The organism is [Mycobacterium] manitobense (assembly GCF_025821665.1).
Classification (GTDB): domain Bacteria; phylum Actinomycetota; class Actinomycetes; order Mycobacteriales; family Mycobacteriaceae; genus Mycobacterium; species Mycobacterium arseniciresistens.
The window spans coordinates 1-50,590 of sequence record NZ_JACKSJ010000015.1; the positions used below are offsets into that span (position 1 = coordinate 1).

Sequence of the window (50,590 nt, forward strand, 5' to 3'; positions counted from 1 at the left end):
CCGGCACCTTATGGAGCGCAGGGCCGCCGAGCTCACGGCGATGATCGCCGCCGCGCTGGACCGGCTGGGTGCCGCTGACGCCGACGCCGCCCGCGACCTCGCCGAGGCGGACGCGTCGAGCGGCGCGCCGACGCGAAAGCCGGCGGCCACGAATCCGGCAGGCAGCGTGCCGCTCTCGGGCGCCGACCTGGTGGCCGGCTGGCCCCGTCTCCACCAGGACCGCATCGCCGCCCAGATCGCGGGGATGACGCCCGGGCAGCGCCGCATGCTGGTCGACGAGTTTCCTCAGGAGGTCGGCAATACCGACGGGGTTCCGTGGGACATGCGCTTCGCCGCCAACCGGATCAACATCGCCGAGGCGGTCGTGGCCGAGGACGGCGCCGATCCGGCGTCGCGGCGACGCATCGAGTTCTACCGCGGTCTGCTCGCCGAGGTCGACGACCCCGCCCGCACCGGCGCCCGCGTCGACCGGCAGATCCTGGCTTTCGATCCGGCTCGGGCGTCACTGGTCGAACTCACCGGATCGCTGGCCACCGCGCGCAGCGTGGCGGTGCTGGTGCCCGGACTCAACACCACCGTCGAGGGTTCTGCGGGCACCACGCAGACGGCGCGCCGGTTCGTGTCGGCCACCCGCGGCGACGTCGCGATGATCACGTACCTGGGCGGGCCGTTTCCCCGCGGCAATCCGCTGACCGGCCTCGTCGGCGCGGCGGACCCCCGCTATGCGTTGGACATGGCGCCCCGGCTGGTGTCGTTCAGCCACGACGTCGAGCGGACCGTCGAGGCGACCGGCCGCAGCGTGCCGGTGACCTACGTCGGGCACTCCTACGGCGGCTCGATCGTGGGCACCGCGGAAGCGCTGGGCCTCACAGGCGACCGGATCCTCTACGTCGCGGCCGCCGGGGCGGGCGTCGGGGTCGAGCACCCGGACGAATGGCGCAACCGCAACCCCGACGTACTGCGGTTCTCGATGACCGCACCGGGTGATCCGATCGAGCTGGTCCAGGGCATTCCCGGCGGCCCGCACGGCGCCGACCCCGACGAGATGCCGGGGGTCGTCCGGCTGGACGCCGGTCGCTACGACGACGGTAGGCCGATGGCGGGTCCGGCGGCCCACAGCGACGTGCTGAACTGGCCGTCTGACGCCTGGCGCAATGTGCTGGGGGTGATCACCGGCGACCCGGAGTCGCTGCACGGTCCCCGGGTTCGACCCAGCCGAGTCGGCGGCTGACGGCGTCGGCCGCGGCGATCGTCTGCTTGGCGACCTCCTCGAAGCGGTCATCGCCGAGCCGGTAGGACGGCCCCGACACGCTGACCGCCGCGACCACCCGCGCGTCGTCGTCGTAGACCGGTGCGGCGACGGCGTTGAGGCCGACCTCGAGTTCTTCGCTGACGCTCGCCCAGCCGCGTTCCCGCACGCCGTCCAGCTGGCGCAGCAGCGCCTCGACGTCGACGACGGTGTTGGGTGTGTACGCCTCGAACGGACCGGCGAAGCGGTCCCGGACCTCCTGGGCGGACAGGCCGGACAGCAGCGCCTTGCCGCTGGACGTGGCATGCGGAGGGCAGGTCTGGCCGACCCAGGTGCGCAGGCTGATCTCCGCGGGCGCGATCGACTCCACGATGTTGATCACCCGGTCGTCGGCGAGGATCGCGAGGTTGCTGGTCTCGCCGACGGCCTCGGTGAGGCCGTCGCAGATGTCCTGGCTCAGCTTGCCGAGGTCGAGGTGCGCCCTGCTGGCGCGGGCGAGCCGGGCGATCGAGAACCCGAGCCGGTACTTGCCGCGGCCCGACACCTGCTCGACGTATCCGCGGGACTCCAGCACGGCGATCAGCCGCGACACGGTCGATTTGTGCACACCGAGTTCGGCGGCGATCTCGGTGACGCCGGCCTGCCCCGACTTCGCCAGGCTCTCCAGCACCAGCAGCGCCCGGTCCACTGACTGCACCGCCGCTGCCGGTCTGTCCTCGCCGTTTGCCATCGCCGGTCGATCCTATCCGGGTGGGATCGCGAAGTTGCGGACCCGGCGCTGGACGGCGGCGATCTCGCGGAGGCCGTCGCCGAGCAGGCTGCGGTTCAGCGGCGACAACTCCGCGTAGGTGATGACGTCGCCGGGGGCGTGGCCGGCGGCGAGCTGACCGACCTGGTGGGTCATCCGCAGTCGCTGCACCATCACGAAGACGTCGGACAGCGCGGTGACGTCGTGATCGGTGATCGCCCCCGCCTCGGCCGCGGCGGCCAGCCGGGCGGGCGTGCCGCCGGTGGTCACGTTGGCGGTCAGTCCGCCCCAGCGGGCCAGGTTGACGATCGGCAGCACCGCGTGGTTCTTCAGGTCGAACGTCCCGCCGCGCCGGGACAGCACGTCGCGCAGCGACCGGGTGCGCACCTTGCCCGACAGCGCGTCGAGCAGTTGCAGGCGCAGGGTGTTCGGGTGCCGGTCGCGCATCCGCCGGTAGGCGGCGGGCACGGTGTGCAGCGCCGGATCGCCCCACACCACCCGCCCGTCGATGAGCAGCGACGACAGGATCAGCCCGCGGTCGCGCAGCGGGTCGTCGAGCCACCCTGTCGCCGCGCCGGACCACTGCGCGGCAGATCGGGAGAACGCGGGCCGGTCCGCGGTGGCGCCGTTGCGGTCCGACGGCAGTCCGCACGCGTCGAGGATGTGGTGGGTGCGTGCGGCGAGCGCACGCAGCGAGCCCGCGGCGGGTGAAAGGTGGTCGGCCCACGACAGCGCGCTGTCCACATCGGAGGACGGCATCGCCTCGCGGCGCGCCACGGAGCCGAGGGTCAGCCAGGCGAACCCGTCGTCGGGGGCGTCGGGCGTCTCGGCCCGTGCCAGTTCGAGCGCCTTGCGGACCAGGCTGTCGATGACGACCGACAGGATCGCGCTAGTGGCCGACGCCTTGGTGCCGTTACGGAAAAGGTCCGCGGCGACCCCGGTCACCCTCTGGCCGACGTGGGCCAGTTCGGCGCTGTCGGCGGCCGTGGCGATGCCGCGGCGAAGCAGGAAGCTCTGTCGGGCGGACGCGGCCAGCAGGTCGCCGTCCTCCAGCACGCCGACGACGTCGCCGCGCGGGGTCACCACCGGCATGTGCCGCAGGCCGCACTCGAGCATCTCCATCAGCACGGTCTCCGCCGTCTGATCCGCGGTCACGGTCCGAACCGGCGCGCTCATCACCGCCGAGATCGGCACGTCCACCGAGAGTCCCGCCGCGACGACCCTGCTGCGCAGGTCCCGGTCGGTGAAGATGCCGAATGCGCCGTCCGGCAGGCGGATCAGCGCATAGGACACGTGATGGGCCGTCATCTGCACCACCGCGTCACGCACGGTGGTGGCCGGCGGCACCATGAGCACGTCGCCGTGCAGGAGGTCGCCGACCGCGCGGTTGTCGGTGGCAGGGGCGATCGCGGGGCGCTCGCCTGAGGTGTTCCATGCCGACGACGCCAGGAAGGCCAGCCCCGCCGGCCGGGCGAACTGGGCCCGCACCGGCGCGCCCGGCAGCCGGATCAGCGTGCTCGGCACCGCTGCTCGCGCGTCGAACTCCATCCCGCCGCCGGTGAGCAGCGGGGTGTAGCCGAATATGCCGCCGCGTCCAACGGTGTCGATGACGGCGCCGTCGACGCCGGCCCGCAGGGTGACCTGCCCGGAGTGGACCATCCAGACGTCGTCGGGCACCCGGTCGGTGTAGTCGGCGATCAGCGCGCCTGCCGGGAACTCGACGATCGACGCGCCGGCGGCGAGCGCGGCGAGCTCGTCGCCGGGCATCGCCTGGAACGGGGTGTGCTCGGCCAGGAACGCCGGCAGGTCCGCCGGCTCAGGGGTTGCGGATGAGGTCAGCGCACTTCTCCGCCATCGTCATCACGGTGATGTTGGGATTCACCGCAGGCAGTTTCGGCATCGCCGAGGCGTCCACGACACGAAGCCGCGACACCCCTTTGACCCGCAGCTGCGGGTCGAGCACCGCCATCGGGTCGTCGGCGGCGCCCATCCGGGCGGTGGCGGCCGGGTGGTAGACGGTGTTGTGGCACTTGTGGATGTAGTCGAGGAGTTCGTCGTCGGTGGCGGCCTCGGGACCCGGCGCGAGTTCGCGCGCCACCCAGTCGGCCAGCGCGGGTTGCTCGGCGATCCGGCGGGCCAGCCGCACCCCGGCGAGCATGATGCGTTCGTCGTAGCCCTCCGGATCGGTGAAGTAGCGCGGGTCGACCCTGGCCCGGTCGCGGAAGTCCCGCGAACGCAGCTGCACCGTGCCGCGGCTGCGGCCCTGCGTCACGTTGGGCGTGAGGCAGAACCCGTTGTCGGTGGTGGGGTAGCCGCGCCGCAGGGTGTTCATGTCGAACGGCACACTGCCGTAGTGCATCATCAGGTCCGGTTGGGTGGTGCCCTCGTCGACGGAGGTGAACAGCCCGATCTCCCACCACTGCGTCGAGGTCGTCACCATCGGCCGCGACGCCTCCCAGAACACCAGTCCCTCGACGTGGTCGTCGAGGTTGGCGCCCACCCCCGGCGAGTCGACGCGGACCGGGACACCGATCTCACGAAGATGCGCGGTGGGCCCGATCCCGGAGAGCATCAACAGTTTCGGCGTGTCGATGGCGCCGGCGCACAGGATCACCTCGCGGCGGGCCGCCACGGAGTCGTACCCGGTGAGGTCGGGCCGCTGATAGCGCACGCCGGTGGCGTTGCGGGCGTCGTCGAACAGGATCTCGGCGATCCAGCAGTCGGTGCGCACCTCCAGGTTGCGGCGTCGGCCGAGAACCGGGTGCAGGTAGGCGTGTGAACTCGAGTTGCGCAGCCCGTCCTCACCGGCGTTGATCTGGAACCAGCCCGCGCCGTTGCGCACCGTCTCGCCGCGGTTGAAGGCGACGGTCGGCATCCCGAGCGCCGCGGCCGCCTCCAGTACCGCTGCGCCGCACGGGTCTTCGGGTGGGATGTCGCGCAGGCCGACCGTTCCGGTCAACCGGCGCATCAGCGGCAGCACCTCCTCGGCGCTCCAGCCGGTCGCCCCCATCGCGGCCCACTCGTCGAGCGCCTCGGCGGGCGGCCAGAACGCGATGCACGAGTTGTGCGACGAGCAGCCGCCGAGCACCCGGGCGCGGGCGTGCCGCATGAACGAGTTGCCCCGCTCCTGCGGCTCCACCGGATAGTCCCAGTCGTACCCCGAGTCCAGCAGGTGCATCCAGTCCGAGAGCACCAGGATGGCGTCGTCGCCGACGTCTGTCGGCCCGGCCTCGATCAGGCACACCGTGACGTCGGGATCCTCGGACAGCCGGGCCGCCAGCGCGCACCCCGCGGTACCGCCGCCGGCGACGACGTAATCGAAGGTGCCTGTCGGAGATGCGGTGTCAGTCATCCAGGACGGCCTCGGCCTTCGTGGTCGCGGCATGGCTCTCCAGGCAACCGATGTGGTTGCGTCCCTTGAGGAAGTACCACAGCAGCCCCGCGCCGAGGATCACGCCGATGTAGATGAACGCGCCCCAGGTGTTGTACCAGGGTTCGCCGTAGACGGCCGCCCGCGGCCACGCCAGGTTGAGCGCCATCCCGGCGCCCCACACCACCGCGAAGATGTTGACCGGCAGGCCCCAGCGGCCCATGGTGAAGTAGCCGCCCTCCTTGAGATCCTTCGGCGGCCACTGCCCCTGGAGCCGTTTCTTGAGCAACGGCCCGGTGACCATCAAGTAGGCCAGGTAGATCATGATGATCGCGATCGAGGTCAGCACCGTGAAGATCTTCGGCTGGCCGATGTTGATGACCAGGATGATCACCGCGATGACTCCGATGGTCACGGCGGGGACGATCGGTGTCTGCGTCTTCGGGTTGACGGTGGCCAGCCGTTCACCGAACGGCAGTGCGTTGTCGCGGGCCATCGCGAAGGTCAGCCGGATCGCCGCGGTGTGCACGGCCAGCGTGCACACCGTGACCGCGATGACGATGCAGACCAGGAAGATCTTGCCCAGCGGCCCCCACATCACCTGCTCGACGATGTACTGCAGGCCACCCGAGCTCTCACCGAGCTTGGGGTCCGCCAGGTTCGGCGCCGCCAGCACCGCGAACACCAGGATGCCGCCGCCGATCACGAAGGAGGCCAAGATCGCCCGGAAGATCGCCTTGGGGGCGGTGCGGCGGGGTTCGACGGTCTCCTCGCCCAGTGAGCTGGCGGTGTCGAAGCCGTACATCACGTAGCCCGAGGCCAGGGACGCCACCAGGAACGCGCCGAGGTATCCCATGCTCTCCCCCGCGCCATAACCGTTGGCGGAGAAGAAGACATCCGGACTGTTCTCCAGGTTCACCGCGAGCAGCACCACGATCAGCACCGCGGCGATGAGTTCGATGAACACCCCGGAGCTGTTGATCCTTGCCATCAGCTTCACCCCGAGCGCATTGATCAGGGTGGTGAACGCGATCAGGATGGTGCCGAGCAGCACGGCGTTCGCGGCGTAGGAGGCGTTGTCGCTGCCGTCGCCGATGATCTGGAAGCCGCTCCACAGCCTCGGCAGGTTGAGCTGGTAGGCCAGCGCCACCGCAGAGATGGTGACGATGGACGCGGTGAGCATCAGCCAACCCGACATCCACCCCACCAGCCTGCTGGCGAGCTTCTTGCTCCAGTTGTAGACCGATCCGGCCACAGGGTACTTCGCCGCGAGTTCCATGAAGCACAGCGCGACGGCCATCTGCCCGACGAACACGATCGGCCACGACCACAGGTACGCCGGACCCGCTGCGCCGAAACCGAAGTAGAACAGCTGGAACGTGCCGGTCAGGATGGAGATGTAGCTGACGCCCGCGGCGAAGCTGGCGAACTTGCCGATGCTGCGGTCCAGCGACTCCTTGTAGCCGAAGTCCTCCATCCCGCTGTCGGCGTGCGGTTCCTTGATCACCATCGTGGTGTCCTCTCTGCGGCTAGCCCTTGAACCAGCCGGCCGGCTTCGGCGCGACGTTGTGCCAGATGTGTTTGATCTCCTGATACTCCGCGAGCCCGGTGGGTCCGAGTTCGCGGCCGTTGCCCGACTTCCCGTACCCGCCCCACTCCGCCGCGGCGGTGTAGTAGCCGAAGTCGTTGAGCCACACCGTGCCGTGCCGCAGTGCCCGCACCACACGTTCGCCCCGCGCCGCGTCCGATGTCCGGACTCCGGCCGCGAGACCGTACTGCGTGTCGTTTCCGAGTGCGATCGCCTCGGACTCCTCGGTGAACCGCTCCACGGTCAGGATCGGCCCGAAGGTCTCCTCGGTGACGATCCGCATCGACCGGTCGCAGCGGTCGAAGATCGTCGGCAGGTAGAAGCTGCCCGCGGCCAGCGCCGGATCATCGGGCCGCGCACCACCGGTGACCAGTACCGCGCCCTCCGAGATGCCGAGCGCGACATACTCCTCCACCTTCGCGCGATGCTGTTCGGAGACCAGCGGGCCGGTCTCACTGGTGGGGTCCATTCCGTCGCCGACACGGATCTTCTCGGCACGGCGGGCGAGTTCGGCGACGAAGTCGTCGGCGATCGATTCTTCGGCGATCAGCCGTGTTCCCGACGAGCAGACCTGGCCCGAATGCAGGAACACCCCGGTGAGCACCTGGTCGACCGACGACTCCCAGTCCGCGTCGGCGAACACGATGTGGGGGTTCTTGCCACCGAGCTCCAGCGCCACCCTGGTGACGTGCTTGGCGGCGGTCTCGGCGATGACGCGCCCGGTGGCCGCACCCCCGGTGAAGGAGATGAGGTCGACGGCCGCGTTGTCGGTGAGTGCCTCGCCGAGGCGGGCGCCGCTGCCCTGCACCAGGTTGACCACTCCGGCGGGGACACCGGCCTCGACGAGAAGGTGGGTGAACGCGATGGTGGTCAGGGGGGTCACCTCGCTGGGCTTGGCGACCATCGTGGCGCCGGCGGCCAGCGCGGGCGCGATCTTCCACACCATCTGCAGCAGTGGGTAGTTCCACGGCGCGATCAGCACGCAGACGCCGATCGGCTCGCGCACCACCCTGCTGATCACCGTCGGGTCGCCCACGTCGACGAGGCGGTCGGACTGCGTCGCGATCAGGTGTGCGTAATAGCGGAAAACCGACGTGACGTCGTCGATGTCGATCTCGCTCTCGGCCAGCGTCTTGCCGGTGTCGAGGGTCTCCAGCCGGGCCAGCCGGTCTTTATCGCGCTGCAGCAGGTCGGCGACCCGCAGCAGCAGGGCGGCACGGTCGGCGACGGCGGTGGCCGGCCACTGCCCGTCGTCGAAGGCGGCCCGCGCGGCGGCCACCGCGGCCCGTGCGTCGTCGGGCGTCGCCTCGTCGACGGTCGCGGCGACGGAGCCGTCGGAGGGGTTGATCACCTCCCGGGTGCCCCCGTCGGAGGCATGGCGCCATGACCCTCCGATGTAGAGGTCCGGTTCACCGTCCACGACACGTCCCGTCAGTCACAGTCGAGACGGGACACTACCCACTCGTGGAACTCCGCGATGTGATGTTCGGCGGGGACGAGGACACCGCCCTTCCGGTATGCCCGCGACGCCATCGCCGGCTGCGTTCGCTCGCAGGCCTCGAAGTCCTGTTCGTTCACCCGGTGGAACAGCTCGACCGACCGGGTGACGTCGCGCCCGGTGGCGATCACGTCCGCGGTGTAGAGCCAGTCGCACTCCACGACGGTCCGCGTCGGCGACATCGGGATCATCCGGTGGAAGATGATGTGGTCGGGAACCAGGTTGATGAACACCGTCGGCTTGACCGTGATCGCGTAGTAGCGGCGGTCCTGGCCGTCGGTGATGCCCGGCAGCCGCTCGAACCCGGCGGCGCCGTCCACCGTGAATCCGTCCACGGCCGAGCCGAATTCGGCACCTCGGCCGATGTTCGCCTGGGCGGCCACACCGCGGGCGAACTCGGGCAGCACGCCGACGAGTTCGGGGTGGATCGAGCTGCAGTGGTAGCACTCCATGAAGTTCTCGACGATCAGCTTCCAGTTCGCGGCGACGTCGTAGACGATGCGCCTGCCGACGTCCAGCCCGCCGATGCCGTAGCGGTCGATCGCGTCGGCGTCGCCGAGGGTGCGGGTTGCCTCGGCGACCACGTCGTCGAACGGTGGCGGCGTGTCGGACAGGCACACCCACGCATAGCCGAGCCATTCGGTGAGGGCGACGGGGACGAGCCCGAACCGGTAGCGGTCGATCGGCGCGCCGTCGCCGTCGGTCAGCGTCCCGATGTTCGGCGCCGCGACGAGTTTGCCGTCGAGTGCGTACGTCCAGGAGTGGTACGGGCAGCGCAGGTTGCGCCGCAGCTCGCCCGCGTCGTCGGTGCACAGCTGCGCCCCGCGGTGGCGGCAGATGTTGAGGAACGCCCGCAGCAGCCCGTCCCGTCCCCGGACCAGCAGCACGCTCTCGCGGCCCACCTGCACCTTCCGGAACATGCCGGGAGTCGCGAGTTCGGCGGAGCGAACCGCGCAGAACCACATGTCCTCGAAGATGCGTTCCTGCTCTGCGGCGAACACCCGCTCGCTGGTGTAGTACTCGCCGCGCAGGGTGGCGCGCAGCCCCGGGGGCGGTTGCACGGTGGTCATGTGGTCACCAGCCGGCGGGGATCGAACAGCGTGATCGGGTGGCGGGTGGTGCCCTCGGTCGCCAGGTCGGCCAGGATCTCGCCTACCACCGGAACGAACTTGAAGCCGTGCCCTGAGAAGCCGCACGCCACGGTGACGTTCGCGCTGTCGGGGTGGCGGGCGATGACGAAGTGCTGATCGGGGGTGTTGGAGTACATGCACGTCGCCGAGTGCACGAGCGGCCCGTCCAGGGCGGGCAGCAGTTCGGCGGCCCTGCTGCGCATCTCGCCGACCTCGCGGTCGTGCACCTCGCGGTCGATGGTCTCGGGCGTGCAGACCACACCCCTGCGGAAGAACGCGACCTTCACTCCCCCGGCTTGGCCGTCGATCGCCGGGAAGCCGTAGATCTGCTCTCCCGCGGCGTCCTCGGCAATGAAGATCGGCTGGTCGGCGAAGGCGCCTGCGCCGCCGACCGGATCGAACCAGTACAGCACCTGCCGCTCGACGGTGATCGGAATACCGAACTCCGCCAACAGCTGTGGCGCCCAGGCGCCCGGGCAGACGACGAGCTGGCCCGCGGTGTAGGTGCCGCGCGCCGTCGTCACCGTGACGCCCCGGGCGGTCTCCGCCCAGTGCAGCACCTCCTCGCCGAAGGACAGGGTGGCGCCCGCCTGCCCGGCGAGGTCGATGTGGGCCTGCACGGTCATCTCGGGCCTGGCGAAGCCCGCCTTGGCCTCGTAGAGCGCGATGTCACCGTCGCGGGGGGTGAAATTCGGGTGCCTGCGCCGGATCTCGGCGGCGTCGAGCACCTCGTGCGGCAGGTCCCATTCCTGGCTGGCACGCAGACTGCCCGCGACGGTGAGGCTGTCGGGCGGCCCGATGAACAGCCCCCCGGTCAGCCGGAACACCTCGCGCCCGGAGTCGGCGGCGAGCTTGTCCCACAGTTCGTAGGAGCGCAGCAGCAGGGGGACGTAGGCGGGGTCCTCGAAGTAGGACTGCCGGATGATCCGTGAACCGCCGTGGCTGGAGCCGCGGTCGTGGGCGGGGCTGAACTTCTCCAGCCCGAGCACACGCTGCCCGCGGGCGGCGAGGTGGTAGGCCGCCGCGCTGCCCATCCCGCCGAGACCGATCACGATGACGTCGTATGTCATGGCCTACCTTCTGATCCGGGCCATCTCGGGGTCGACCACCGGTTCGGGGTGGACGGCCGCGGTGTGCCGTGTTCCGCGATAGTCCACGGAAACGGTGTCGCCGTCCGCGACGGCGGTGGGCAGCCACGCGTAGGCGATGGTGCGGCCGACGGTCGGCGAATACCCCGCACTCGTCACGTAGCCCACGCACTCCGCGCCGACGTACACCGGCTCCTTGCCGAGCACCACTGCCGCCGGGTCGTCGAAAACGATGCTGCGCAACGTGTTCAGCGGCGGTTCTGCGGCCTCCAATGCGGTCTTGCCGACGAAGTCGTCCTTGGCCATCCGGACGGCGAACCCCAGGCCGGCGGCCGCAGGCGAATGCTCGGCGGTGACGTCGGCGCCCCAGCTGCGGTAGCCCTTCTCGATGCGCAGGCTGTTGAACGCGATCCGGCCCGCGGCGATGACGCCGTGGTCACGGCCGGCCTCGAAGAGCAGGTCCCACAGCGCCGCACCGTATTGGGCCTCGGTGTAGATCTCCCAGCCCAGTTCGCCGACGTAGGAGACGCGCAACATGGTCACCGGAAGCGCGTCGAGGTGGGTGTGCAGTGCGCGGAAATACGGGAAGGCGTTGTGGGAGAGGTCGTCCGGGCACAGCGGCTGCACGAGGTCGCGGGCCAGTGGTCCCCACACGCCGACGCAACAGGTGCCACCGGTGATGTCGCGCAGTGTCACGTCGGGCGGCAGATGGCGGGTCAGCCAGTCGAAGTCCAGCGGCGAGTTGGCACCGACCTGAAAGGTGGTGTCGGCGAGCCGGGTCACCGTGAGGTCGCTACGGACGCCGCCGGTGTGGTCGAGCAGCAGGGTGTAGGTGACCGAGCCGACGCTCTTGTCGACGTTGTTCGTCGTCATCCGCTGCAGGAAAGCGGCGGCGCCCGGCCCGGCGATCTCGTAGCGGGTCAGCGGCGTCATGTCGTACATCGCCACGCGGTGCCGCGTCCAGTGCGCCTCGGCGACCGAGATCGGCGACCAGAACCGCGCCGACCATTCGTCGCGCCGCGGGAGGTCGAGGCCGTCGATGCGTTCGGCCAGTGCGGCGTTGGCCTCGAACCAGGCCGGCCGCTCCCAGCCGCCGCCCTCGTAGAAGAAGGCGCCGAGCTCGCGGTGCCGGGCGTGGAACGGGCTGGTGCGCAGCCCGCGCAGGGCGGTGCGGTACTGGTGTGGGTGGATGACGTCGTACACCTCGACGAACGCCTGTGAGCTGGTCTGCGCGATGAACTTCGGGCTGCGCGCCACGTCCTCGAACCGGTACAGGTCGCATTCGTGGACGTCGATCGAGGGCGCGCCGTCGATGATCCACTCGGCGGTCGCCTTGGCCACCCCGGCCGAATGCGTCACCCAGACGGCTTCGGCCACCCAGAAGCCGCTTAGCTCGCGGTGCTCACCCATCAGCGACAGACCGTCAGGAGTGAACGAGAAGATGCCGTTGAAGGCCTCCTCGACCTTCGAATCGTCCAGTGCGGGCAGTAGTGCGGTCGCCTCGGCCCACGCGGGGGCGAAGTCCTCGTCGGTGAACGGCAGCATCGAGGGCATGGTCTCCCCCGCGGTGTCGGCCGACAGGGTGGCCATCTCCACCGGCATCGGGCGGTGGGCATAGGAGCCGATACCGATGCGGTCGACGTGTTCGCGGAAGTACAGGTCGGCGTCCTGGTGGCGCAGGATGGGCAGCCCGGCCTCGAGCGCTTCGGTGTTGCGGCCGACGAGCGGCGCCACCTGGCCGGTCTTGGCGTACTGGTGGGCCATCGGCACCAGGGGCAGCACCAGGCCGACCTGCCGGGCGAGTTGCGCGCCCCAGAAGCCGGCGGCGCAGACGACGATGTCGGCGGGCAGCACCCCGTCGGCGGTGCGTACGCCGGTCACCCGGCCGGCGTGGTCGGCGATGCCGAGCACCTCGGTGCCGGCCAAGAAGGTGGCGCCGCGTGCCATCGCGCGCCGCGCCTGCGCTTCGGCGGCGCGCACGGCCTTGGCCAATCCGTCGGTGGGCGTGTGGAATCCGCCGAGAACCCGGTCCTTGTCGAGCAGCGGGTGAAGCGCCACGCATTCGTCTGCGGTGATCAGCTCACCGCGGATGCCCCATGCCTGCGCCCAGCCGGCCTTGCGGTGCAGGTCGGCCCACCGCTCCGGCGTCGTGGCGATCTCGAGTCCGCCGACCGGGTTGAACGCCCAGCCGCCAGGGTGGTCGAGCGTGCGGAACTTCTCCACGGTGTAGCGGGCGAATGCCGTCATCGTCCTGGACGGGTTGGTCTGGAACACCAGGCCGGGAGCGTGCGATGTCGACCCGCCGGTGGCGAACAGCGGTCCGCGGTCGACCACTGTCACGTCGGCGCACCCGCGCGCGGTGAGTTCGTCGGCGAGCGAGGTGCCGACGATCCCGGCACCGATCACGACGATTTTCGGCATGGGTGGACCGCTTCCAGAACGAATGTTGACTATTTTGTTGCGTGTGACGCAACGTGATGTTCTATACGCAACACATCCTCGTCTTCGTCAGCGCCTGCGTCAACTCGGACACGCACGGGATCTTCGGCGGCATTGGGCGACACGCTGACGGTGACCACCCCACCGAGTCCGCGACTGCGTGCGACCATCTGCCTGTGCGCACCACGTGGAGGCGGGGCCGGAGAATCGCGAGAGCGCTGGTGGTCACCGCGCTGACGGGGACGGCTGCGGTGAGCACCATCGTCCCGGCGCAGGCGAAAGAGGATCCCAGCTGCCTCGTGGCGCCTATCTGGCCACATGCCTCGGCAATGCGCCGGGCGTACCGACGAGCCCGGCGGACCCCATGTGCGCCACGTCGCCCGGGGACGGGATGTGCAGCGGCGGTCCCTACGCCGCCCCGGCGACTCCCCCGCCGATCGGCAGTGGGCTGCCCGGCAGTCTGAACCCGGACGGCACACCGTTCGGCAGCGAACCGCCCACCGGAATCAGCGGCATGCCCGGCAGCATTCCCGGTATGCCGGGCACTCCCTGAGGCGGTTACTCGGCGGGCTTGTCCCCGGATTCGGCGCCACCGGCGTCGGCCTCACCGGGTTCGGGCAGCAGCGCCTCCAGTGCGGCACCGGTGATCCGCCGGAACGCCCGGCGGGGCCGGTTCGCATCAAGGATCGCGACCTCCAGCGTCGACACCCCGAGCGTGCGGGCCTCGCTGCCGTTGCCGCCCGCGCCCGCGCTCAGCGCCGCCACCGCGATCTTCACGGCGTCGCCCAGCTCGGCGTTCTCCGTGTACGAATCGTTGAGCGCCGTCAGGATCGGCTCCGTGGTACCGCCCATCACGACGAAATGCGGTTCGTCGGCGATGGAGCCGTCATAGGTGATCCGGTAGAGCTCCGGCGCCTTGGTCTCGCCGTAGTGCGCCACCTCGGCGACGCACAGCTCGACCTCGTACGGCTTGGCCTGCTCGGTGAAGATGGTGCCCAGCGTCTGGGCGTACACGTTCGCCAGCTGGCGGCCGGTCACGTCGCGGCGCGAGTACGCGTAGCCCTGCGTGTCGGCGAACCGGATGCCGCCGCTGCGCATCGTGTTGAACTCGTTGAACCGGCCGACCGCGGCGAAGCCCACCCGGTCGTAGAGCTCGCTGACCTTCTGCAGTGACCGCGACGGGTTCTCGGCGACGAACAGCACACCGCCCGCGTAGGCCAGCGCGACCACGCTGCGGCCCCGGGAGATGCCTTTGCGCGCCAGCTCCGAACGTTCGCGCATCGCCTGTTCGGGCGAGATGAAATAGGGGAAGCTCACGAATCTGTACCTCGCGGCGCATGCGCATCGGGGCCGAAGGTATCGGCGCGGGAACGACTCTGGATGACTTCGCGAGCCAGTGTGGCGATGTGCTCCTGGCTCACTTCTTCGGCGCCCTCGGCGCTGAGGACCACCGCGGTCGGATAGATGCCGCGCACGAGATCCGGCCCGCCGGTGGCGGAGTCGTCGTCAGCCGCGTCGTACAGGGCCTCGATGGCCACGCGCAGTGCCGAATCGGCGTCCTGCACCTGCCCGTACAGCTTCTTGATCGCGGACTTGGCGAACAGCGAGCCGGAACCGACGGACTGGTAGCCCTCCTCCTCGATGTTCCAGCCACCCGCCGCGTCGAAGGACACGATCCGTCCGGCGCCCTGAGGGTCGGGATCATCGAGATCGAATCCGGCGAGCAACGGCAACGCGATGAAGCCCTGCAGCGCCGCGCCCAGATTGCCGCGCACCATGGTCGCCAGCCGGTTGACCTTGCCGGGGAACGTCAGCGGGACGCCCTCGATCTTCTCGTAGTGCTCGAGTTCGACGGCGTACAACCGGGCGAACTCCACCGCGATGGCCGCGGTGCCCGCGATCCCGGTGGCCGTGTAATCGTCGGTGATGTACACCTTCTGCACGTCACGACTGGCGATCATGTTGCCCTGCGTGGCGCGCCGGTCGCCGGCCATCACCACGCCGCCGGGGAACTTCAGCGCGACGATCGTCGTGCCGTGCGGCACCGCGTCCGTGACCCGCCCCACGTGCTCAGCACCACCGCCGAACGGCAGCAGATGGGGCGCCTGCCGGCGCAGCATGTCAGAGAACGACGACAGGTCCACCGGTACGGCGGGTGCCCCAGGGGTCGGGAGGGTGAATCGGGCGAATGCCTGGTGGTCGTGCGGCCAGGTCACTGTCCGCCCTTCTGGACGTACGCACGCACGAAATCTTCGGCGTTCTCCTCCAGGACGTCGTCGATCTCGTCCAGCAGGTCGTCGGTCTCCTCGGTCAGCTTCTCGCGACGCTCCTGGCCGGCCGCCGTGCTGCCGGTGACGTCATCGTCCTCACCGCCACCGCCACCGCGCTTGGTCTGCTCCTGAGCCATCGCTGCCTCCTGCACATGTCATCGGTGAACGAAGCCGCGCACCGGTTCTTTCACATTACCGGTCGGAATCCCGATTGCCCGGGATAGCCGGATCAGTTGGTGAGCTGCGCTACGAGTTCGGCGGCGCTGTCCACCGAGTCCAGCAATGCTCCGACATGGGCCTTGCTGCCCCGCAGCGGCTCCAGTGTCGGGATCCGGACCAGTGAATCGCCGCCGAGATCGAAGATCACCGAGTCCCAGCTGGCCGCGGCGATGTCGGCGCCGAACCGGCGCAGGCACTCCCCGCGGAAGTAGGCCCGGGTGTCGGTCGGCGGGTTGTCCACGGCGTCGATCACCTGCTGCTCGGTGACCAGTCGCTTCATCGACCCGCGGGCCACCAGCCGGTTGTAGAGACCCTTGTCGAGCCGTACGTCGGAGTACTGCAGGTCGACCAGGTGCAGGCGGGGCGCCGACCAGCTGAGGTTCTCGCGGTTGCGGAAGCCCTCCAGCAGCCGGAGCTTGGCCGGCCAGTCCAGGATCTCGGCGCACTCCATCGGGTCGCGCTCGAGCAGGTCGAGCACCTCGGCCCAGGTCTCCACGACATGGGACGCCCGCGGATCGGGGTCGCGCGAGTCCACCATCTTGGCCACCCGGTCCAGGTAGATGCGTTGCATCGCAAGGGCGGTGAGTTCGCGGCCGTCGGCCAGCGCGACGGTGGCCCGCAGCGACGGGTCACGGCTGATCACGTGGACGGCGTGCACGGGTCTCGCCAGCGCGAGGTCGGTGAGGTCGAGCCCGTACTGCGGGCCCTCCTCGATCAGGTCGAGCACCAGGGACGCGGTGCCGACCTTGAGGTAGGTGGACGTCTCGGCCAGGTTCGCGTCGCCGATGATGACGTGCAGCCTGCGGTACTTGTCGGCGTCGGCGTGCGGCTCGTCGCGGGTGTTGATGATGCCGCGCTTGAGCGTGGTCTCCAGGCCGACCTCGACCTCGATGTAGTCGGCGCGCTGGGTGAGCTGGAAGCCCGGCTCGTCGCCCGCCGCGCCGATCCCGACCCGTCCGGACCCGGTGACCACCTGCCGCGACACCAGGAACGGCGTGAACCCGGCGATGACCGCCGAGAACGGCGTCTGACGGCTCATCAGGTAGTTCTCGTGTGACCCGTACGAGGCGCCCTTGCCGTCGACGTTGTTCTTGTAGAGCTGCAGCTTGGCCGCACCCGGGACGCTCGCCACGTGCCGCGCGGCGGCCTCCATCACCCGCTCGCCGGCCTTGTCCCAGATCACCGCGTCCATCGGGTCGGTCACCTCGGGCGCCGAGTACTCCGGATGGGCGTGATCGACGTAGAGCCTGGCGCCGTTGGTGAGGATCATGTTGGCGGCGCCGACCTCGTCGGCGTCGACCACCGGCGGAGGCCCGGCCGAGCGGCTCAGGTCGAACCCGCGGGCGTCGCGCAGCGGGGACTCCACCTCGTAGTCCCACCGGGTGCGCTTGGCGCGCTGGATGCCTGCGGCGGCGGCGTAGGCCAGCACCGCCTGCGTGGACGTGAGGATCGGATTCGCGGTCGGATCGGACGGCGAGGAGATGCCGTACTCGACCTCCGTTCCGATGATCCGTTGCATGCCGTCAGCCTAGGCGACGTCCGCGAGGCGGCGGTGACCGACGGTGGCGGGGCCGGCTGCCGGGATACTGGGACGGTGCGGGTTCTGATCGTCGAAGACGAGCGCCGGCTGGCGGCGACGCTCGCCGCCGGCCTGGCGGCCGAGGGCTTCACGACGGTCGAGGCCTTCGACGGGGTGGACGGTCTGCGGCGGGCGTGCGAGGAGCAGTTCGACGTGGTGGTGCTCGACATCATGCTGCCCGGGCTGTCGGGCTACGAGGTGCTGCGGCGGATGCGGCGTCACGGCGTGTGGACGCCGGTGATGATGCTGACCGCCAAGGACGGCGAGTACGACCAGACCGACGCGTTCGACCTCGGCGCCGACGACTACCTGACCAAGCCGTTCTCATTCGCGGTGCTGGTGGCCCGGCTGCGGGCGCTCAACCGGCGCAGCGCGGTGCAACGACCGAAGGTGCTGACCGCGGGCACCTTGACGCTCGACCCGGTGCGCCGGGTGGTGATGCGCAACCGGACGCCGATCCCGCTGACCCCGCGCGAGTACGGCCTGCTCGAATTCCTGATGCGCCACCCCGACGTCGCACTCGCCAAGACGACGATCCTGCACAGCGTGTGGGACGCGCACTACGACGGCCCCGACAACGTGGTGGAGGTCTACGTCGGCTACCTGCGCCGCAAGATCGACGTGCCGTTCGGCGCCAACAGCATCAAGACGATCCGCGGTGTCGGCTACCGGCTCGACTCCGGCGCCGTCGACAGCGCCAGCTGAACGGTCAGCACCGACCCGCCGCCGGGACGCTCGCCGAACGACACCGCGCCTGCGTGGGCGGTGACGATCTCCTTGACGATCGCCAGCCCCAGCCCGGCGCCGCCACCGGTGCGGGACCGGTCCGGGTCGAGCCGGACGAATCTGTCGAACACCCGGGTCCGCTCGTGGGGCGGCACTCCCGGCCCGTCGTCGGCCACCTTCAGCACGGCCGCGCCTGCGGCGGCGCGCACGGTGACGTCGACCCGGCTCGACGCATGCCGGGCCGCGTTGTCGAGCACGTTGCGCACCACGCGCGACAGCGCGGCGCGGTCGCCGAGCAAGCGGACGGGCGCCAGATCGCTGTGCACGACCGGACCGGAGCGCCCCGCCACGGCGTCGACCTCGGCAGCGACGAGGTCGTCGAGGTCGACGTCCTCCCGGCGCAGCACCAGCCCGCGCTCGTCGGCCCGGGCCAGCAGCAGCAGGTCCTCGATGAGCGCCTGCATCCGGTGCGCCTCGGGCAGCAGTGTCTCCGTGGCCAGCGGGCCCAGCAGGTCCGGGTGGGCGGCCGCCACCTCCAGCGCCGAGACGATGGTCGCCAGCGGGCTGCGCAACTCGTGGGAGGCGTCGCCGACGAACCGCTGCTGGGCGGCGTGACCGGCCTCGATCCGCGCCAGCATCTCGTTCATCGTGATCGCCAGCGCGGCGATCTCGTCGCGGCTGTCCGGAACGGGCACCCGCTCGGTCAGGTCCGAGGTGGTGATGGCGTCGACCCGGCCGCGGATCGCCTCCACCGACCGCATCGACCGGCGCACCAGCAGGTACGTCGCCGCCGCGGACACCGCGATCACGATCGGCGCCGATACCGCGAGCGCGATGATCACCGCCCGGACGGTCGACTCCACGACGTGGCTGCCCTCACCGACCAGCACGGTGTGGCTGCCGCCGGGCCCGTCGTAGGTGCCCGCGCTGAAGCGGATCGGTCCGTACGGCGACGCGTGCTCGGGCATGCCGATCCGCACCACGTCACCGATCTGGCCGATCGGGATCAGCGGGGTGTCGGGTGCGGCCTGCGAGCGCCGCACCACCACGCCGTCGGTGGTGAGGATCTGCACCGCGAGAATCCGTTCGTCGGTGTCGAGCAGCCCGGGATCGAGCCGGTCGACGCCGCCGGTGCGCAGGGCCGAGGCGATCTCGCCGAGACGCTCGGCCGCGGCGCTGTCCACGTCGGCCAGCAGCGTCCGGTACAGCACCGCGGCCAGTCCGGCGCCCGACAACGTCAACGCCACGAACACCACCGCGGCGGCGACGAAGGACGAGCGCGCCGAGATGCCCCACCGGGTGCGCGGCAGGACGCGGTCTGCGGGGGCCGGCGTGTCCACCGGTCCATCATTACCGCTGCCGCGCGGGAAGGGATCGCGCACAATGGTGCGCTGTGTCCGACGAGCGGCAGGTCCACGAGTGGTTCCTGCAGCGAGGGCTGCCGCTGGTGCTCACCCGGCGGGTGCGTTCACGCCGGTTGATCGAGCGGTCCGCCCCCATGGTCTCCGGGCTCGGCGCCGTCACCGCCCTGATGCTGTCGGCGGCCGAACTCACCGACGGCGATCCCGATCTCGGCTACGTGCTGAGGCTCGGTCTGATCGCCGCGGCACTCGTCGTGGCGCCGTTCGTGATGAACATGCTGCGTCGCACCGTCACCCGCCTCGGCCTGGCGGGACGGCGTTCGGCGGCGGTGCTGGTGATGGCGATCTTCGTCGCCGTCATGCCGGTCGCCGTCAACGGCTGGTCGGCGGAGGCGCTGGCGGAGGCGCCGGTCTTCCTGCTGCTGTCCCTGCTCGCGATCTGGCTGACATATGTCGGCTTCGGCTCGATCGCGCTGTGGGCGTTCCGCTTCGCGTTCCTGCAGCTGGGAGCGCTGGGCACCTTGATGAGCCGCGCCCTGCCGTTCCTGATGCTGACAGTGGTGGTGTACTTCACCGGCGAACTGTGGCAGCTGTCGGCACGGGTGACGCGGGAGCGGCTGTGGGAGACCATCGCGTTCCTCGCGCTGGTGGCGATCCTGTTCATGGTCACCACCATTCGCGACGAGGTGCGATCCCTGCGGGAGGAGCGCGCCGAGGAGCAGAATCCGAACGAACTGCTGGCGGGTACCCCACTGGCCGTCACACCCGGGCACCAGCCGCCGCGCACCTCGCTGTCCCGCGGCGAGCGGGTCAACGTCGTCGCGATCATGTTGGTGGCTCAGGCGATCCAGGTGGTGTTCTTCACCGCGGGCCTGTTCGCGTTCTTCCTGGCCCTCGGAGTGATCGCCATCCCCGACGAGGTGACCGTGCTGTGGTCCGCCGAGGAGGTCTGCGCAGAAGGTCAACCACCCTGCGCCGGAACGTGGTTCGGCATCGCCCTGCCGGTGCCGCAGACGGTGGTGCACATGTCGCTGTTCGTGTCCGTGCTGTCCGGGCTGTACTTCACCGTCAGCACCAGTGTCGATCCGCTCTACCGGGAGCGGTTCTTCGATCCGCTGATCGCCGACGTCGCCGTCAGCCTCGCCGGTCGCGACGCCTACCTCGAGCGGGAGGCCGCGCACGGCTGAGCAGGCGCACCTGTGACCGATCGTGACTTCAGTCCCCATGCAGTCGCGGGTCCGTGGAAGGTTGTCCCATGACGTCCGGTGAATCGAACGCGCCCCCGACCGTCGACCGCGTCGCGGCCGAGAACTGGTTCCTCAAAAAGGGTGTGCCCTCGGTGCTGACCCGGCGGGAGCGGTGGCGCCGGGTGTGGTCGCGGTCGGCGCCCGCGCTCGCCGGCGTGGCAGCGTTGCAGATCGCCGTGCTCGCACTCACCCTCGGCACGGGCTCGCCGGAGATCCACATCGACACCACCGCCTCGACACGCAGCTGGGTCGGCATCGTCGTCCTGGTGGTCACAGTGCCGGCCATGGCGCTGACCGGATACGCCGTCTCCCGCCTGGCCTCCGACCGGACCCGTCGCCATGCGGCAGGCGCGTCGGTTCTCGTCGTGCTGGCCGCCGGGCTCTTCGACGGCAACACGAACGTGGTCGACGATGTGGTGTCGACGGCGCTGCTCGTCGGCTTCGTGGTCCTCCTCACCGGGCTCGGAGTGGGATCGGTGCTGGCGTGGGCCATCCGGCTGACCGCCTCGCACCTGGCCTCCATCGCGACGCTCGCCGCACGCGCCCTGCCGGTGGTGCTGCTGACGGTCCTGGTGTTCTTCAACGGCGCGATCTGGGGCATGGCCTCCACCATCGGTCGCGACCGGATGTGGCTGATCGTGGGCTTCATGTCGCTGATCGCCGTCGCCTTCCTGCTGACCGGGTTGTGGGAACGGGTCAAACCGATGCTGGCGCAGTCAGAGACGACCGAGGCGTCCGCCGCGGGCCTGGCGGGTACGCCGTTGGAGTCGATGCCCGATCCGCCGGATCCGCCGCCGCTGCGGCGGGGTGAGCGGATCAACGTCTTGTTCGTCGTCGCGGCATCACAGGTCACCCAGGTGCTGGCGGTGGCCGTCGCCACGACCCTGATCTTCCTCGGGCTGGCGCTGCTGGTACTGAGCCCGCCGCTGCTCGACGAATGGACCCGGCACAACACCGGGAACGCCGTCATCCTCGACGCGACCATCCCGCTGCCCCAGGCGCTGGTCCACGTGCTGATGTTCCTGGGCGCGCTGACCTTCATGTATGTCAGCGCCCGGGCCGTCGGCGACGGCGAATACCGCACGGAGTTCCTCGACCCGCTGGTCGAGGACCTGCGCACCACCGTCACCGCCCGCAACCGCTACCGCAGCCACGGGGACTGACGCGACGCAAAAGGCCTCCGCAGCGCACTGCGGAGGCCCCTCGTCGGTGTTCGGCGGCTACAGGTACTGGCCGAGATTCGACTCCGTGTCGATGGCCCTGCTTGCACTCGACGACTTGCCGGTGACCAGCGTGCGGATGTAGACGATCCGCTCGCCCTTCTTGCCCGAGATACGGGCCCAGTCATCGGGATTCGTCGTGTTCGGCAGATCCTCGTTCTCGGCGAACTCGTCGACGATCGAGTCGAGCAGGTGCTGGATGCGCAGGCCCTTCTGGCCCGTCTCCAGCACCGACTTGATCGCGTTCTTCTTCGCGCGGTCGACGACGTTCTGGATCATGGCACCGGAGTTGAAGTCCTTGAAGTACATGACTTCCTTGTCACCGTTGGCGTAGGTGACCTCCAGGAACCGGTTGTCGTCGATCTCGGCGTACATCCGGTCGACGACCTTCTCGATCATCGCCTTGATGGTCAGCGAACGGTCGCCGCTGAACTCGGCGAGATCGTCGTCGTTGATCGGCAGTTCCTCGGTCAGGTACTTGCTGAAGATGTCCTGAGCCGATTCGGCGTCCGGCCGCTCGATCTTGATCTTGACGTCCAGGCGGCCGGGCCGCAGGATCGCCGGGTCGATCATGTCCTCGCGGTTGGAGGCGCCGATCACGATGACGTTCTCCAGGCCCTCGACGCCGTCGATCTCCGAGAGCAGCTGCGGCACCACGGTGGTCTCCACGTCGGAGCTCACGCCGGTGCCGCGGGTGCGGAAGATGGAGTCCATCTCGTCGAAGAACACGATCACCGGTGTGCCCTCGGACGCCTTCTCGCGCGCCCGCTGGAAGATCAGCCGGATGTGGCGTTCGGTCTCGCCGACGAACTTGTTGAGCAGCTCGGGGCCCTTGATGTTGAGGAAGTAGGACTTCGCCTCCCGCGCGTCGTCGCCACGCACCTCGGCCATCTTCTTGGCCAGCGAGTTGGCCACCGCCTTGGCGATCAACGTCTTGCCGCAGCCGGGCGGACCGTACAGCAGCACACCCTTGGGCGGGCGCAGCGAGTACTCCCGGTAGAGCTCCTTGTGCAGGAACGGCAGCTCCACCGCGTCGCGGATCTGCTCGATCTGACGCCCGAGGCCACCGATGTCGTTGTAGCTGACGTCGGGCACCTCCTCGAGCACCAGGTCCTCGACCTCGGCCTTGGGGATGCGCTCGAAGGCGTAGCCGGCCTTGGTGTCGACCAGCAGCGAGTCGCCGGGCCGCAACCTGCGCGGCCGGTTGTCGTTGTCGTTGTCGATGTCGGCGTCGGGATCATCCGGCAGGTGCTCGGCGGCCACCAGCGGTTCGGCCAGCCACACGATGCGCTCCTCGTCGGCGTGACCGACCACCAGCGCCCGGTGTCCGTCGGAGAGGATCTCGCGCAGCGTGCTGATCTCGCCGACCGACTCGAACGTGCCCGCCTCGACGACGGTCAGCGCCTCGTTGAGGCGGACCGTCTGACCCTGCTTGAGTCCTTCGGTCTCGATGTTCGGCGAGCACGTGAGGCGCATCTTGCGGCCGGAGGTGAACACGTCGACCGTGTCGTCGTCGTGGGTCCCCAGCAGCACGCCGTAACCGCTCGGCGGCTGCCCCAGCCGGTCGACCTCCTCGCGCAGCGCCAGCAACTGCTGGCGGGCCTCCTTGAGGGTCTCCATCAGCTTGGCGTTGCGCGCCGCGAGTGAGTCGATCCGAGCTTCCAGCTGATGGACGTCACGCGCGGTGCGCAGCCCGCTCTGCGGGCCCACAGCGTTCTCCAACTGCTCGCGCAGCAGCGCGGCCTCTCGGCGCAGCTGTTCCAATTCGGCAGCATCATCGCTGGACATCGGGGTCCCGAAACCGTCCGAGAAGGCTTCCGAACGATCTGACTCACTCATACCGAACTCCCTCCCGCACCGAATATTGGTGCAGTAACAACTTCAACGCTACCGGCGATTCAGCCTTTGTGTGCGGTGTAGCAATGGGACACACCAGCATCACTGTTAACGTAAGAAAGCGTTGGACCCTTCGAAAGGACAGTTGTGATCCTGAAAACCCTCGTAACCGGCATGGCAGCGGCCGCCGTTGTCGGAGCCGCCGCGGTGGGTGTGACCTCGATTGCATCCCCTGCGATCTCGTCCGCTTCCCCCGTCGCATTCGGCGTGCCGGTGCCCACCGCACCCGCGCCGGAGATCACCAATGAGATCACCCAGACGGTCAACGCCCTCGGCTCCGGCGGTTCCTTCCGCGGTAAGTCGCCCTACATCCAGGGCCTGGGCCGGTTCACCGGCAAGGGCGCCGAGATCAAATACAACGACGCGGTGGCGAAGGGCTACCTGCCGCTGAGCGCCACCGTCGCCAACCCTGATCTCAACGGAAACCTGGCGACGGCGAACGTCACCGCGACGCTGGCCAACGGTCAGGTCCGCTCGATGCCGCTGTCGTTCGTGCGCGGCCCGAGCCCCACCGGCTGGCAGCTGTCGAGCCAGTCGCTGTTCGCCCTCGGCGACCTGGTGGGCTGACGATCCGCCGTACAAGCACCGTCATCTCGAGCGCCGTCACCATCCTGGTGGCGGCGTTCGGGCTTGTCGGGTGCGGTGCCGACGCCCCACAGCCTGCGCCGGCCCCGCCGGCACGCAGCACACCCGCAGGCCCGCCGCCGGCCCCTGCGGCCGCGCCGCTGCCGCCCCCCAGTGCTCTGACCGATGTGCTGTACCGCCTGGCCGACGTGAACGTGCCCGGCGCCGAGAAGACCGAATTCGTCGAAGAGGCCACCAACGCCGACACCGAGGCCCTCGACCGCTTCGGCCGGGCACTGACCGACAACGGCTACCACCCGATGACCTTCGACGTCGCCGACCTGGCCTGGTCGGAGTCCGACCCCGGCAACGTCACCGCGACGGTGATCGCCAGGACCCCCGTGGGACGGGAGGGCGGCGACTTCACCTACCCGATGGAGTTCGCGCGCACGCCCGACGGCGGCTGGCAGCTCACCCACGAGACCGCCGAACTGCTCTTCGCACTGAACGCGCCCGCCGCGCCCGCGCCGCCGCGCTGAGGCCGCCCCATGTGGATCGGCTGGCTCGAATTCGACCTGCTCCTGGGCGACGTCCGTTCGCTCAAGCAGAAGCGGTCCGCGGTGCGGCCGGTGATCGCAGAATTGGCCCGCAGGTTCGGCGTGTCGGCCGCCGAAGTCGGCTCCCAGGAACTGCACCGGCGGGCCGCTGTGGGCGTGGCGATGGTCGCGGCGGACCGGGCGCACGTGGTCGAGGTGCTCGACGCCGCCGAGCGGCTGGTGGCGGCGCGGCCCGAACTGGAACTGCTGTCGGTCCGGCGCGGCCTGCGCCGCAGCACCGACGAGTGATCAGGTCCCGAGCTGCCGCTTGCGGCGCAGCGGCATCGGCGCCACGGCGCCCGGCGCGAGCCGGCGCGCGCTGATCAGGAACGCGGTGTGGCCGCGCATGGTGTGCTGCGGGCGGACCGCAAGACCCACCACGTACCAGCCGCGCTGCATGCTCTCCCACGCCCGCGGCTCGGTCCAGCACTGCTGCTCGCGCAGCGCCTCCACCGCGCGCGAGAGCTGCGTGACGGTCGCGACGTAGATCATCAGCACCCCGCCGGGCACCAGGTTGCGCGACACCGTGTCGAGCACCTCCCACGGCGAGAGCATGTCGAGTACCACGCGGTCGACCTCCGGACCGGAGTAGTCGTTCACATCGGCGATGACCAGGTCCCAGTTGGGCGGACGCTCACCGAAGAAGGTGACGACGTTGCGCTCGGCGTGCACGGCGTGGTCGTCGCGGACGTCGTAGGACGACACGTGACCGCCGGGGCCGACGGCGCGCAACAGCGAGCAGGTCAGCGCGCCCGAACCCGCGCCCGCCTCGAGCACCCGTGCGCCGGGGAAGATGTCCCCCTCGTGCACGATCTGGGCGGCGTCCTTCGGGTAGATGACCTGCGCCCCGCGCGGCATGGACATCACGTAGTCGACCAGGAGCGGGCGCAGCACCAGGAACTGGTCACCGCTCGTGGACTTCACCACGCTGCCCTCCGGCAACCCGACCACGGAGTCGAGCGCGATGATCCCGCGGTGGGTGTGGAACTCGCGGCCGGGCTCGAGCAGCATCGTGTAGTGCCTGCCCTTGGCGTCGGTGAGCTGCACGCGGTCGCCGACAGCGAAGGGACCGGTGCGGCGCATAGCCGTCAAGCCTGCCAGGGGACGCGCCGCCGCGGGTGCGCGGGGTTGTCGGGGGCCCGTCCTAGGCTGCTGTTTGTGAGCAGCGAACGGGGTGGTGTGCGGCGGCCCGCGCTGTCCCCGTCGCGGGCCAGCGATTTCAAGCAGTGCCCGCTGCTGTACCGGTTCCGGGCCATCGACCGCCTCCCGGAGCCCACCTCTCCCGCGCAGCTGCGGGGTTCGGTCGCCCACGCCGCGCTCGAGCAGCTGTACTCCCTGCCCGCCGAGCAGCGGGGCCACGACACCGCGCTGGCACTCGTCGGCCCAGCGTGGGACCGCGTGGTGGCCGAGCACCCCGACCTCGTCGCCGACGTCGACCCCGCGGTGCGCACGGCGCTGATCGACGAGGTGCGCAAGCTGCTGTCGGGCTACTACCGCCTCGAGGACCCGACCCGGTTCGACCCGCAGTCCTGCGAGCAACGCGTCGAGGTGGAACTCGCCGACGGCACCCTGCTGCGCGGATTCGTCGACCGCATCGACGTCGCCGCCACCGGCGAGCTGCGGGTGGTCGACTACAAGACCGGCAAGGCGCCGCCGGAGGCCCGCACGCTGGCCGAGGCGAAGGCACTGTTCCAGATGAAGTTCTACGCCGTCGCGCTACTGCGGTCCCGCGGCGTGCTGCCGGCCCGGCTGCGGCTGCTCTACCTGGCCGACGGCCAGGTGCTCGACTACTCCCCCGACGCCGACGAGCTGCTGCGTTTCGAGCGCACGCTGTCGGCGATGTGGCGGGCGATCCAGGCGGCGGGCGCCTCGGGCGATTTCCGGCCCAAGCCGTCGCGGTTGTGCGACTGGTGCGCCCATCACGCGCACTGCCCGGCGTTCGGCGGCACGCCACCGCCGTACCCGGGCTGGCCCACCGTGATCGACGACGGCGACCCCGACGCGGTGCTGCAGACGGCGACGGAGCCCGCTGCGTGATCGACTGCCTCTACCGCCGCCTGCCCGGCGGCGGGCCCGCCGGTGAGCGCTTCGAATCCACCGACGGCACCCGCAGCAACTGGGCCGCCGACATCCAGCACGGCTCGCCGCCGCTGGCGCTGATGACCCGCGCCATCGAGGATCTGGCGGCAGGCACACCGCTGCGGATCGGCCGCCTCAGCCTCGACATCCTCGGCGCCATCCCGGTCGCGCCGGTGACGGTGCGCAGCCGGGTGTCCCGGCCGGGCACCCGGATCTCGATGATGGTGGCCGAGATGACCGCCGCCGCACCCGACGGCTCCGAGCGTGCGGTGGCCCGCGTGACCGCCTGGCTGCTGGCCACCAGCGACACCCGCGAGGTGGCGACCGACCGGTATCCACCGCTCGTGGAGGGCGCCGCGATACCGGTGCCGCACAGCTGGGAGGGCGCGCAGGGCTACCTCGAGACGGTCAGGTGGCGCAGGCAGCCCAGCGCCGACGGTGATGCCGCGGTGGCCTGGCTCAGCCCGCTGGTGCCGCTGGTGGACGACGAGGAGACGACGGCGGTGCAGCGGCTGGCGATGGTCGTCGACTCCGCCAACGGGGCGGGCGCCGCTCTGGACCCCGAGCGGTTCATGTTCATGAACACCGACACCACCGTCCACCTGCACCGGCTGCCGACGGGGTCGGACTTCGCGCTGCGGGCGCGCGGTTCGATCGGTCCGGACGGTGTCGGCGTCACGACGGCGGAGATCTTCGACCGGCAGGGGTTCGTCGGCACCAGCGCGCAGACACTGTTGGTGCAGCGCCGGTGAACGAGGAACTGCGATGGCAGTTCCACCTGGCGTGGGCGCTGGCCGAGGTGCACCTCGACACCTTGGTCGATGACGACTTCCTCTGGCAGCCAAGCGAACTGGTGTGGACCGTGCGACCGGGTGACGATGGCCGCTGGCGCCCCGACTGGGCGGACACCGAGCCCGACCCGATCCCGGTGCCCACGATCGCATGGCTCACCTGGCACATCGACTGGTGGTGGTCGGTGACGCTGGCACACGCGCGCGGCGAGTCCGCGCCGGAGCGCACAGACGTGACGTGGCCCGGTTCCGGTTCGGCGGCGGTGACGCGGTTGCGTGACCTCGCCGGGCAGTGGCGGGCGCTGCTGGAGGCGCTGAGCACGCAGGACCTGCACGGGCCGTCCGCCTTCCCCTGGGGCGCCGACGCCGGCCGCACCATGGCCCACACCGTGCTGTGGGTGAATGTCGAACTGACCAAGAACATCTCGGAGATCGGTCAGTTGCGGCTGCTGCGCGCCGCGCGCAGCTGACGGCCCCGCGCGCCGCCGAACCGCCGAACGTGAGCTTGTTTCTCAGGAATCGCCCGATCATCGCCATCTTGCTCACGTTCGGCGTACGTATATGCCCTTGCGTCTATATAGATGCCGTGCAATATTAGGGGCATGGATGTATTCGAGGCGGTGGCAGAGCCCAGCCGGCGGGCACTGCTCGACGCACTGACCGAAGGTGAACGCACGGCAGGCGACCTGGTGGCCACGCTGCCGGGCCTGACACAGCCGACCGTGTCGCGACACCTGCGGGTGCTGCGCGAGGTCGGCCTCGTCGAGGTGCGACCCGACGCCCAACGCCGCATCTACGCGTTGCGCGCCGACGGCCTGGTGGCGATCGACCAGTGGATCGACCGCTACCGCCAGTTCTGGACCGGTCACCTCGATGCGTTGGAGCGTCATCTGCGGACCACCCGGGGGCCGGCCGAATGACCGGGCGCGACGGCACGCTCACCATCGACGGCGACCGCGCGGTGCTGCATTTCGAGCGCCGGCTGCCCTACCCCGTCGAGGCCGTGTGGTCGGCCATCACCGACCCTGGTGAACGGCAGCAGTGGTTCGGGCCGACCACCATCGAACCCCGCGAAGGCGGCACCATCGAGATGGTCGCGACCGGCCCACCGGTGCCCGACGACCTCAAACGGATGACCGGCCGGATCCTGGTGTGGGATCCACCGCACGTGCTCGAACACGAGTGGAGGCAGCAGATCGTCGAGGACGGTGTGGTGCGCTACGAACTGACCCCCGACGGCGCCGGCGCCACCGTGCTGCGCTTCACCCATCGCGGCCTCGGGGTGCGCAACGCCACGGGTTTCCGCGGCGGCACCGAGGCCTTCCTCGATCGGCTGGAGGCCCACCTCGGCGGCACCGAGCTACCCGAATGGACCAACCGGATACGGAGAAATCATGCCTGACAACCACTTCGACGACAGTGCGCCGCGGGTGGCGGTGGCCTACCACTCCGGATTCGGGCACACCGAGACGCTGGCACACGCCGTCACCACGGGTGCCCGCGACGCCGGCGCCGACGTGACCCTGATCGCCGTCGACGCGATGTCCGGCGCGGACTGGGACACCCTGGACACCGCCGACGCGATCGTCTTCGGCACGCCGACCTACATGGGCAACGTGTCCGCGGCGTTCCAGGCGTTCGCCGAGAAGACCGGCAGGCGCTGCCAGGAAGGCACCTGGAGCGACAAGATCGCGGCGGGGTTCACCAATTCGGGCGGCAAGAGCGGTGACAAGCTTCAGACGCTGACGTCGCTCGCCGTGTTCGCCGCCCAGCACCACATGCACTGGGTCAACCTCGGTCTGGTCGCCGGCTGGAACAGCTCCGCGTCCAGTCCCGACGACCTCAACCGGCTGGCGTTCTTCCTCGGGGCGGGCGCACAGACCGACGTCGACGCCGGGCCGGACCGGGTGCACGGTTCCGACGCCCGGACCTGTGCCCACCTCGGGACCCGGGTGGCCCTGGTGACGCGCCAGCTCAAGGCCGGCAGGCACGCTATGACAGCGGCTTCAGATCCTGCAGCAGCGTCGGCACCAGCTCACTGACGGTCGGGTGGATGTGCATGGTGCGGGATATCGCCGTGTAGGGCAGCTTGGCGGTCATCACGTCGAGAATCGAGTGGATCACCTCGTCGCCGCCGACACCGAAGATCGCGGCGCCCAGGATCTCCTCGGTCTCTGCGTCGACGACCACCTTCATGAAGCCCTGGGTCTCGCCCTTCTCGACGGCGCGGCCGACGCGCGTCATCGGGCGCTTGCCCACCAACGCTTTCCGGCCCGACGCCCGCACCTGGTCGACCGACATCCCGGCGCGGCCCAGCGGCGGATCGATGTACAGCGCGTAGGTGGTGATGCGGTCGCTGACCCGCCGGGGGTCGTCGTCGAGCAGGTTGGCCGCCACGATCTCGAAGTCGTTGTACGACGTGTGGGTGAAGGCGCCCTTGCCGTTGCAGTCCCCCATCGCCCAGATGTGCTCGGCGGAGGTGCGCAGCTGGTCGTCGACGACGACGAAGCCCCGCTCGTCGGTCTGCACACCGGCGGCGTCGAGGCCCAGGTCGTCGGTGTTCGGCAGCCGCCCGACCGCGACCAGCAGGTGGGTGCCGGATACGGCGTCGGCGCCGTCGCGCGGTGTCACGTCGAACCCGTTGTCGCGCTTGGTGAACCGCATGTCATCGGCGCCGACGATGATGGTGATGCCCTCCGCCTCGAGGATCTCGCAGACGGTGGCCGAGACGTCCTCGTCCTCCCGGGACGTCAGCCGGGGGCCCTTCTCGATGACGGTGACCTCGGCGCCGAACCTGCGGTACATCTGCGCGAACTCGAGCGCGATGTAGCTGCCACCGATGATCACCAGATGCTCGGGCACGATGTCGAGTTCGAGGATGCCGACGTTGGTGAGGTAGTCGATGTCCGACAGGCCCGGCAGGTCGGGCGCCACGGCGCGGCCGCCCACGTTGAGGAAGATGCGGTCGGCGGTGAGGATCCGGCCGTCGACGTCCACGGTGTGCGGATCGGTGAAGCGGGCGTGGCCGCGGATGAAGGTGCAGCCCTTCATGCCCTGCAGCCATGACTCGACGCCACGGCGATCGTCGAGCATGATCTTGTCCTTGCGGGCCTTGACCTTGGCCATGTCCACGGCGACGTCGCCGGTGCCGATGCCGTAGTCGGCGCCGCGCCGGGCCAGGTGGGCCGCATGCGCGCTCGCCACCAAGGTCTTGGTGGGGATGCATCCGTAGTTGACGCACGTGCCGCCGACCAGTTTGCGCTCGATCACCGCGACGGTCTGGCCTGCGTCGGTCAGCCGGCCGGCCAGCGGCGGTCCGGCCTGCCCGGCGCCGATGACGATCGCGTCGAAATGCTCTGTCGCCTCGCTCATCTCCGGCGTCCGCTCAGATCAGGCTGACGAGGAACACGACCAGGAAACCGCCGCCGACGGCGACGACGTCCTCGATGATCGCACCGGGCCGGTCCTTGCCGCCTCTGGCCGCCGCCAGCCGGGACCGCAGCTCCGCGCCACCCAGCGTGCCGAGCACCGCGCCGATGATCCCGGCACCGATGGAGCTGAAGGTGTGGTAGAACGCGCTCCCGATCACCGCGCCGGCGAACGCGCCGGTGATGAGGCGGGTCGCGAACTGCGGAGTCGTCTTGCGGCTCGGGGTCTTGGGCAACTGGTCGGTGACGAGCTCCACCACCAGGAGGACGGAGAGCACCGCCACGGTGATCGGATGTGCCACCCATTCCGACCATTTGCCGTCGACGTCGATCCAGCCCAGGAACGCGCCCCAGGCCACGACCGCGGGCGCCGTCAGGGCCCGCAGCCCCGCGATCACGCCGATCAGCAGCGCGAGCACCAACACCAGGACATGCGTCATGCGTACCTCCGAGGCGGGCGAAACGTCCTCCGGACGCTAACACGCAGACCGCGACGGGGCCGGGCGATCTAGAAGCGGCAGAACCTGATGTCGGAGGCCAGGATCGCCTTGGCGCCGATGGCGGCGATCTCGTCCATGATGGCGTTGACGTCGCGGCGCGGCACCAGCGCCCGCACCGCGACCCAGTCGGGATCGGCCAGCGGTGCGATGGTGGGTGATTCGAGCCCGGGGGTCACGGCGGTGGCGCGGTCGAGCACCGTGCGCGGGCAGTCGTAGTCCAGCATCAGGTACTGCTGGCCGAACACCACGCCCTGCACGCGGGCGGCCAGTTGGTCGCGGGCGGCCGACCTGTCGTCGGGCGGGCCGTCCTGCTCGATGAGCACCGCCTCCGAATCGCACAGCGATTCACCGAAAGCCGTCAGATTGTGCTGTCGCAACGTGCGGCCGGAGCCGACCACGTCGGCGATCGCGTCGGCCACCCCGAGCTGGACCGAGATCTCCACCGCACCGTCGAGCCGGATCACCGCGGCGTCGATTTCCCGCGCTGCCAGATCTTTCCGCACGAGATTCGGGTAGGCCGTGGCGATCCGCTTGCCGGCCAGGTCGGCCGCCGTCCAGTCCCGGCCCGCCGGTGCGGCGTAGCGGAACGTCGACGAACCGAAGCCGAGCGCCAGCCGCTCGCGTACCGGCGCATCCGACTCGGCGGCCAGATCCCGCCCGGTGATGCCGAGGTCCAGCTGGCCCGAGCCGACGTAGATCGCGATGTCCTTGGGCCGCAGGAAGAAGAACTCCACATTGTTGGCCGGGTCGATGACCGTGAGGTCCTTGGGGTCGGTGCGCTTCCGGTAGCCGGCCTCGGCCAGGATCTCCGCGGCGGACTCGCTCAGCGCGCCCTTGTTGGGGACCGCGACCCGCAACATGCCGTTCACAGCTTCCGGTAGACGTCGTCGAGGGACAGCCCGCGGGCCAGCATCAGCACCTGGGTCCAGTACAGGAGCTGGCTGACCTCGTCGGCGAGCGCGTCGTCACTCTCGTGCTCGGCCGCCAGCCACACCTCGCCGGCCTCCTCGAGGATCTTCTTGCCGAGGCCGTGCACACCGCCGTCGAGCGCGGCGACGGTGCCGCTGCCGGCGGGCCGGCTGCGCGCTTTCTCACTGAGCTCGGCGAACAGGGCGTCGAAGGTCTTCACGGGCAGCTATTGTCCCATGCCAGGTCGACCGGGCGACGCCCGACCGCTGCTCAGGTGGCGGCTTTGGGCAACTCCTCGCCCTTGAGGATCGAGCCGTGCATGTCCTCCAGCGACACGCCCTTCGTCTCCATCACCCAGCGCCACACGAAGAGCCCGGACAGGATCGCGCACAACCCGTAGAAGCCGTAGGCCAGCCCGAGGTGTTCGCGCAGGCCGGGGAAGGTGACGGTGATCAGCCAGTTCGCCGCCCACTGGCCGGCGGCGGCGATCCCCAGAGCCGCGGCGCGGATGCGGTTGGGGAACATCTCGCCCAGCAGCACCCAGACCACCGGACCCCACGACATGCCGAACGCGACGACGAACAGGTTGGCCGCCACCAGCGCGACCACGCCCGACGCGCCGGGCAGGCTCGGGTTGCCGTCGGGCCCCACGGCCGCGTTGGCGAAGATGACCGCCATCGTGATGAGCGTGACGGCCATGCCGGAGGAACCGATGAGCAGCAGCGGTTTCCGGCCTATCTTGTCGATGAGCGCGATGGCGATCAGGGTGGTGAGCACGTTGATCACCGACGTGATCACGGTGTAGACCGCCGATTCGTCGGCGCTGAATCCCACCGCCTGCCACAACACGTTCGAGTAGTAGAAGATCACGTTGATGCCGACGAACTGCTGGAAGATCGACAGGCCCAGGCCCACCCAGACGATGCCGTAGACGCCGCCGGTCGGCTTGCGCAGATCCTTCCAGGACGGCTTGTCCTCGCGCTCCAGCGTCTCCCTGATGCGCGTGATGGTGATCTCCAGGTTCTTCTGCCCCAGCAGCATGTTGAGCACCCGGCGGGCTTCCGGGATCTTGTGGCTGGCAACGAGATACCGCGGCGACTCCGGGATGGTGAAGGCCAACGCGCCGTACAGGACGGCCGGAAACGCCATGGCAAGGAACATCCACCGCCACGCGTCCAGACCGAGCCACAGCGGTTCGTTCGGGCCGCCGGCGGTCCACTGCAGGAGCCAGTTGACCACGAACGACAGAAAGATGCCGGAGACGATCGCCAGCTGCTGTAGGGATCCCAGCCGGCCGCGGATGCCCGGCGGCGAGGTCTCGGCGATGTAGGCGGGTGCGATCACCGACGCCACACCCACGCCGATGCCGCCGACGACGCGGAAGATCACCACCCAGAGCACATCGGGTGCGAGGCCGGTGCCGAACGCGCTGATGAGAAACAACACCGCGGCGATCTTCATGACCGCGATGCGGCCGATCTTGTCGGCGATGCGGCCCGCGGTCATGGCGCCGACCGCGGCGCCCAGGAGCGCGGACGCGACCGCGAAGCCGAGTTCGGCGTTGCCGATCCCGAAGTCCTCCTGGATGGAGTCCACCGCCCCGTTGATGACGGCGCTGTCGTAACCGAACAGCAGGCCGCCAAGGGCCGCCACCGAGGCGATGCGTAGCGCCGTCTTGCCCGACGAGAAGTCCTCGTCCGAGACCGGTAGGTCATCGCCTACCGGGGCTCCACCCTGACCTGCCATGGGATTTCCTTTCCGCAGCGCTGCGTGGAATCACTCGTTCCCCACGATTGCACAATTCACACCTGCGCAAGGGCGTATCGAGACTGGGAAGTGGGCCGTGAACGTGTGCTCAGGCGCTGCGTTCGGAGAGCTCGTCGGTCAGCTCGGCGTGGATGGCCCGGAGGTCCTCGACGCCGAGGCCGAGCAGCGACTGCGCGTGGCGCCGTCCCGGCCCGGTGGGCACCGCGATGTCGTTGGGCACCACCAGCACCGGGCAGCCCGCGCCCTCGGCGGCCGCCGTGCCCGTCACCGAATCCTCGACGGCCAGGCACGCGCCGGGCGCCAGTCCCAGCAACTCCGACGCACGCAGATACGGATCCGGCGCTGGTTTCCCGTTCGTCACCTCGTCACCGCAGACGGTAGCCGAGAAGTAGTGACCGCCAATGCTTTTGAGTGCTTTGTCGGTGAGGGGCCGCAGCGTGTTGGTGACCAGCGCCAACGGCACCCCGTCGGCGGCCAGCGCATCGAGCAGCTCGCGAGCTCCCGCACACCACGGCAGGCCCTGCTCGAACAACTCGGCGGTGTAGTCGTGCAGCCACCGGTGTGCCTCGGCCATCGCCTGCGGGTCGGGCTCCACGCGCAGGTCGGCGAACACGGTGCGCATGGTGTTCTCCGCCGAGCTGCCCACCAGTGCCTGGCGCACCTCGGCGCTCAGTTCACCGCCGAGCCGGGCGTAGAGCGCCTCGAGCGAGATGTCCCACAATTTCTCGGAATCCACCAGGGTGCCGTCCATGTCGAAGAGGACGGCGGAGAGCACCTCCCCCATTCAGTCCTCCGGGTTGTAGCCGAGATTGGGGGCGAGCCAGCGCTCGGCCTCCTTCAGCGTCCAGCCCTTGCGCTTCGCGTAGTCGGCGACCTGGTCCTGGGAGATCCGGCCGACGACGAAGTACTGCGACTGCGGGTGCGAGAAGTACCAGCCGCTGACGGCGGCGCCGGGCCACATCGCCATCGACTCGGTCAGCTCGATCCCGGTGCGCTCCTTGACGTCCATCAACTCCCAGAGCGTCGCCTTCTCGGTGTGTTCCGGGCAGGCCGGGTAGCCGGGGGCGGGGCGGATGCCTGAGTACTTCTCACCGATCAGCGCCTCGTTGTCCAGCTGCTCGTCGGGTTGGTATCCCCAGAACTCCTTGCGGACCCGCTGGTGCATCCGTTCGGCGAACGCCTCCGCCAGCCGGTCGGCGAGCGACTCCAACAGGATCGCGTTGTAGTCGTCGTTGGCCGCCTTGAACTCGGCGATCCTGTCGTGGATGCCGAGCCCCGTGGTGACGGCGAACGCACCGACGTAGTCCCGGAGGCCCGTTTCCTTGGGCGCGACGAAATCGCCGAGGGACCGGTTCGGGATGCCGTCGCGGTGCTCGCCCTGCTGGCGCAGGTTGCGCAGCGTCTTCAGCACCTCGGAACGGCTCTCGTCGGTGTAGACCTCGACGTCGTCGCCGACCGCGTTCGCCGGGAAGAAGCCGATCACGCCGTTGGCGGTCAGCCACTTCTCCTTGATGAGGGTGTCCAGCATCTCCTGGGCGTCGTCGTACAGCTTGCGGGCCGTCTCACCCGACACCGGGTTGTTGAGGATGTCGGGGAAGCGGCCCTTCATCTCCCAGGCATTGAAGAACGGCTGCCAGTCGATGTACTCGCGCAGCTCGGCGAAGTCGTAGTCGCCGAACTCCCGCACGCCGAGGCCTTGCGCGGGCACCGGCGGCGTGTAGTCGTCCCAGTCGATCGGCGTCCGGTTCGCCCGCGCCTTCTCCAGCGTCAGCATCGGCCGCTCGCTCTTCTGCGCATGCCGCTCGCGAAGCGACGCGTAATCCTTCTCGGTGGCCTCCAGCAGGGCAGGCCGCTGCTTGTCGTCGAGCAGGGCCGCGGCGACCGGCACCGAGCGCGACGCGTCCTTCACCCAGACCACAGGACCGCTTCGGCGCGGCGCCACCTTCACGGCGGTGTGAGCGCGCGAGGTGGTCGCGCCGCCGATCAGCAGCGGGATCTCCAGGCCCTGACGTTCCATCTCGACGGCGAAGTTGACCATCTCGTCCAGCGACGGGGTGATCAGGCCGGACAGCCCGATGATGTCGGCGTCGTGCTCCTTGGCCGCGTCCAGGATCTTGTCGGCAGGCACCATCACACCGAGGTCGATCACCTCGTAGTTGTTGCACTGCAGCACGACTCCGACGATGTTCTTGCCGATGTCGTGGACGTCGCCCTTGACGGTCGCCATGATGATCGTGCCGTTGGTGTCCTTGCTCGCAGCGGCCCCGGTCTGCTCCTTCTCCGCCTCGATGAAGGGCAACAGGTACGCCACGGCCTTCTTCATCACCCGGGCCGACTTCACCACCTGCGGCAGGAACATCTTGCCCGCGCCGAACAGGTCGCCGACGACGTTCATGCCGTCCATCAGCGGGCCCTCGATCACCTCGATCGGACGACCGCCCGCGGCCTCGATCTCGGCGCGCAGTTCCTCGGTGTCGGCGTCGACGTTGGCGTCGATGCCCTTGACCAGGGCGTGCGTGATCCGCTCACGAATCGGCAGGCTGCGCCACTCCGCTGCGACCGGATCGTCGGCCTTCTCCGAGCTGTTGAACCGCTCGGCGATCTCCAGCAGCCGTTCGGCGGCGTCCTCCCGACGGTTCAGCACGACGTCCTCGATCCGGTCCCGCAGTTCGGGATCGATCGAGTCGTAGGGCACCAGCGAACCGGCGTTGACGATGCCCATGTCCAGGCCGGCCTTGATGGCGTGGTACAGGAACACCGCGTGGATCGCCTCGCGTACGGGGTTGTTGCCCCGGAACGAGAACGACACGTTGGAGATGCCGCCGGAGATGTGCACGCCGGGGAGGTTCTCCTTGATCCAGGCGCAGGCCTCGATGAAGTCGATCCCGTATGTCGCGTGCTCCTCGATGCCCGTCGCAAGCGCGAAGCAGTTCGGGTCGAAGATGATGTCCTCGGGCGGGAAGCCGACCTCTTCGGTCAGGATCCGGTAGGCGCGCCCGCAGATCTCCTTGCGGCGCTCCAGGTTGTCGGCCTGGCCCTGTTCGTCGAAGGCCATCACGACGACGGCGGCGCCGTACTTGCGGCACAGCCGCGCCTCGCGGATGAACTTCTCCTCGCCCTCCTTCATGGAGATCGAGTTGACGATCGGCTTGCCCTGCACGTTCTTCAGGCCGGCCTCGATGACCTCCCACTTGGACGAGTCGATCATCACCGGGACGCGACTGATGTCCGGCTCGGCCGCGATCAGCTTGGTGAACCGGTCCATCGCGGCGACGCCGTCGATCATGCCCTCGTCCATGTTGATGTCGATGACCTGCGCACCGACCTCGACCTGCTGTAGGGCGACCGACAGCGCGGTGTCGTAGTCCTCGGCCTTGATCAGGTTCCGGAACCGTGCCGAACCGGTGATGTTGGTGCGCTCACCGATGTTGACGAACAGGGAGTCGTCGTTGATGTTGAGCGGCTCCAGGCCCGCGAGCCGGGTGGCGACCTCGATCTCCGGCAGTTCGCGCGGCGGCTTGCCCTCGACGACCTTGGCGATCTCGGCGATGTGCTCGGGCGCCGTTCCGCAGCACCCACCGACGAGGTTGACCAGGCCGGCTTCGGCGAACTCGCCGATGTAGCCGGCCTGATGTTCCGGGTCCTCGTCGTACTCGCCGAACGCGTTGGGCAGGCCGGCATTCGGGTAGCAGGACACGAAGGTGTCTGCGATGCGCGCCATCTCGGCGATGTAGGGCCTCATCTCCGGCGCGCCCAGGGCGCAGTTCAGACCGACCGCGAGCGGCTTGGCGTGTCTGATCGCATTCCAGAACGCCTCGGTGACCTGACCGGAGAGGGTCCGCCCTGAGGCGTCGGTGATGGTGCCCGAGATGATCAACGGCCAGCGGCGTCCGCGCTCCTCGAACAGCGTCTCGACGGCGAACACCGCCGCCTTGGCGTTCAGCGAGTCGAAGATCGTCTCGATGATGAGGAGGTCGGCACCGCCGTCGACCAGGCCGTTGGCGGCCTCGAGGTAGGCGGCGACCAGCTGGTCGTAGGAGACGTTGCGCGCTCCGGGGTCGTTGACGTCCGGTGAGATCGAAGCGGTCCGCGTGGTGGGCCCCAGCGCGCCCGCGACGTAGCGGGGCTTGTCCGGGGTGCTGTACTCGTCGGCTGCGCTGCGGGCCAGCGCGGCGCCGGCGTAGTTCAGCTCGTAGGCGAGCTCGGCCATGTCGTAGTCCGACAGCGAGACCGCGTTGGCGTTGAACGTGTTGGTCTCGAGGATGTCGGCGCCCGCCTCGAGGTACTCGCGGTGGATGCCCTCGATGATCTGCGGCTGCGTCAGGTTGAGCAGGTCGTTGTTGCCCTGCAGGGCGGTCGGCCACTCGGTGAACCGGTCGCCGCGGTAGCCGGCCTCGTCGGGCCGGTCGCGCTGGATCGCCGTGCCCATCGCGCCGTCGATCACCACGATCCGCTGGCGCAGAGCGGCCGTCAGTTCCTCGGTGCAGTCGGGGCGGATGTTCGGCGCGAAGGTGGTCGACTCGACGGTATTCGACTCGACGGCGGTCGACTCAGACGTGTTCACGCGCACTCCTTCCGTAGCGGAAGGCGTCCTTGACTCTGCCGAGCGTGGCGGATACCGAGGGGGATCCAGGCCCCCCGAATAGCCGTTGCAACGCCTCTCGACCAGAAAAGTCTACGTCCTCACCCGATGGACGTCCGGACGCCCGGCTGACCACCACCCGTTCGGTGATCGCACCACCATCAACCGAAGTGCAGCCGAGGGTATTTCGTCTCGCCGGTCCCGGCCTGCTGGAGCGGCTGCGGTCACAACGACAGGGTAGTCGCGGCGTGCACCCCGCCCGAGCGGCCGATGACGCTCGTCACCACCCCGGAGGCCTTACGCTGGCCAGGTGACCCCATCGGAATTCGGTGCACCGAAGGGACCTGAGCTGCCCGAACTGCACGACGCCATCATCGTCGCGGCGTTCGAGGGCTGGAACGACGCCGGAGACGCGGCCAGCGACGCGCTCGAGCACCTGGACGCGATCTGGGAGGCCGACCCGATCGTCGAGATCGACGACGAGTCCTATTACGACTACCAGGTCAATCGCCCGGTGATCCGGCAGATCGACGGTGTCACCCGCGAACTGGTGTGGCCGTCGATGCGGATCTCGCACTGCCGCCCGCCGGGCGCCGAACGCGACATCGTGCTGATGCACGGCGTCGAGCCGAACATGCGGTGGCGGACGTTCTGCGCCGAACTCCTGGCGATCGCCGACAAGCTGAACGTCCAGACGGTCGTGATCCTCGGCGCGCTGCTGGCCGACACCCCGCACACCCGGCCGGTGCCGGTGTCCGGAGCCGCCTACTCCCCCGAGTCGGCCAAGTTCTTCGGACTCGAGGAGACCCGCTACGAGGGTCCGACCGGCATCGCCGGGGTGTTCCAGGACGCGTGCGTGCAGGCCGGCATCCCCGCGGTGACCTTCTGGGCCGCCGTCCCGCACTACGTCTCGCAGCCGCCGAACCCCAAGGCGACGGTCGCGTTGCTGCGCCGGGTCGAGGACGTACTTGACATCGAGGTGCCGCTGGCGGAGCTGCCGACCGCGGCCGAGGAGTGGGAAGAGGCCGTCACGGAGATGACCGCCGACGACGACGAGATCGCCGAGTATGTGACGGCACTCGAGGAACGCGGCGACGCCGAGGTCGACATGCACGAGACCCTGAGCAAGATCGACGGCGACGCGCTGGCCGCCGAGTTCGAACGCTACCTGCGCCGGCGCGGACCGGGTTACCGCAGCTAGGCCCGACCGCTCAGCTCCTGACGGCCTGCGGCGGCTTCCAGGTGCCGTTCAGCGCGTCGGGCTTCGGCCAGTACAGCCGCAGCACCATCTGGAACGGACCGGCGGGCGCGGGCAGCCAGTTCGACTCCTTGTCGATGCCCGGCGACGCGTTCTGCACCAGGAACGTGTAGCCGCCGTCGGGATCGGCGACCAGGCTGGGCAGCATCGGCGAGTTGATCAGCCACCGGTTCAGCGGGTTGGTGACGAGCAGGCTCTGCGGCATCTCGTACATGGTCAGCGACCAGAACGCGTTGACCGGCGGCAGCTGGCCGGGCGCGAACCGCACGGTGTAGTTGTTCGCGCCGGTCAGCGGCGCCCCGGTGGAGTCGTTGGTCAGCGTCGGATACAGCGCCTCGGCGGCGGTGTTGCCGTAGATGCCGAACACCGCGCCGGCCATCCGGTAGAGGTAGTTGCCCTTCAGTTCGGCGGCGGTGCCGAAGAACTGCGCCGGCCCCACCTGGCCGGTGTCGATCTTGTCCTTCTTCAGGGTGTCGAGCTCCGCCCAGGCGTCGGCCATGCCGCCCTCGACGGCCGAGCGCATCTCCGGACTCAGCTCGTCGGCCGCGAAGTCGCCGTCGGGCCCGATGCCGATGGTCGCGAACCGGTCGCGGAGGTCCTTCTCCTCGGGCAGCACGGGTGCGAACCGCAGCGCAAAGTTGAGGATCTCGAAGAACTGCGGCGAGGTGCGCTGCTGGTCGGGCGTCAGCGGCGGCACGAAGTCGATCGCGGGTGCAGGCGCAGCAGGCGGTTGCCGGAGGAACACCGACAGCGGCGTCACCTGGTAGCCGGCCTGGATCCGCTTGACGTTCTCCAGGTCCGACGGGTTCAACAGCTGGGTGCGGTAGATGACGTTGTTCAGCTCGGTGTCGGACCGGATCACCTCGTCGACGCCCTCGGGCTTGTCGCCCTGCCAGCCGGGGCCGGCGAGCAGGTACTTTCCCCCGCCGTTGCCGGTGGTGCGGCTGCCGACGTAGGCGATGTTGTTGGTGTAGCCGTTGACGAACTGCAGCGAGTAGTAGCGGTCCTGTTCGACCGGCGGGACCGTCAGCACCAGTGGCTCGGCGCGCAGGTCGGCGCCCACCACCGAATAGGGCGTGTCGGAGTTGGGTGTCTGGACGGTCTTGTCCTCGGGCGTGAACAGCCGTGCGGTGTTGTGGATCGCGTTCCAACCGCCCTTGTACTCGGGGTTGTCGCGGTTGACGAAGTAGGAGTACTGCACCCGGTAGTTGTCCACGACCGGGAAGCCCCAGATGTAGGCCTCCTTGGCGATCGCGCGCGCCTGCTGCGGGGTGACTTCCGCAGGGGGTGGCGGGGTCGAGGGGTCGGCCTCCCGGCCGTCCTTGACGCAGCCGGCGAGCAGGATGGTTCCGATCAGGATCGCGGCGACGCGGCGGATCACTTCTTCAGGCCGTGGGTGCGGGCGCCCAGCGAACGCTTCAGTGCGGTGACCTCGGCATCCATCTGCGGCAGGATCTTCGGCGCCGCCTTGAGCAGCGATGCCTGCCCGATCCTGGTGGTGAGCACCGGTTTGAACCACCGGGCGAGGCCCACCCAGCGCGGACAGTAGATGCGGTCTTTGCGGCGTTCGATGCCCTTGACGAACACCTCGCCGCACTCCTGCACCGAGGTGGTCCTGCTCAACGGCCCCGGCAGCGATTCGAGCATCGCGACGAAGCTCGGCAGATCGCTCTTGGTGTCCTGCACCAGCGGCGTGTCGATCCAGGACATGTGTGCGCAGCCCACGCCGACGCCGTGGTGCGCCGCCTCCAGCCGCAGGGCGTTCGCGAACTGCTCGACGCCCGCCTTCGACGCGTCGTAGGGCGCCATGCCGGGCGCGGCCGCGAATGCCGCCAGCGACGAGACGACAAGGACGTATCCCTTGCGGTCGATCAACGACGGCAGGGTGGCCCGGACGGTGTTGAACACGCCGACGATGTTGACGTCGAGCACCCGCCGGAACGCGTCGGGATCGACCACCAGCACCGAGCCGTAGCTGGCGATGCCGGCGTTGGCGATGACGATGTCGATGCCGCCGAAGCGGGCCACCGCCTGCTCCGCCACTTCCTGCATGCTCTTGAGGTCGCTCACGTCGGCCACGACGGTCAGCACGCGGTCCTCGCCGAGGTCGCCGGCCAGTGCGGCCAGCGGTCCCTCGTCGAGGTCGGTCAGCACCAGCGAGGCGCCTTTCGCATGCAGCCTGCGGGCAAGTTCCTCGCCCACACCCCTCGCGCCGCCGGTGATCACCACGACCTTGCCACGTACCGAAGTCATGGCGGAAACGTACCGCGCGACCCTAGGGCTCGGCCGAATACCACCGCCTTGCGTGTCTACGGAGACGGTTCGGCGGACTCCGCGTCGGTCGTCTGATCGGCGGCGCGCGCCGCACGCTCGGCGATGCGGGCCGCACGCTCTTCCTGGCGGGCCGCACGTTCGGCAGCGCGAGCCTCGCGCTCGGCGGCCCGCGCCTCGCGTCGCTCCTCGCGGGCCTCCCGCCGTTCCTCGCGAGCCTCCCGCCGTTCCTCGCGGGCCGCGCTGCGTGCATCGAGGGCGGACGTGGTCTCCTGCGTCTCCGTGCTTGCAGTGGTGCCGCGATCGGCGGGGACCTGCCCGTCGATCTCGTCGGCCTGTGCGACGGCGGTGTCGGCGGCGACGATGCCCGTGTCGGCGACGGCCGCGTCGGCGACGAGTGTCTGGGTCCGCGCCACCGGCGCAGTTGACTGGCTCAGAGCGAGCGTCGTCGGCGGCGCCACTCCTTCGTAGATCACCAGGCCGTCATGCCACACCACCTGCGTACCGGTGGACTCGACGTCGCGATACACACCCTGCTTGTAGTACGCGCCGCCGCCGCCGGCGACGAGGGTGGGCCGATAGTGCTTCTCGACAACCAATTTGCCGTTCTCGTAGACCTCCGCGTAGCCGACGTTCGGGTCCTCGGAGAACTTGACGTGGACGACGTAATCCACCCACTGCCCCGGCTTCACGGGTGAGATCTTGCGGCGGTAGGGCACCGCCGCACCCGCGCCGCCGAGTTCGAGATAGTTGTCCTGGGTCACCTGGAGGGTCAACGCGGGGGCGCCGCCCTGCTGGGGGAACCACTGGGACACCATGAACCAGCTGTCCGGCCCGTGCCGCGGGTTCTGGAATCCCTCGTCGAACTTCATCGAGAACGAATACCAGCGCTCGTCGCCCTCCTTGACGAATGCGCCCGCTGAGGGGGCGTACCAGGCGCCGGGAGTGACCTCTGCGCGTTCGCCGCCACCGAACGGCGGGATGTCGCCGTCGCGGACCTCGAAGCGCGCCGCCGTCTCGTGCCCCAGCCCGCCGTTGCGCACACACGCGCTGTAGGTGCAGTAGTTCGCCGGCGCGGGCGCGTTGATTCCCTTGGCCTGCAACATGGCCCACTGGGTGAAGTTCCCGGTGTTGTAGTCGCCCGTGAAGAGCTTCTTCGCCCCGGACGGCACGATGCGCGGCTGGGCCAGAGCCGCCGCCAGCTGTTGCATGTACGCCGACAGCTGCTGCATGTAGGTGGTGGTGCTCGTGGTGGTGGTGGTGGCAGTGCGGGTGGTGGTGGCAGCGCGGGTGGTGGTGGCACTGCGCGCGGTGGAGGCGGTGCTGGTGGTGGCAGCAGCACTACGGGCGGCGGTTGGCGTGACGCCGTCGGCGATCACCAGGGCGGGCTGTTGCACGGTCCGCGGGTCGGCGGCGGGGTCCGGCACCCGGACCCGCACCGAGGTGACACCCAGCTTCTGCAGCCCGAGCAGCGTGGTGACGATGCTCGGCGGTGAACTGGGCAGCGCTGCGGTCCTGACCGCCTCGTGCGACGCAGACCGGGGGGCCTCGGAGATGGTCGCGATGGCGCTGGTTGCTATCACGGCGAGCGAAGCGGCGGCCACCACCGACGTCGCCGCGCAGCTTCGTAGATCTCGACGATTCATCGTCCGCTCCTGGTAACTCGGCGGGAAGTTGGCAAACCCAACGCTTCCTTCAAGCTACCGTTCGTGCGGATCTGGCAAATACTATCGAGGTCGTCAATGCCCGCATATTTGACACTGCAACAATGCCATTGCGCGCTGGCAAAGTGCTCTCCGGCCGCTTCCTACACCGTCGAGTGCCAAAAGTGCGCTACGGGGTGCGACGAGCAATGCGTCCGGGCGATGTCCGGACAAGCGCAATGGACGCGGTCGGGCTACGGCAGCCGCACGCCGAGCAGTGCATCGACGGCGTCGCGCACCAGGCGCGGCGCGCCCTCGTCGTGACCGCCGTACTGCAACGCATCGGTACACCAGCCATCAAGTGCGGCAAGGGCTTTCGGGGTGTCCAGATCGTCGGCGAGGTACTGCCGGACGCGGGCCAGCACATCGCCTGCGGCGGGACCGGCCTGCAGCGTCGTCGCGGCCTGCCAATGCCGCAGCCGGGTCTGCGCCTCATCGAGCACGGCGGCGCTCCACGACCGGTCGGCGCGGTAGTGGCCTGCAAGCAGGCCGAGCCGGATCGCCGCAGGATCGACGCCCTCGGCACGCAGCCGCGAGACCAGCACCAGGTTGCCGCGGCTCTTGGACATCTTGTGCCCGTCCCAGCCGATCATCCCGGCGTGCACGTAGTGGCGGGCGAACCGCCGCTCACCGGTGACGGATTCGGCGTGTGCGGCCGAGAACTCGTGGTGCGGGAAGATCAGGTCGCTGCCTCCGCCCTGGATGTCCAGCCCGGTGCCGATGCGGTCGAGCGCGATCGCCGCGCACTCCACGTGCCAGCCCGGCCGGCCCGGGCCGAACGGCGACGGCCAGCTCGGCTCGCCGGGCCGCTCGGCGAGCCACAGCAACGCGTCGAGTTGGTCGGCCTTGCCCGGACGGTCCGGGTCGCCGCCGCGCTCACCGAACAGGCGCAGCATGGTGTCGCGGTCGTAGCCGGACTCGTAGCCGAACTGCACGGTGGCCTCGGCGCGGAAGTAGACGTCCGGGTACTGCGCGTCCTCGACGACGTACGCCGCGCCGGAGGCCAGCATCTTCTCCACCAGCTCGACGACCTCGGCGATGGCCTCGGTTGCGGCGACGTAGTGGTGCGGCGGCAGCACCCGCAGCGCGGACATGTCCTGGCGGAACAGTTCGGTCTCGCGGTTGCCGAGCTCGCGCCAGCCGATCCCGTCGCGGGCGGCGCGCTCGAACAGCGGGTCGTCGACGTCGGTGATGTTCTGCACGTAGTGCACCCGGTGCCCGCCGTCGAGCCACAGCCGGTGCACCAGATCAAACGTCAGATAGGTGGCGGCGTGACCCAGATGGGTGGCGTCGTACGGGGTGATGCCGCACACATACATCGTGGCGGTCTCGCCGGGCGACACGGGCCGCACCTGGCGGTCGGCGCTGTCGTAGAGGCGCAGCTGCGGTCCACGGCCCGGCAGTTCCGGAACGGTCGTCGCCGGCCACGATTGCATGGCTTCGACTCTAAGGTGTTCGATCAGGACGGCCTCCCGCTGGTGCGTGACTCCCCGACACCGACAACGACGGACGCGATTTGATTCCCGGGCCGCCCGTCAGCGGCTGCGGATGATGGCCAGCAGCTGGTCGGCCAGTTCACTGCGGCACATCACGAAATCCGGCAGATACGGGTCGGGGCGGTTGTAGATCATCGGCGAACCGTCCAGCCGCGACGCGTGCAGGCCCGCGGCAAGGACGACCCCCGCGGGAGCCGCGGAGTCCCACTCCCACTGCCCTCCGGCGTGGATGTAGGCGTCGACGTCGCCACGCACCACCGCCATCGCCTTGGCGCCTGCCGATCCGATCCGCACCGGCTGGATGTCGAGGTGCTCACGCAGACGCCACAGCACCGCCGGTGGGCGGCTGGCGCTGGCGGCGATGCGGATGGGCCCCTCCCGCCGTGGCGGAGGCGGGGTGACGGTGTCGCTGCGGAACACCTCGCCCGTGGCGGGCAGCGCCACCACGGCGTCGGTGAGGCCGCCGTCGGGGCCGCCTGCGCCACGCTGCCACAGCGCGATGTGCACCGCCCAGTCGTCGTGGCCGGGCAGCGAGAACTCGTGGGTGCCGTCCACCGGGTCGACGATCCACACCCGGTCGGCCTGCACCCGGGACAGGTCGTCGACCGCCTCCTCGGACAGCACCGCGTCGTCGGGGCGGTGGCGGCGCAGCCGGTCGAGGATCAGCGCGTTGGCCCGCATGTCGCCGACGTCACCGAGGTAGTACGGATCGTAGAAGCCCACCTCGTCGCGGACCCCGAGCAGCAGTTCGCCGGCTTCGGCCGCGACCGCCGCGGCCAGCGCCGCATCGGTCAGGCTCATCCGGTCAGTATCGCCAACGCGCAGTCCGCGGACACCACGGGACCTCCGGACGGACTACCGTGAGGAGTGATGAGCACAGCAGATGAGCCCTCCGACTCCCTCGTGAAGGCACCGGCGAAGACCCGGACCCCGGCGGCGAAAGCCGTGAAGCCGATCGACACGAGGCGTGAGGGCGCGTTCTGCACGTGCGGCATGCAGTTGTCGCTGACCCGTGTCTGCTCCAACTGCGACTAGAACGCCGGCCACGGGATCGGCCGGTGCCGATCGGGCGTCGGCATCACCGGATCGTTAAGCAGCGCAACCACTCTCGCACGCAGGGCGGCGATCTCGGCACGGGTGATGTGATCGCGCAGCTGCTCGGCCAGATCGCCGCGCAACGCCTCGTCGAGCCCGAGCACCGCTTCCAGCGTCGGGTCGTCGACCGGTTTGCCCGACCAGCCCCACAGCACGGTGCGCAGCTTGTCCTCGATGTGCAGGGTCACGCCGTGGTCGACGCCGTAGACGCGGCCGTCGACCCCGGTGAGGATGTGACCGCCCTTGCGGTCGGCGTTGTTCACCAGCACGTCGAACACCGCCATCCGGTAGAGCCGCGGGTCGTCGGCGTGCACGAGGGTCACCTCGTCGCCGGCGTAGTCGTAGGCCTGCAGGATCGGTAAGTAGCCCGGTGGCACGCGGCCCGCGGGCAGCAGGTCGACCAGGTCGGGTCCGGATGCGGGGGCGTCGTCGGCGTCCCCGTCGATGTCGTCGCCGGGCTGGTCCACCCACAGCTGGATCATCCCGCCGCCGGCAGGTCCGTCACGGATGATGGTGTGCGGCACGATGTCCCAAGCCAGTGCGTGAGACACCAGGTAGGCGCCGACCTCGCGGCCCGCCAGCGTGCCGTCGGGGAAGTCCCACAGCGGCGCCTCCCCGGCGATCGGCTTGTACACGCAGTGCACCTGCCGGTCGCCCAGATGTGCCTCGCACAGGAACGTGGCGTTGCTCGCCGAGCGGATCCGTCCGATGACGGTCAGTTCGCCGCACCGCAGCACCTCCTCGACGCCACTGGCGGCGCCGCCCGCCGGGTCAGGTTTCTGGTTCATCGTCGGGTTCGGTGAGCGCGCCGCGCCGGTAGCCGTTGGTGCGGACGCAGATGTGGCCCTCGGGGTCGAGAGGTTCGTCGCAGAGCGGGCAGGGCGGCCGCCCGGCCGAGATGACCCGGTTCGAGCGGTTCGCGAACTGGCGTGCCGACTCGGGCGTCAGGAACACCCGCACGGCGTCGGGGCCCTCCTCGGCGTCGTCGAGCACCACCGAGGCGTCGAACTCGGTCTCGGAGACGGCGAGCAGTTCCACGACGATCGTCTGCGCCTCGGAATCCCAGCCCAGACCCATCGTGCCGACCCGGAATTCGGCGTCGACGGGCGTCTCGAGTGGACTGAGGTCGTCGATCTCCCCGGTCTCTGGCGGGATCGGGGTGCCGAACCTTCGATTGATCTCGAGCAGCAGCGCCGCGATGCGCTCGGCCAGCACGGCGACCTGCTGCTTCTCCAAGATCACCGAGACCACCCGCTTCTCGTGCACGGCCTGCAGATAGAAGGTGCGGTTGCCGGGTTGTCCGACGGTCCCGGCCACGAAACGGTCGGGCATGCGGAAGACGTGAATAGCGCGGGCCATGGCACCTCCCAAAATACCGGTAGGGCCGTCGCGACAGTAATCACGACGGCGCCGGTCAGTCGACGGAACCGCCGACCACCGCGTCGTCGGTGGGCACCGGCCGCTCCGATGCGTCGCCGTCGGCCTTGGCCGGGGCGGCCACCAGTCCCGATGTCAGGCTCGGCCCGGTGTGGTTGACGTGCAGGACGAAGGGTCGCAGCGATGTGTACCGGATCACACTCATCGACGCGGGGTCGGCCGTGATGCGCTGGAAGCCGTCGAGGTGCACGCCGAGCGCGTCGGCCAGCACCGCCTTGATCACGTCGCCGTGGGTGCACGCCACCCACAGCACGTCACCCTCGTGCTGCTCGGCCAGCGCCCGGTCGTGCTCGCGCACCGCCGCCACGGCTCGCGCCTGCACCTGCGCCAGGCCTTCACCGTCGGGGAACACCGCCGCGCTGGGCTGTTGCTGCACCACCGCCCAGAGCGGCTCCTTGACCAGGTCGCCGATCTTGCGGCCGGTCCAGGCGCCGTAGTCGACCTCCGAGAGCCGCTCGTCGACCACCGGTTCCAGCTGGAGTGCGGCGGCGAGCGGTTCGACCGTGCGACGGCAGCGCAGCAGCGGTGAGCGCACGATCGCGCGCACCGGCAGTGCGCCGATGCGCTCCACCACGCCGTCGGCCTGGTCGCGGCCCTTGTCGTCGAGATCCACGCCCTCGCTGCGGCCCGCCAGCGTGTGCGCGGTGTTCGACGTGGAGCGGCCGTGCCGCAACAGGATCACGGTCATGACGCCGCCACCACCCCGGTGCCGAGCAGCACCAGCACGACCGTGCCGAGCAGCACCCGATACCCGACGAACCAGTACATGCTGTGCCGGACGAGGAAGCGCAGGAACCACGCGACCGCCGCGAATCCCACGACGAACGCGATGAGCGTCGCGACGAGCAGCTGCGGTCCGGTGGCGCTCATGCCCTCCCCGACCGGGTCGAACGCGTCGGGCAGCGAGAACAGCCCGGAGGCGAACACCGCCGGGATCGCCAGCAGGAAGCCGAACCGGGCGGCGAGTTCGCGGTTCATCCCGAGGAACAGCCCGGCGCTGATGGTGGCGCCCGACCGCGACACGCCGGGCAGCAGCGCCAGACACTGCGCCAGGCCGACGATCACACCGTCGCGCCACGTCAGGTTCTCCACCCGGCGGCCCTGGCGCCCGACGTACTCGGCCGCCGCGATAACGGCCGAGAACACGATCAGCGCGATCGCGATCGCCCACAGATTGCGCGCCGCCGTGCGGATCTCGTCCTTGAGCAGCAGGCCGATCAGCCCGATCGGGATGGTGCCGATGATCACGTACCACCCGAGCCGGTAGTCCGCGGTGCGGTGTTCGGGCGCGAACAGTCCGCGGAACCATGCGGTGACGATGCGGCCGATGTCGCGGGCGAAGTACAGCAGCACGGCGAATTCGGTGCCGAGCTGGGTGACCGCCGTGAACGAGGCGCCGGCATCACCGGAGAAGAACACCCTCGAGGCGATGGCAAGGTGGCCGGAGGAGGACACCGGCAGGAACTCGGTGAGGCCCTGCAGGATCGCCAGGACCACCACCTGCACCCACGACATGGCCTCGGTCACGCCGACGACCGTACCGTGGGCGGTGGGTCAGCGAGCGGGGCGCGGTACCGGGTGCGCGTCGGCGACCGCGTCGCGCACGGCCGCGGCCACGCTGCGCTCGTCGGACAGGTCGATGTCGGTGAGGCCCCGGCTGGCGACCGCCACCACGTCCTCGGCCTGCGGCACGGGGTGCCGCAGCCGCGGCCGATACACCTCGACGACGAGCTGATGGCGCTCGACGTGGAACGAGAAACTCCGCCCGTCGCCGACCTGGCCAAACCCGCTGGCGTGCACACCAGTGGAAATGTCTTCGATGACAAAGTTGTCTTCGCTCTGACTCCGACGTGTGGCGAGCGTCATATTCGCACCATACCTCCGGTATCGCCGTCGGCAACACCGGTCCAAGCGGATCGCTGCGCGACCCACCCGTCGCGGGAGTGCCTAGACTTGCTGGACCCGCCATACATCGAGTATGAACCGAGAGCTACCCCTTGTCATACCACCTAAACTCCGTGACTCAGCGCTTTCTCGCCGGCGTCGCGGTGGTGGCAATCCTCGCCGTGGCCGGCTGCGCGACCGGCCCGGACAACTCCCCGCCGCCGACCATCGCCCCGGCGAAAGCCGCGGAATCTCCCCCGGTCAGCGGCGCCCCCGCCGGACTGGTGCGGCCACTCGCCGCGCAGACCCGAGGCGCCGTGTTCGACGGGGCCGCCCGCTCGCTGGTGGTACTGGGCGCCGGCGCGGACGGCCGGTCACAGCTGACGGTCATCGGCCCCGGGACCGATACCCGGACGGTGTCACTCGACGGTGCCGCCACCGCGGTGACCGGCGACGGCCTGGGCGAGGTGTACGCCGCCGCGCGGGGCGGCTACTTCCGCCTCGACGTCGCCCGCGGCCGCGCCACCCGCGTCGACGTCGACGGACGGCAGGACACCGACTTCACCGCGATCGCGCGCCGCGCCGACGGCCGGCTGGCACTC

Annotated in this window: 48 protein-coding genes and 1 pseudogene; 17 read left to right on the forward strand and 32 right to left on the reverse strand. The window is 69.7% G+C overall.

Features of this window, described 5'->3' with window-relative positions; genetic code table 11:
• Positions 1-1,231 (forward strand): alpha/beta hydrolase (locus H7I41_RS00880; protein ID WP_264010662.1); only part of this gene is annotated, 1,231 nt, incomplete at its 5' end.
• Here the strand turns inward: H7I41_RS00880 and H7I41_RS00885 are convergent.
• The 8 genes from H7I41_RS00885 to H7I41_RS00920 are packed head-to-tail and all read right to left on the reverse strand — an operon-like array spanning position 1,170 to position 13,092.
• A complete protein-coding gene (locus H7I41_RS00885) occupies positions 1,170-1,979 on the reverse strand; it encodes an IclR family transcriptional regulator (RefSeq protein WP_264010663.1) in 810 nt (269 codons plus the stop codon). The two genes, H7I41_RS00880 and H7I41_RS00885, sit on opposite strands and share 62 nt — an antisense overlap.
• Before the next feature lie 12 nt (positions 1,980-1,991).
• Entirely contained in the window at positions 1,992-3,764 is a 1,773-nt protein-coding gene (locus H7I41_RS00890) for a putative nucleotidyltransferase substrate binding domain-containing protein (RefSeq protein ID WP_264010664.1), read from the reverse strand.
• A 49-nt stretch (positions 3,765-3,813) separates the two neighbouring features.
• Positions 3,814-5,349 (reverse strand): GMC family oxidoreductase, encoded by a 1,536-nt coding sequence (locus H7I41_RS00895; protein ID WP_264010665.1) that lies wholly within the window; start codon positions 5,347-5,349, stop codon positions 3,814-3,816.
• Positions 5,342-6,877 (reverse strand): APC family permease, encoded by a 1,536-nt coding sequence (locus H7I41_RS00900; RefSeq protein ID WP_264010666.1) that lies wholly within the window; start codon positions 6,875-6,877, stop codon positions 5,342-5,344. The genes H7I41_RS00895 and H7I41_RS00900 overlap by 8 nt, the downstream gene beginning before the upstream one ends.
• Before the next feature lie 19 nt (positions 6,878-6,896).
• Positions 6,897-8,375 carry an aldehyde dehydrogenase family protein gene (locus H7I41_RS00905; RefSeq protein WP_264010667.1) on the reverse strand — a complete coding sequence of 493 codons (1,479 nt, stop codon included), beginning with the start codon at positions 8,373-8,375 and terminating at the stop codon, positions 6,897-6,899.
• An 11-nt stretch (positions 8,376-8,386) separates the two neighbouring features.
• Positions 8,387-9,523, reverse strand: a complete 1,137-nt coding sequence (locus H7I41_RS00910; RefSeq protein WP_264010668.1) for an aromatic ring-hydroxylating oxygenase subunit alpha — start codon at positions 9,521-9,523, stop codon at positions 8,387-8,389.
• Complete coding sequence (gene solA / locus H7I41_RS00915) at positions 9,520-10,653, reverse strand: N-methyl-L-tryptophan oxidase (RefSeq protein WP_264010669.1); 1,134 nt, start codon at positions 10,651-10,653, stop codon at positions 9,520-9,522. The genes H7I41_RS00910 and solA overlap by 4 nt, the downstream gene beginning before the upstream one ends.
• A 3-nt stretch (positions 10,654-10,656) precedes the next feature.
• Complete coding sequence (locus H7I41_RS00920) at positions 10,657-13,092, reverse strand: GcvT family protein (RefSeq protein WP_264010670.1); 2,436 nt, start codon at positions 13,090-13,092, stop codon at positions 10,657-10,659.
• A gap of 382 nt (positions 13,093-13,474) precedes the next feature.
• On the opposite strand from H7I41_RS00920, the gene H7I41_RS00925 reads away from it, so the two are divergent.
• A complete protein-coding gene (locus H7I41_RS00925; protein WP_264010671.1) occupies positions 13,475-13,663 on the forward strand; it encodes a hypothetical protein in 189 nt (62 codons plus the stop codon).
• 5 nt (positions 13,664-13,668) lie between these two features.
• Here H7I41_RS00925 and prcA read toward each other — a convergent pair whose 3' ends face one another.
• The 4 genes from prcA to dop all read right to left on the reverse strand — a co-directional run bounded on the left by prcA (position 13,669) and on the right by dop (position 17,118).
• A complete protein-coding gene (prcA, locus tag H7I41_RS00930) occupies positions 13,669-14,427 on the reverse strand; it encodes a proteasome subunit alpha (protein ID WP_264010672.1) in 759 nt (252 codons plus the stop codon).
• Entirely contained in the window at positions 14,424-15,326 is a 903-nt protein-coding gene (prcB, locus tag H7I41_RS00935) for a proteasome subunit beta (protein WP_372503630.1), read from the reverse strand. The genes prcA and prcB overlap by 4 nt, the downstream gene beginning before the upstream one ends.
• Positions 15,323-15,517: a ubiquitin-like protein Pup gene (locus tag H7I41_RS00940; protein WP_264010673.1), complete on the reverse strand. Its 195-nt coding sequence runs from the start codon at positions 15,515-15,517 to the stop codon at positions 15,323-15,325. Before H7I41_RS00940 ends, prcB begins: the two co-directional genes overlap by 4 nt.
• 92 nt (positions 15,518-15,609) lie before the next feature.
• Entirely contained in the window at positions 15,610-17,118 is a 1,509-nt protein-coding gene (gene dop, locus H7I41_RS00945) for a depupylase/deamidase Dop (protein ID WP_264010674.1), read from the reverse strand.
• Between the two features lie 75 nt (positions 17,119-17,193).
• On the opposite strand from dop, the gene H7I41_RS00950 reads away from it, so the two are divergent.
• Complete coding sequence (locus H7I41_RS00950; protein WP_264010675.1) at positions 17,194-17,883, forward strand: response regulator transcription factor; 690 nt, start codon at positions 17,194-17,196, stop codon at positions 17,881-17,883.
• On the opposite strand, the gene H7I41_RS00955 is transcribed toward H7I41_RS00950, so the two are convergent.
• Positions 17,844-19,244 carry a sensor histidine kinase gene (locus H7I41_RS00955; protein WP_264010676.1) on the reverse strand — a complete coding sequence of 467 codons (1,401 nt, stop codon included), beginning with the start codon at positions 19,242-19,244 and terminating at the stop codon, positions 17,844-17,846. The two genes, H7I41_RS00950 and H7I41_RS00955, sit on opposite strands and share 40 nt — an antisense overlap.
• Before the next feature lie 53 nt (positions 19,245-19,297).
• Between H7I41_RS00955 and H7I41_RS00960 the strand changes: the two genes are divergently transcribed.
• Entirely contained in the window at positions 19,298-20,452 is a 1,155-nt protein-coding gene (locus H7I41_RS00960; RefSeq protein WP_264010677.1) for a hypothetical protein, read from the forward strand.
• Positions 20,453-20,520: 68 nt separating this feature from the next.
• Complete coding sequence (locus tag H7I41_RS00965) at positions 20,521-21,675, forward strand: hypothetical protein (protein ID WP_264010678.1); 1,155 nt, start codon at positions 20,521-20,523, stop codon at positions 21,673-21,675.
• Between the two features lie 57 nt (positions 21,676-21,732).
• Here H7I41_RS00965 and arc read toward each other — a convergent pair whose 3' ends face one another.
• Complete coding sequence (arc, locus tag H7I41_RS00970; protein ID WP_264010679.1) at positions 21,733-23,571, reverse strand: proteasome ATPase; 1,839 nt, start codon at positions 23,569-23,571, stop codon at positions 21,733-21,735.
• Positions 23,572-23,715: 144 nt separating this feature from the next.
• Here arc and H7I41_RS00975 point away from each other — a divergent pair, with 144 nt between their 5' ends.
• Genes H7I41_RS00975 through H7I41_RS00985 form a run of 3 tightly spaced genes read left to right on the forward strand, consistent with a single transcriptional unit; the run spans position 23,716 to position 25,037 of the window.
• Positions 23,716-24,195 (forward strand): MTB12 family secreted protein, encoded by a 480-nt coding sequence (locus H7I41_RS00975; RefSeq protein WP_264010680.1) that lies wholly within the window; start codon positions 23,716-23,718, stop codon positions 24,193-24,195.
• Between the two features lie 2 nt (positions 24,196-24,197).
• Positions 24,198-24,731 carry a lipoprotein LppK gene (gene lppK, locus H7I41_RS00980; RefSeq protein ID WP_505011355.1) on the forward strand — a complete coding sequence of 178 codons (534 nt, stop codon included), beginning with the start codon at positions 24,198-24,200 and terminating at the stop codon, positions 24,729-24,731.
• Positions 24,732-24,740: 9 nt separating this feature from the next.
• The gene (locus tag H7I41_RS00985) at positions 24,741-25,037 is read left to right on the forward strand and encodes a DUF503 domain-containing protein (protein WP_264010682.1); all 297 of its coding nucleotides are present in this window, start codon (positions 24,741-24,743) and stop codon (positions 25,035-25,037) included.
• On the opposite strand, the gene H7I41_RS00990 is transcribed toward H7I41_RS00985, so the two are convergent.
• Positions 25,038-25,871 carry a tRNA (adenine-N1)-methyltransferase gene (locus H7I41_RS00990; protein WP_264010683.1) on the reverse strand — a complete coding sequence of 278 codons (834 nt, stop codon included), beginning with the start codon at positions 25,869-25,871 and terminating at the stop codon, positions 25,038-25,040.
• 75 nt (positions 25,872-25,946) lie between these two features.
• Here H7I41_RS00990 and H7I41_RS00995 point away from each other — a divergent pair, with 75 nt between their 5' ends.
• The 6 genes from H7I41_RS00995 to H7I41_RS01020 all read left to right on the forward strand — a co-directional run bounded on the left by H7I41_RS00995 (position 25,947) and on the right by H7I41_RS01020 (position 29,700).
• Positions 25,947-26,825, forward strand: a complete 879-nt coding sequence (locus H7I41_RS00995) for a RecB family exonuclease (RefSeq protein WP_264010684.1) — start codon at positions 25,947-25,949, stop codon at positions 26,823-26,825.
• Positions 26,822-27,619 carry a thioesterase family protein gene (locus tag H7I41_RS01000; RefSeq protein ID WP_264010685.1) on the forward strand — a complete coding sequence of 266 codons (798 nt, stop codon included), beginning with the start codon at positions 26,822-26,824 and terminating at the stop codon, positions 27,617-27,619. Before H7I41_RS00995 ends, H7I41_RS01000 begins: the two co-directional genes overlap by 4 nt.
• Positions 27,616-28,128 carry a DinB family protein gene (locus H7I41_RS01005; protein ID WP_264010686.1) on the forward strand — a complete coding sequence of 171 codons (513 nt, stop codon included), beginning with the start codon at positions 27,616-27,618 and terminating at the stop codon, positions 28,126-28,128. Before H7I41_RS01000 ends, H7I41_RS01005 begins: the two co-directional genes overlap by 4 nt.
• A gap of 132 nt (positions 28,129-28,260) precedes the next feature.
• A complete protein-coding gene (locus H7I41_RS01010; RefSeq protein WP_264010687.1) occupies positions 28,261-28,578 on the forward strand; it encodes an ArsR/SmtB family transcription factor in 318 nt (105 codons plus the stop codon).
• A complete protein-coding gene (locus H7I41_RS01015; protein ID WP_264010688.1) occupies positions 28,575-29,060 on the forward strand; it encodes an SRPBCC family protein in 486 nt (161 codons plus the stop codon). Before H7I41_RS01010 ends, H7I41_RS01015 begins: the two co-directional genes overlap by 4 nt.
• The gene (locus tag H7I41_RS01020; RefSeq protein ID WP_264010689.1) at positions 29,053-29,700 is read left to right on the forward strand and encodes a flavodoxin family protein; all 648 of its coding nucleotides are present in this window, start codon (positions 29,053-29,055) and stop codon (positions 29,698-29,700) included. Before H7I41_RS01015 ends, H7I41_RS01020 begins: the two co-directional genes overlap by 8 nt.
• Here H7I41_RS01020 and H7I41_RS01025 read toward each other — a convergent pair.
• The 7 genes from H7I41_RS01025 to metH all read right to left on the reverse strand — a co-directional run bounded on the left by H7I41_RS01025 (position 29,651) and on the right by metH (position 38,691).
• On the reverse strand, positions 29,651-31,030 hold the full coding sequence (locus H7I41_RS01025; RefSeq protein WP_264010690.1) for an FAD-containing oxidoreductase: 1,380 nt from the start codon (positions 31,028-31,030) through the stop codon (positions 29,651-29,653). The genes H7I41_RS01020 and H7I41_RS01025 overlap by 50 nt on opposite strands.
• Positions 31,031-31,043: 13 nt before the next feature.
• Positions 31,044-31,526 (reverse strand): DUF4126 family protein, encoded by a 483-nt coding sequence (locus H7I41_RS01030; RefSeq protein WP_264010691.1) that lies wholly within the window; start codon positions 31,524-31,526, stop codon positions 31,044-31,046.
• Between the two features lie 68 nt (positions 31,527-31,594).
• Entirely contained in the window at positions 31,595-32,446 is an 852-nt protein-coding gene (gene hisG / locus H7I41_RS01035; protein WP_264010692.1) for an ATP phosphoribosyltransferase, read from the reverse strand.
• 5 nt (positions 32,447-32,451) lie between these two features.
• The gene (locus H7I41_RS01040; protein WP_264010707.1) at positions 32,452-32,721 is read right to left on the reverse strand and encodes a phosphoribosyl-ATP diphosphatase; all 270 of its coding nucleotides are present in this window, start codon (positions 32,719-32,721) and stop codon (positions 32,452-32,454) included.
• A 44-nt stretch (positions 32,722-32,765) separates the two neighbouring features.
• Positions 32,766-34,241: a sugar porter family MFS transporter gene (locus H7I41_RS01045; protein WP_264010693.1), complete on the reverse strand. Its 1,476-nt coding sequence runs from the start codon at positions 34,239-34,241 to the stop codon at positions 32,766-32,768.
• Between the two features lie 109 nt (positions 34,242-34,350).
• Positions 34,351-35,046, reverse strand: coding sequence for an HAD family hydrolase (locus H7I41_RS01050; protein WP_264010694.1), 696 nt, complete (start codon positions 35,044-35,046; stop codon positions 34,351-34,353).
• The gene (gene metH / locus H7I41_RS01055) at positions 35,047-38,691 is read right to left on the reverse strand and encodes a methionine synthase (RefSeq protein WP_264010708.1); all 3,645 of its coding nucleotides are present in this window, start codon (positions 38,689-38,691) and stop codon (positions 35,047-35,049) included.
• A 463-nt stretch (positions 38,692-39,154) separates the two neighbouring features.
• On the opposite strand from metH, the gene H7I41_RS01060 reads away from it, so the two are divergent.
• Positions 39,155-40,045, forward strand: a complete 891-nt coding sequence (locus H7I41_RS01060) for a PAC2 family protein (protein WP_264010695.1) — start codon at positions 39,155-39,157, stop codon at positions 40,043-40,045.
• A gap of 10 nt (positions 40,046-40,055) precedes the next feature.
• Here the strand turns inward: H7I41_RS01060 and H7I41_RS01065 are convergent, their stop codons facing one another.
• From H7I41_RS01065 to H7I41_RS01085, 5 genes are all read right to left on the reverse strand, one after another.
• Positions 40,056-41,483 (reverse strand): DUF1254 domain-containing protein, encoded by a 1,428-nt coding sequence (locus H7I41_RS01065; RefSeq protein WP_264010696.1) that lies wholly within the window; start codon positions 41,481-41,483, stop codon positions 40,056-40,058.
• The gene (locus H7I41_RS01070) at positions 41,480-42,355 is read right to left on the reverse strand and encodes an SDR family oxidoreductase (RefSeq protein ID WP_264010697.1); all 876 of its coding nucleotides are present in this window, start codon (positions 42,353-42,355) and stop codon (positions 41,480-41,482) included. Before H7I41_RS01070 ends, H7I41_RS01065 begins: the two co-directional genes overlap by 4 nt.
• Positions 42,356-42,411: 56 nt before the next feature.
• On the reverse strand, positions 42,412-44,019 hold the full coding sequence (locus H7I41_RS01075; protein ID WP_264010698.1) for a polysaccharide lyase family 20 protein: 1,608 nt from the start codon (positions 44,017-44,019) through the stop codon (positions 42,412-42,414).
• 251 nt (positions 44,020-44,270) lie between these two features.
• Entirely contained in the window at positions 44,271-45,512 is a 1,242-nt protein-coding gene (gene mshC, locus H7I41_RS01080; protein ID WP_264010699.1) for a cysteine--1-D-myo-inosityl 2-amino-2-deoxy-alpha-D-glucopyranoside ligase, read from the reverse strand.
• A 99-nt stretch (positions 45,513-45,611) separates the two neighbouring features.
• Positions 45,612-46,373: a 3'(2'),5'-bisphosphate nucleotidase CysQ gene (locus tag H7I41_RS01085; RefSeq protein ID WP_264010700.1), complete on the reverse strand. Its 762-nt coding sequence runs from the start codon at positions 46,371-46,373 to the stop codon at positions 45,612-45,614.
• A gap of 69 nt (positions 46,374-46,442) precedes the next feature.
• Here H7I41_RS01085 and H7I41_RS01090 point away from each other — a divergent pair, with 69 nt between their 5' ends.
• Positions 46,443-46,607 (forward strand): hypothetical protein, encoded by a 165-nt coding sequence (locus H7I41_RS01090; RefSeq protein ID WP_264010701.1) that lies wholly within the window; start codon positions 46,443-46,445, stop codon positions 46,605-46,607.
• On the opposite strand, the gene H7I41_RS01095 is transcribed toward H7I41_RS01090, so the two are convergent.
• Genes H7I41_RS01095 through H7I41_RS01115 form a run of 5 tightly spaced genes read right to left on the reverse strand, consistent with a single transcriptional unit; the run spans position 46,604 to position 49,970 of the window.
• Complete coding sequence (locus tag H7I41_RS01095) at positions 46,604-47,455, reverse strand: Rv2133c family protein (protein ID WP_264010702.1); 852 nt, start codon at positions 47,453-47,455, stop codon at positions 46,604-46,606. The genes H7I41_RS01090 and H7I41_RS01095 overlap by 4 nt on opposite strands.
• Positions 47,439-48,026 (reverse strand): Rv2134c family protein, encoded by a 588-nt coding sequence (locus H7I41_RS01100; RefSeq protein ID WP_264010703.1) that lies wholly within the window; start codon positions 48,024-48,026, stop codon positions 47,439-47,441. Before H7I41_RS01100 ends, H7I41_RS01095 begins: the two co-directional genes overlap by 17 nt.
• A gap of 55 nt (positions 48,027-48,081) precedes the next feature.
• Positions 48,082-48,792, reverse strand: coding sequence for a histidine phosphatase family protein (locus H7I41_RS01105; RefSeq protein WP_264010704.1), 711 nt, complete (start codon positions 48,790-48,792; stop codon positions 48,082-48,084).
• Complete coding sequence (locus H7I41_RS01110; protein WP_264010709.1) at positions 48,789-49,619, reverse strand: undecaprenyl-diphosphate phosphatase; 831 nt, start codon at positions 49,617-49,619, stop codon at positions 48,789-48,791. The genes H7I41_RS01105 and H7I41_RS01110 overlap by 4 nt, the downstream gene beginning before the upstream one ends.
• Before the next feature lie 39 nt (positions 49,620-49,658).
• Positions 49,659-49,970 (reverse strand): hypothetical protein, encoded by a 312-nt coding sequence (locus tag H7I41_RS01115; RefSeq protein WP_264010705.1) that lies wholly within the window; start codon positions 49,968-49,970, stop codon positions 49,659-49,661.
• 152 nt (positions 49,971-50,122) lie between these two features.
• Here H7I41_RS01115 and H7I41_RS01120 point away from each other — a divergent pair.
• Positions 50,123-50,590: pseudogene (locus H7I41_RS01120) on the forward strand (hypothetical protein); the annotation flags it as partial.

What these genes read in the sequence shown, in the direction of transcription:
- H7I41_RS00885 (WP_264010663.1), bottom strand. Translation starts at nt 1,979, where the DNA reads ATGGCAAACGGCGAGGACAGACCGGCAGCGGCGGTGCAGTCAGTGGAC.
- H7I41_RS00890 (WP_264010664.1), bottom strand. Translation starts at nt 3,764, where the DNA reads ATGCCCGGCGACGAGCTCGCCGCGCTCGCCGCCGGCGCGTCGATCGTC.
- H7I41_RS00895 (WP_264010665.1), bottom strand. Translation starts at nt 5,349, where the DNA reads ATGACTGACACCGCATCTCCGACAGGCACCTTCGATTACGTCGTCGCC.
- H7I41_RS00900 (WP_264010666.1), bottom strand. Translation starts at nt 6,877, where the DNA reads ATGGTGATCAAGGAACCGCACGCCGACAGCGGGATGGAGGACTTCGGC.
- H7I41_RS00910 (WP_264010668.1), bottom strand. Translation starts at nt 9,523, where the DNA reads ATGACCACCGTGCAACCGCCCCCGGGGCTGCGCGCCACCCTGCGCGGC.
- solA (WP_264010669.1), bottom strand. Translation starts at nt 10,653, where the DNA reads ATGACATACGACGTCATCGTGATCGGTCTCGGCGGGATGGGCAGCGCG.
- H7I41_RS00920 (WP_264010670.1), bottom strand. Translation starts at nt 13,092, where the DNA reads ATGCCGAAAATCGTCGTGATCGGTGCCGGGATCGTCGGCACCTCGCTC.
- H7I41_RS00925 (WP_264010671.1), top strand. Translation starts at nt 13,475, where the DNA reads ATGTGCGCCACGTCGCCCGGGGACGGGATGTGCAGCGGCGGTCCCTAC.
- H7I41_RS00940 (WP_264010673.1), bottom strand. Translation starts at nt 15,517, where the DNA reads ATGGCTCAGGAGCAGACCAAGCGCGGTGGCGGTGGCGGTGAGGACGAT.
- dop (WP_264010674.1), bottom strand. Translation starts at nt 17,118, where the DNA reads ATGCAACGGATCATCGGAACGGAGGTCGAGTACGGCATCTCCTCGCCG.
- H7I41_RS00965 (WP_264010678.1), top strand. Translation starts at nt 20,521, where the DNA reads ATGACGTCCGGTGAATCGAACGCGCCCCCGACCGTCGACCGCGTCGCG.
- arc (WP_264010679.1), bottom strand. Translation starts at nt 23,571, where the DNA reads ATGAGTGAGTCAGATCGTTCGGAAGCCTTCTCGGACGGTTTCGGGACC.
- H7I41_RS00985 (WP_264010682.1), top strand. Translation starts at nt 24,741, where the DNA reads ATGTGGATCGGCTGGCTCGAATTCGACCTGCTCCTGGGCGACGTCCGT.
- H7I41_RS00990 (WP_264010683.1), bottom strand. Translation starts at nt 25,871, where the DNA reads ATGCGCCGCACCGGTCCCTTCGCTGTCGGCGACCGCGTGCAGCTCACC.
- H7I41_RS01010 (WP_264010687.1), top strand. Translation starts at nt 28,261, where the DNA reads ATGGATGTATTCGAGGCGGTGGCAGAGCCCAGCCGGCGGGCACTGCTC.
- H7I41_RS01015 (WP_264010688.1), top strand. Translation starts at nt 28,575, where the DNA reads ATGACCGGGCGCGACGGCACGCTCACCATCGACGGCGACCGCGCGGTG.
- H7I41_RS01020 (WP_264010689.1), top strand. Translation starts at nt 29,053, where the DNA reads ATGCCTGACAACCACTTCGACGACAGTGCGCCGCGGGTGGCGGTGGCC.
- H7I41_RS01025 (WP_264010690.1), bottom strand. Translation starts at nt 31,030, where the DNA reads ATGAGCGAGGCGACAGAGCATTTCGACGCGATCGTCATCGGCGCCGGG.
- H7I41_RS01030 (WP_264010691.1), bottom strand. Translation starts at nt 31,526, where the DNA reads ATGACGCATGTCCTGGTGTTGGTGCTCGCGCTGCTGATCGGCGTGATC.
- hisG (WP_264010692.1), bottom strand. Translation starts at nt 32,446, where the DNA reads ATGTTGCGGGTCGCGGTCCCCAACAAGGGCGCGCTGAGCGAGTCCGCC.
- H7I41_RS01045 (WP_264010693.1), bottom strand. Translation starts at nt 34,241, where the DNA reads ATGGCAGGTCAGGGTGGAGCCCCGGTAGGCGATGACCTACCGGTCTCG.
- H7I41_RS01050 (WP_264010694.1), bottom strand. Translation starts at nt 35,046, where the DNA reads ATGGGGGAGGTGCTCTCCGCCGTCCTCTTCGACATGGACGGCACCCTG.
- metH (WP_264010708.1), bottom strand. Translation starts at nt 38,691, where the DNA reads ATGGGCACGGCGATCCAGCGCGACCGGCCCGACGAGGCCGGCTACCGC.
- H7I41_RS01070 (WP_264010697.1), bottom strand. Translation starts at nt 42,355, where the DNA reads ATGACTTCGGTACGTGGCAAGGTCGTGGTGATCACCGGCGGCGCGAGG.
- H7I41_RS01075 (WP_264010698.1), bottom strand. Translation starts at nt 44,019, where the DNA reads ATGAATCGTCGAGATCTACGAAGCTGCGCGGCGACGTCGGTGGTGGCC.
- mshC (WP_264010699.1), bottom strand. Translation starts at nt 45,512, where the DNA reads ATGCAATCGTGGCCGGCGACGACCGTTCCGGAACTGCCGGGCCGTGGA.
- H7I41_RS01085 (WP_264010700.1), bottom strand. Translation starts at nt 46,373, where the DNA reads ATGAGCCTGACCGATGCGGCGCTGGCCGCGGCGGTCGCGGCCGAAGCC.
- H7I41_RS01090 (WP_264010701.1), top strand. Translation starts at nt 46,443, where the DNA reads ATGAGCACAGCAGATGAGCCCTCCGACTCCCTCGTGAAGGCACCGGCG.
- H7I41_RS01095 (WP_264010702.1), bottom strand. Translation starts at nt 47,455, where the DNA reads ATGAACCAGAAACCTGACCCGGCGGGCGGCGCCGCCAGTGGCGTCGAG.
- H7I41_RS01100 (WP_264010703.1), bottom strand. Translation starts at nt 48,026, where the DNA reads ATGGCCCGCGCTATTCACGTCTTCCGCATGCCCGACCGTTTCGTGGCC.
- H7I41_RS01105 (WP_264010704.1), bottom strand. Translation starts at nt 48,792, where the DNA reads ATGACCGTGATCCTGTTGCGGCACGGCCGCTCCACGTCGAACACCGCG.
- H7I41_RS01110 (WP_264010709.1), bottom strand. Translation starts at nt 49,619, where the DNA reads ATGTCGTGGGTGCAGGTGGTGGTCCTGGCGATCCTGCAGGGCCTCACC.
- H7I41_RS01115 (WP_264010705.1), bottom strand. Translation starts at nt 49,970, where the DNA reads ATGACGCTCGCCACACGTCGGAGTCAGAGCGAAGACAACTTTGTCATC.